The 57671-nt window shown below is 63.9% G+C and carries 49 protein-coding genes and 1 pseudogene (2 of these 50 only partly in view); 9 read left to right on the top strand and 41 right to left on the bottom strand.

Annotated features, from left to right (window positions below):
• The 8 genes from AC3WJR_RS08600 to AC3WJR_RS08565 all read right to left on the bottom strand — a co-directional run.
• Positions 1-113 carry the beginning of an inositol monophosphatase family protein gene (locus AC3WJR_RS08600; protein ID WP_492723978.1) on the bottom strand. 739 nt of this gene lie to the left of the window's left edge, so only the first 113 of its 852 coding nucleotides appear in the window; the start codon lies at positions 111-113; the stop codon falls past the left edge of the window.
• A 109-nt stretch (positions 114-222) separates the two neighbouring features.
• A complete protein-coding gene (locus AC3WJR_RS08595) occupies positions 223-606 on the bottom strand; it encodes a GtrA family protein (protein WP_492723976.1) in 384 nt (127 codons plus the stop codon).
• Between the two features lie 74 nt (positions 607-680).
• Positions 681-2498 carry a thiamine pyrophosphate-binding protein gene (locus AC3WJR_RS08590; RefSeq protein ID WP_492723974.1) on the bottom strand — a complete coding sequence of 606 codons (1818 nt, stop codon included), beginning with the start codon at positions 2496-2498 and terminating at the stop codon, positions 681-683.
• Complete coding sequence (locus AC3WJR_RS08585; protein ID WP_492723972.1) at positions 2495-3532, bottom strand: NAD-dependent epimerase/dehydratase family protein; 1038 nt, start codon at positions 3530-3532, stop codon at positions 2495-2497. Before AC3WJR_RS08585 ends, AC3WJR_RS08590 begins: the two co-directional genes overlap by 4 nt.
• A complete protein-coding gene (locus AC3WJR_RS08580; RefSeq protein WP_492723970.1) occupies positions 3529-4851 on the bottom strand; it encodes a hypothetical protein in 1323 nt (440 codons plus the stop codon). Before AC3WJR_RS08580 ends, AC3WJR_RS08585 begins: the two co-directional genes overlap by 4 nt.
• On the bottom strand, positions 4848-5849 hold the full coding sequence (locus AC3WJR_RS08575) for a glycosyltransferase family 2 protein (protein WP_492723968.1): 1002 nt from the start codon (positions 5847-5849) through the stop codon (positions 4848-4850). Before AC3WJR_RS08575 ends, AC3WJR_RS08580 begins: the two co-directional genes overlap by 4 nt.
• Positions 5833-6960 (bottom strand): capsule biosynthesis protein, encoded by a 1128-nt coding sequence (locus tag AC3WJR_RS08570; RefSeq protein ID WP_492723966.1) that lies wholly within the window; start codon positions 6958-6960, stop codon positions 5833-5835. Before AC3WJR_RS08570 ends, AC3WJR_RS08575 begins: the two co-directional genes overlap by 17 nt.
• Before the next feature lie 76 nt (positions 6961-7036).
• Entirely contained in the window at positions 7037-8953 is a 1917-nt protein-coding gene (locus AC3WJR_RS08565; protein ID WP_492723964.1) for a polysaccharide biosynthesis/export family protein, read from the bottom strand.
• Positions 8954-9480: 527 nt separating this feature from the next.
• Between AC3WJR_RS08565 and AC3WJR_RS08560 the strand changes: the two genes are divergently transcribed.
• Both AC3WJR_RS08560 and AC3WJR_RS08555 read left to right on the top strand, forming a co-directional pair.
• Positions 9481-9621 (top strand): hypothetical protein, encoded by a 141-nt coding sequence (locus tag AC3WJR_RS08560; RefSeq protein WP_492723962.1) that lies wholly within the window; start codon positions 9481-9483, stop codon positions 9619-9621.
• A gap of 28 nt (positions 9622-9649) precedes the next feature.
• A pseudogene (locus AC3WJR_RS08555) lies at positions 9650-10422 on the top strand (IS3 family transposase); the annotation flags it as partial.
• Between the two features lie 244 nt (positions 10423-10666).
• Here AC3WJR_RS08555 and AC3WJR_RS08550 read toward each other — a convergent pair.
• Together AC3WJR_RS08550 and AC3WJR_RS08545 are read right to left on the bottom strand one after the other, a co-directional pair.
• Positions 10667-11503 carry a hypothetical protein gene (locus AC3WJR_RS08550; RefSeq protein ID WP_492723960.1) on the bottom strand — a complete coding sequence of 279 codons (837 nt, stop codon included), beginning with the start codon at positions 11501-11503 and terminating at the stop codon, positions 10667-10669.
• Between the two features lie 14 nt (positions 11504-11517).
• Positions 11518-12456 (bottom strand): VOC family protein, encoded by a 939-nt coding sequence (locus AC3WJR_RS08545; protein WP_492723958.1) that lies wholly within the window; start codon positions 12454-12456, stop codon positions 11518-11520.
• 185 nt (positions 12457-12641) lie between these two features.
• Here AC3WJR_RS08545 and AC3WJR_RS08540 point away from each other — a divergent pair, with 185 nt between their 5' ends.
• Positions 12642-13697, top strand: coding sequence for an alpha/beta hydrolase (locus AC3WJR_RS08540; RefSeq protein WP_492723956.1), 1056 nt, complete (start codon positions 12642-12644; stop codon positions 13695-13697).
• Positions 13698-13767: 70 nt separating this feature from the next.
• On the opposite strand, the gene AC3WJR_RS08535 is transcribed toward AC3WJR_RS08540, so the two are convergent.
• Entirely contained in the window at positions 13768-14643 is an 876-nt protein-coding gene (locus AC3WJR_RS08535) for an SDR family oxidoreductase (RefSeq protein ID WP_492723954.1), read from the bottom strand.
• 353 nt (positions 14644-14996) lie between these two features.
• Positions 14997-15644 (bottom strand): response regulator transcription factor, encoded by a 648-nt coding sequence (locus AC3WJR_RS08530; protein WP_492723951.1) that lies wholly within the window; start codon positions 15642-15644, stop codon positions 14997-14999.
• 391 nt (positions 15645-16035) lie between these two features.
• Here AC3WJR_RS08530 and AC3WJR_RS08525 point away from each other — a divergent pair, with 391 nt between their 5' ends.
• Complete coding sequence (locus AC3WJR_RS08525; protein ID WP_492723949.1) at positions 16036-16623, top strand: helix-turn-helix transcriptional regulator; 588 nt, start codon at positions 16036-16038, stop codon at positions 16621-16623.
• A gap of 12 nt (positions 16624-16635) precedes the next feature.
• Here AC3WJR_RS08525 and AC3WJR_RS08520 read toward each other — a convergent pair whose 3' ends face one another.
• The 20 genes from AC3WJR_RS08520 to AC3WJR_RS08425 all read right to left on the bottom strand — a co-directional run bounded on the left by AC3WJR_RS08520 (position 16636) and on the right by AC3WJR_RS08425 (position 44502).
• On the bottom strand, positions 16636-17508 hold the full coding sequence (locus tag AC3WJR_RS08520) for a hypothetical protein (protein WP_492723946.1): 873 nt from the start codon (positions 17506-17508) through the stop codon (positions 16636-16638).
• A 10-nt stretch (positions 17509-17518) separates the two neighbouring features.
• A complete protein-coding gene (locus tag AC3WJR_RS08515; RefSeq protein WP_492723944.1) occupies positions 17519-20017 on the bottom strand; it encodes a fimbria/pilus outer membrane usher protein in 2499 nt (832 codons plus the stop codon).
• Positions 20018-20020: 3 nt separating this feature from the next.
• Positions 20021-20770, bottom strand: a complete 750-nt coding sequence (locus AC3WJR_RS08510) for a fimbrial biogenesis chaperone (RefSeq protein WP_492723942.1) — start codon at positions 20768-20770, stop codon at positions 20021-20023.
• 74 nt (positions 20771-20844) lie between these two features.
• A complete protein-coding gene (locus AC3WJR_RS08505) occupies positions 20845-21402 on the bottom strand; it encodes a hypothetical protein (RefSeq protein WP_354282694.1) in 558 nt (185 codons plus the stop codon).
• Positions 21403-21674: 272 nt separating this feature from the next.
• Entirely contained in the window at positions 21675-22736 is a 1062-nt protein-coding gene (locus tag AC3WJR_RS08500) for a PepSY-associated TM helix domain-containing protein (RefSeq protein ID WP_492723938.1), read from the bottom strand.
• A complete protein-coding gene (locus tag AC3WJR_RS08495; RefSeq protein ID WP_492723936.1) occupies positions 22736-24868 on the bottom strand; it encodes a TonB-dependent receptor in 2133 nt (710 codons plus the stop codon). The genes AC3WJR_RS08500 and AC3WJR_RS08495 overlap by 1 nt, the downstream gene beginning before the upstream one ends.
• A 355-nt stretch (positions 24869-25223) precedes the next feature.
• On the bottom strand, positions 25224-26957 hold the full coding sequence (locus AC3WJR_RS08490) for a hypothetical protein (RefSeq protein WP_492723934.1): 1734 nt from the start codon (positions 26955-26957) through the stop codon (positions 25224-25226).
• Between the two features lie 13 nt (positions 26958-26970).
• A complete protein-coding gene (locus tag AC3WJR_RS08485; protein ID WP_354282686.1) occupies positions 26971-28056 on the bottom strand; it encodes a protein-glutamate methylesterase/protein-glutamine glutaminase in 1086 nt (361 codons plus the stop codon).
• 3 nt (positions 28057-28059) lie between these two features.
• On the bottom strand, positions 28060-28881 hold the full coding sequence (locus tag AC3WJR_RS08480; RefSeq protein WP_492723931.1) for a CheR family methyltransferase: 822 nt from the start codon (positions 28879-28881) through the stop codon (positions 28060-28062).
• 118 nt (positions 28882-28999) lie between these two features.
• Positions 29000-29479, bottom strand: coding sequence for a chemotaxis protein CheW (locus tag AC3WJR_RS08475; protein WP_492723929.1), 480 nt, complete (start codon positions 29477-29479; stop codon positions 29000-29002).
• 71 nt (positions 29480-29550) lie between these two features.
• Entirely contained in the window at positions 29551-30066 is a 516-nt protein-coding gene (locus AC3WJR_RS08470; RefSeq protein WP_492724235.1) for a chemotaxis protein CheW, read from the bottom strand.
• Between the two features lie 2 nt (positions 30067-30068).
• Positions 30069-32099 (bottom strand): chemotaxis protein CheA, encoded by a 2031-nt coding sequence (locus AC3WJR_RS08465; protein ID WP_492723927.1) that lies wholly within the window; start codon positions 32097-32099, stop codon positions 30069-30071.
• Positions 32096-32464 (bottom strand): response regulator, encoded by a 369-nt coding sequence (locus tag AC3WJR_RS08460; protein WP_354282677.1) that lies wholly within the window; start codon positions 32462-32464, stop codon positions 32096-32098. Before AC3WJR_RS08460 ends, AC3WJR_RS08465 begins: the two co-directional genes overlap by 4 nt.
• Positions 32461-32772: an STAS domain-containing protein gene (locus AC3WJR_RS08455; RefSeq protein WP_354282675.1), complete on the bottom strand. Its 312-nt coding sequence runs from the start codon at positions 32770-32772 to the stop codon at positions 32461-32463. The genes AC3WJR_RS08460 and AC3WJR_RS08455 overlap by 4 nt, the downstream gene beginning before the upstream one ends.
• A 251-nt stretch (positions 32773-33023) precedes the next feature.
• Positions 33024-34907: a methyl-accepting chemotaxis protein gene (locus AC3WJR_RS08450; protein WP_492724233.1), complete on the bottom strand. Its 1884-nt coding sequence runs from the start codon at positions 34905-34907 to the stop codon at positions 33024-33026.
• 750 nt (positions 34908-35657) lie between these two features.
• Complete coding sequence (gene manD / locus AC3WJR_RS08445) at positions 35658-36869, bottom strand: D-mannonate dehydratase ManD (RefSeq protein ID WP_492723923.1); 1212 nt, start codon at positions 36867-36869, stop codon at positions 35658-35660.
• 54 nt (positions 36870-36923) lie between these two features.
• The gene (locus tag AC3WJR_RS08440) at positions 36924-39167 is read right to left on the bottom strand and encodes a glycosyl hydrolase 115 family protein (protein ID WP_492723921.1); all 2244 of its coding nucleotides are present in this window, start codon (positions 39165-39167) and stop codon (positions 36924-36926) included.
• 452 nt (positions 39168-39619) lie between these two features.
• Positions 39620-40369 (bottom strand): FadR/GntR family transcriptional regulator, encoded by a 750-nt coding sequence (locus AC3WJR_RS08435; RefSeq protein WP_492723919.1) that lies wholly within the window; start codon positions 40367-40369, stop codon positions 39620-39622.
• A 227-nt stretch (positions 40370-40596) separates the two neighbouring features.
• Positions 40597-43800, bottom strand: coding sequence for a TonB-dependent receptor (locus AC3WJR_RS08430; RefSeq protein WP_492724230.1), 3204 nt, complete (start codon positions 43798-43800; stop codon positions 40597-40599).
• 399 nt (positions 43801-44199) lie between these two features.
• Positions 44200-44502 (bottom strand): hypothetical protein, encoded by a 303-nt coding sequence (locus tag AC3WJR_RS08425; RefSeq protein WP_492723917.1) that lies wholly within the window; start codon positions 44500-44502, stop codon positions 44200-44202.
• Between the two features lie 196 nt (positions 44503-44698).
• Between AC3WJR_RS08425 and AC3WJR_RS08420 the strand changes: the two genes are divergently transcribed.
• Entirely contained in the window at positions 44699-44857 is a 159-nt protein-coding gene (locus AC3WJR_RS08420; RefSeq protein WP_492723915.1) for a hypothetical protein, read from the top strand.
• Here the strand turns inward: AC3WJR_RS08420 and AC3WJR_RS08415 are convergent.
• Positions 44817-45086, bottom strand: coding sequence for a hypothetical protein (locus AC3WJR_RS08415; RefSeq protein ID WP_354282662.1), 270 nt, complete (start codon positions 45084-45086; stop codon positions 44817-44819). The two genes, AC3WJR_RS08420 and AC3WJR_RS08415, sit on opposite strands and share 41 nt — an antisense overlap.
• A 106-nt stretch (positions 45087-45192) precedes the next feature.
• Positions 45193-45441 (bottom strand): hypothetical protein, encoded by a 249-nt coding sequence (locus tag AC3WJR_RS08410; RefSeq protein WP_492723912.1) that lies wholly within the window; start codon positions 45439-45441, stop codon positions 45193-45195.
• Between the two features lie 51 nt (positions 45442-45492).
• Between AC3WJR_RS08410 and AC3WJR_RS08405 the strand changes: the two genes are divergently transcribed.
• From AC3WJR_RS08405 to AC3WJR_RS08395, 3 genes are all read left to right on the top strand, one after another.
• On the top strand, positions 45493-45921 hold the full coding sequence (locus AC3WJR_RS08405; protein WP_492723910.1) for an HIRAN domain-containing protein: 429 nt from the start codon (positions 45493-45495) through the stop codon (positions 45919-45921).
• Positions 45922-46153: 232 nt separating this feature from the next.
• On the top strand, positions 46154-48556 hold the full coding sequence (locus tag AC3WJR_RS08400; protein ID WP_492723908.1) for a bifunctional diguanylate cyclase/phosphodiesterase: 2403 nt from the start codon (positions 46154-46156) through the stop codon (positions 48554-48556).
• A gap of 70 nt (positions 48557-48626) precedes the next feature.
• Entirely contained in the window at positions 48627-49268 is a 642-nt protein-coding gene (locus tag AC3WJR_RS08395) for an MOSC domain-containing protein (RefSeq protein WP_492723906.1), read from the top strand.
• A 170-nt stretch (positions 49269-49438) separates the two neighbouring features.
• Here the strand turns inward: AC3WJR_RS08395 and AC3WJR_RS08390 are convergent, their stop codons facing one another.
• From AC3WJR_RS08390 to AC3WJR_RS08360, 7 genes are all read right to left on the bottom strand, one after another.
• The gene (locus tag AC3WJR_RS08390) at positions 49439-50449 is read right to left on the bottom strand and encodes an SdiA-regulated domain-containing protein (RefSeq protein ID WP_492723904.1); all 1011 of its coding nucleotides are present in this window, start codon (positions 50447-50449) and stop codon (positions 49439-49441) included.
• 258 nt (positions 50450-50707) lie between these two features.
• Entirely contained in the window at positions 50708-51511 is an 804-nt protein-coding gene (locus tag AC3WJR_RS08385; RefSeq protein WP_492723902.1) for an SDR family NAD(P)-dependent oxidoreductase, read from the bottom strand.
• A gap of 10 nt (positions 51512-51521) precedes the next feature.
• A complete protein-coding gene (locus AC3WJR_RS08380) occupies positions 51522-53087 on the bottom strand; it encodes a GMC family oxidoreductase (protein ID WP_492723900.1) in 1566 nt (521 codons plus the stop codon).
• Entirely contained in the window at positions 53057-54412 is a 1356-nt protein-coding gene (locus tag AC3WJR_RS08375; RefSeq protein ID WP_492723898.1) for an alpha/beta fold hydrolase, read from the bottom strand. The genes AC3WJR_RS08380 and AC3WJR_RS08375 overlap by 31 nt, the downstream gene beginning before the upstream one ends.
• A gap of 119 nt (positions 54413-54531) precedes the next feature.
• The gene (locus AC3WJR_RS08370; protein ID WP_492723896.1) at positions 54532-55413 is read right to left on the bottom strand and encodes a polysaccharide deacetylase family protein; all 882 of its coding nucleotides are present in this window, start codon (positions 55411-55413) and stop codon (positions 54532-54534) included.
• Positions 55414-55483: 70 nt separating this feature from the next.
• Entirely contained in the window at positions 55484-56848 is a 1365-nt protein-coding gene (locus AC3WJR_RS08365) for a sensor histidine kinase (RefSeq protein ID WP_492723895.1), read from the bottom strand.
• Positions 56826-57503, bottom strand: coding sequence for a response regulator transcription factor (locus tag AC3WJR_RS08360; RefSeq protein WP_492723892.1), 678 nt, complete (start codon positions 57501-57503; stop codon positions 56826-56828). Before AC3WJR_RS08360 ends, AC3WJR_RS08365 begins: the two co-directional genes overlap by 23 nt.
• 124 nt (positions 57504-57627) lie before the next feature.
• Between AC3WJR_RS08360 and AC3WJR_RS08355 the strand changes: the two genes are divergently transcribed.
• A protein-coding gene (locus AC3WJR_RS08355; protein ID WP_492723890.1) for a TolC family protein crosses the window boundary here: on the top strand, positions 57628-57671 show its 5' portion. The gene runs 1222 nt beyond the window's last position; 44 of the gene's 1266 nt are visible here — the first part of the coding sequence; its start codon is at positions 57628-57630; its stop codon lies beyond the right edge, outside the window.

The following is a 57671-nucleotide window of genomic DNA, read 5'->3' as shown; positions in this document are numbered from 1 at the left end:
CCCGGTGACTTTTCCACGATTTCATCGGCGCGTAGATTGAGAAACCGTGGCAAGACGATTTCCGCGGCTACTTGCCGGAGCAAGGCACTTACTAAATTGTGGTGGTGATGCACAATAACTCCATGATGAGTTTGATCCAGACCAGGCCGCCGAACGTCCTTGCTCTTTCGCGATCAGGTCGCAATCACTTTCACGACTGGAACAGCCGAGCCTTCAACCTTGTCATGAGTCCGGAACGACCGAAGGCGGCTCTTGCGCGCCGAAGGTGACGCGGTTGTGCCAGAACCAGCTGAGTACCGCGAGCGTGACGGCGAAGCCGAGTTGCGCGATGATCGGTGGCAGATGCGCGACCTCGACCAGCAACGGCAGCGCCGCCCAGTTCACCGCATAGTTCGCCAGATAGAAAGCGAGGAAGCGGACCAGCTCGCGGCCGGTCCGCCCTTGCGTCTGGAAAACCAGCAGCTTGTAGGTCATAAAGGCGAACAGCGTCGCGACCACTTGCGCGATCAGCAGCGCGACCATGTAGTGGATCCGCAGCCACGGCACCGACCATAGCAACACTGGATAAAACGTCAGCCCGAGCGCGGTGTTAAGTCCCCCAACCATGAGAAACCGTAACGGCTTCCCACCGCGGGCGACGAGGGACGACGCGGCGTCCACGATGCGTTGCATGGCGGCCCTTACTCCTCGATCAGCGCGATGCGCATATTCTCGCGCAGCACCGCACGGTCGAGGAACGGCGACAGATCCTCGAGCGCCGGCGAGGTGATGCGGCCATCGGGATGCTGTTTCGCACCAAGCTTCGGCGCGAAGGCCACGTTCTCGTCGATCAGCACTTCGCAGATCGACGGACCGTCCGCCGCGAGCGTCTCGCGGATCGCGTCTTCCAGATCGTCGTGGCGGCTGGCGCGCGCATAGTTGAAGCCGAACGCAGTCGCGAGCTTGCTGAAGTCGGGGAAGGTGACGTTGCTCTTGGGCCCGCCGCCGACTTCGACGCCGTTGAAGAAGTTGCGGTGCGTCTGGAAGATCGAGACATAGCCGTTGTTGTTAAGCAGGAACACCTTCACCGGCAGGCCGTAGCCCGCGATCGTCTGCATCTCCTGCAGGTTCATCATGATGCTGCCGTCCCCTGCAATGCAGATCACGCGCTTGTGGCGTCCAGTTGCGGCAGCCACGCCGATCGCGGCCGGCAGCTCGTAGCCCATCGTCGCGCAGCCCGAATTGGTCCACAGCCGCTGGCCCTTCTTGAGGTCCGCGGTCTGGAAGCTGACCACGCACGCGCTGCCGTTGCCCGTGACGACGATATCGTCCTCCGCGAGCTGCGCGAACAGCTTCTGCATCGTCACATAGGGGTGGCACACCTTGCTATTCTCATATTCGGGCAGCACCACCGGGAAGCGGCGGCCGCGCTCCTTGCCCCATTCGAGCCACTCGCGCTGCTCGACCGTGGGGCCCGCATAGGGCTGGTCGAGCAGCGCGGGGATGAGGTCCTTCAAGTCCGCGACGACGGGCATGTCGGGCCTGACGTTGGGCTTCTGCAGCTCGATCGGGTCGATATCGACCCAGATCTTGTACGCCTCGCGCGCGAAGCTCGCCCAATTGTAGCTGACCTGGCGGATGTTGAGCCGGCTGCCGAGCACGATCAGCAAGTCGGCGCTCTGCGTCACCATGTTGCCCGGGCGATCGCCGATCGTGCCGGGACGACCGCAATACAGCGGATGGTCGTTCCAGATCACGTCGTGCGCGTTCCAGCCGGTCACGACCGGCACGCCGAGCTTCTCGACCAGCGTGATGAAGTCGGCATGCGCCCCCGACAGGCGGACGCCGCCGCCGGCGAACACCACCGGTCGCTTGGCGCTGGCCAGCCGATCAAGGATCGCGGCGGCCGCGGCGGTGAGGTCGGTCCTGGTCCAGGGTTCGTCCAGTTCGGCGGGGTCGAAGCCGGGGAGGAGGTCGTCGGGGTCGATCTGCGCCGCCTGGACGTCGAGCGGGATGTCGAGCCATACCGGGCCGGGGCGTCCGGTCGTTGCGAGATGGATCGCCTTTTCGAGATGATAGCGGATCGAGCGCGGGTCGGTGACCATCGTCACATATTTGGTGATCGGCGTGACGATCGGCTCGATGTCGAGCTCTTGGTCGCCATATTGGCGCAGCGGCAAACCGGTGTGGCGGACCGTCGTCTCGATCTTCACCTGGCCCGAGATGACGAGCATCCCGACCGAATCGACGAACGCGCCGTAGACGCCCGTGATCGTGTTCGTGCCGCCCGGGCCCGAGGTGACGTTGACCACCGCCAGCCGGTTGGTGAGCCGGTAATAAGCTTCGCCCGCCATCGCCAGCGCCTGTTCGTGATGGCAGAAGGTCGTGGTGAGATCGGGATGCGTGCCGATCGAATGGTTGAGGTGCATCGCCCCACCGCCGGTCAGCATGAACACGTCGCGCACCCCGTGCGCCACGAGTTGCTCGGCAAGCCAGTTCGACAGCTTCATCTTGGTCATCTCGTCCACCCGTTCCAGGCCGCCGTTCGGCGAATTGCTTCATCAAGTCCGATTGTTGCCGCGACACCAAGTTCGCGCTGGATCAGCGCGGTCGAGGGGACGTAGCGGCCGGGGTTCCACCCGGGATCCGGCTTGCCCAGCACTTCATGCCCCGCATCCCCCAGCAGCGCCGCCGTGCGCGCCGCCAGCTCGGCGATCGAAACCGCTTCTTCCGAGCCGACATTGTACGTCGCCCCGGGTTCGGCGCGCAGCAGCATTGCCCACAGCCAGGTCGTGAGATCGGCCGCGTAGAGATACGATCGCACCGCCGTTCCCGCGCCCTCGACGCGCACGGTTCGTCCCGCCATCGCGTCGCGGATGAAATTGCCCGCGGCGAAATGGATGTCGAGGCCCAGCAAAGGCCCGAGCAGCGCAAAGATCCGAGCAACGATCGTGTCGAGCCCGTGGCTCTTGCGGTAGATCGCGCAGAGTAGTTCGGCGGCGCGCTTGGCTTCGGCATAGGTGTTGCGCGCATCGCGCGGATCGGGGCCGCCCAGCCAGTCCTCGCCGACATGGGTCATCGCAGCGGGCTGCGCGCCGTAGACCGCACCCGAACTCAGGAAGAAGAACCGCTCCGCCCCCGCCGCGACCGCAAAATCGAGTGCGCGCCGCGTTCCGTCGACGACCGTGTCGAACATCTGCATCGGCCGGTTGATGTTGACGTCCGCGCTCGCCTCGGTCGCGGCGTGGAGGACATGCGTGTAGCGCTGACCGTCGGGTTCGAGCGTCAGGATATCGCCGGCGACGAAACGGAAGCCGGGATGGCTGGTAAGGTGCGGCGCCTTGGTGGCGAAGGCGGCTGGGTTGCGCGTCAGCACCGTGACATCGACGCCGACGCCGTAGCGCAGATCCGCCGCGCGCAACGCCTCGAGCATCCAGCGGCCGATGAAACCGGTGCCGCCGGTGATGTAGAGCTGCTTGCCGCGGAGTTGCGACCAATCGTCCGCCAGGGCGGAGCCGATCGCGGCGAGGTCGTCGTCGAGCGCCCAGGTCATGCGGGCACCGGCATCGGAGCGACGGCGAGGGTCGGGCGTTGTTCGCGATGCGCGCGGGCGATCAGCAACAGACTGTCGAGCGCAAGCCCCCAGAACAGGATGACGAGGAACCCCGGACGAAGGAACATGCCGGCCGCCATGCCGACAGGCGTCGTAACCGGCTGACTGCCAAGCCAGGACGTGTTGTACAGGATCGCAAAATTACCGAGGCCATAGTCGTAGGAGACACACAACAGATACCCCATGGTGATGGCAATCATGGGACCAGCGCGCTCCCAGCGTTCCAGGAACAGCAGGAACACCACGAAGGATTCTGTATACCCGCCGGGATTCTGGTTCATCAGGTAGATCGTGAGAACCAGCAGCGCGACGCGCGACGTGGGTAACGCGCGCGGTTGAAGCCAGGCGCCGGCAAACACCAGCAGCGCCAGCGCCTGACTCATATGCAGGACGACCGGTATCCAGAAAACCAGCTGTTCCAGGAATTTCGACCCTACGAAGTCGCGGGTCGGAAATTTGTAACTGTCGAGATCCAGGGCGGGCGCGTAGCTGGTGGAGTAGAAGAGGAACTCGTAGACATAACCGCTGACGTACTGCGCCCAGTTCACGGTATTGGCGTATAATTGCATCGGCGTGCCGTCGCCAAACGCGGCAAACGTGACGAGATAGACGAACAGGGTGAGTAAGCCGGCCAACTCCAGCACGCGCCACTGTCGCTTCAACGCCCAAGCCATGGTCGGGACAACGAGGTACGGCTTGAAGTTGATCGTCACCGCCGCTGCCAAGGCCCGGATCACCGGCGACCGTACGATGTTGCCGTGGGCGAGCGTAAAGAACACGAAGCACGGCAAGATCAGATTGCCGCGTTCCAGGGTGAACAACCAGGGAAGGCCGAAAATGAAACACACGCTACGGAACGGCGCGGTGCGCGCGTCCGCACGCCAGAAGGCAAGAGCCGCGAGCGCCGAGCCGAGCACGTACCAGCAGAGAATTGCCGTCACGCCGACCCAATCGCAATCGCGCCCCACAAAACTGCTGGCGTCATAGCAACCCGGCATGCCGAAAATTCGCAGGAATACGAAAGAAAGCGGCGGGTAGACCGTGCGCCAATTATCGAACGCGCCAGGATTGTGCGCCCAGAACGCGGTGTTGAACCAGTCCATAAAGGTGTCGTTAGTATCGAAGATGAAGGGCGGCGGCAGAAACCCGTCATAGGTGAAGCGAACGGCCAGGTGCACCAATCCGGCGACCACGAGCAGGGTGAGGCCCATTTCAGGAATGCGGCGGCGCGATTCGCCCGGAGTGCGCTCGATCCTCATAGCGTGTCTGTCGTGATTGGCTTGACGAAGGTACGCGACGACGGTCGCTCCCGCCCGGGCGGGAAGCCCAAACGCTCGTCCTCGATCACCATCGGCACGTTGCGCGTCCGCTCGGCAATCGCGCGGACCTGTTCGCCGATCAGGCCGAGGATCAGCAGCAGGACGCTGAACATGCCGGTCTGAACGCCGAGCAGCAGCAGCAGGCCGGTAACGCCGCCCCCCAGGAGCGCAGAGATTGGGGTCGCAAGCAGCAATAGCGCAGCGAGCGCTCCGACATAGACCGACAAAATCAACGGCGCGCGGAGCAGCGCCTTCGACGAACCCGCCAGCCCGGACACCGCAAAATCAAATAGCGTGCGCCAGTTGTTCTTGGTGACACCCGCGGCCCGTTCGGGTCGATCGAACGGGATCACCGCCAGACGGAAGCCGCTTTCCACCACCATGCCACGAAAGAAGGGCTCCGGCTCGTTCCAAGATGCCAGCGTATCGACGCAGGCGCGGCTGAAGAGACCGAACCCGGTCGCGCCCGGGATGACCGGATAGTCGGCGAAACGGCCGAGCAAGGTATAACCCAGGCTCCGGCTGAGCCGCGTTCCAAACGACGCGCGCTCGCTGCGGCGCTGGCCGAGCACGACCTCGGCACCGGCGCGCCACTGCGCGATCAAGGGGCCGATCAAGGCCGGCGGATCCTGGAAATCGGCGCACATCGCGATCACGGCGGATCCCTCCGCCTGATAGATGGCGTAGGTAGGCGACCGCATCTGCCCGTAATTGCGGTTGTTGAAGATGACGCGCGTGGTCGGGTCCGCAGCGACGATCTCGCGCATCATCGGGCGCGTGCGATCGGTCGACGCATTGTCGATGAAGAGGATTTCGTAACTGCGGGCGTGCGTCTCCAGCTCGGCTTTCACCGCGGCGTGGATCTGCCGAACATTTTCCTCTTCGTTATAACAGGGGATGACGACGGAGATTTCCGGCCGTTCACTTGCGCGTGTCATCATCGCTCCTGCCGAGCACATCGTTCCATCGCAGCCCGGTCGCGGGCACATACAGTTCGGTGAACAGCGCCAGCAGGACCAGCGTCACCAGCAGGCCGACCGCCGGGATGTTGTAATGCCGTTCCGCGTCGAGGTTGGCTGGCTCGATCACCTGGATATAGGTCGCGCTCTCGGCCACGATATTCTCGACCGCCGACTGCTCGGAAGCGCGCGCGTACACGTCGTACAGCCCCTGCGCGAAACGGTAGTCGCGGTACAGGTTGAGATACCGGCTCTGCAGTTGCGACAGACCCGACACGTTCGGGCCGCCCGCGTCCAGGCTTGGCTTGTTCGTCGCGGACAGTTGGCCCTGCAGGGCAGCAAGTTGCGTCCGCGCGGTCTGCAACTGGACATTTTCGGGCCCGGCGACTTGTGCTAGACTTTGCACCTCGACCTGCTTGGCCTGGATCTGCGCTTGCAGGTTCGCCGTCCGCATGATCTCGCTGCCAAGCTGCTGCTCGGGTGCGGCAAGGCGGTTTGCGCGGCGGAATGCGTCGAGCGTGCGCTCGGACTGGGCTACCCGTTCCGACGCATCCTTGAAACGATCGCGGACGATCTGCGCCTTGCGCTTCATGGTTTCGCGACCGAGTGCGGCAATGCGGCTGCTGATCGCGTTCTGATAGGCTGTCGTGAGCTGCAGCGCCTCTTCCGGGTCGCGCGTGCGGGCCTGGATCTCGACCACACCGCCCAGCAGCAAGTGCACGTCGACCTTGTTGCCGAGCGCGATGCGCGCGGCGGATTCACTCGCATAGCGGCGATCCGGTCCGACCAGGTTCAACGCCTTCACAACGTCGGTGGTCACGGGGGCGCTACGCCCGATGACGAGATACAGGTCATTCGGCGGACGTCCGCCGCTCAGGAGGCTGGCGAAGCTCGACAATTGTCCCCCCAACGAATTGAGGATCTGGCCAAGGCCTGCGCTGCTCGAATCCTGCGGGAGCAACTTCGCGCGGGCTACCCACGGGCGCGGGACGACGCACAGGATCGCCAGTACAAGCGCCAGCGCAAGATAGGCCAGGCGACGATTGCGCGCGCGCTGCACCCAAAGTGTGGCGTTATGCACGCGCGTCACTGCGACATCGCCATGATCGGAGCGATGAAGCGACAGCACCTGTCGCACTGAGCGCCACGAAGCGACAAAGGCGATCTCATTTCGCTAGCAACGCGAGCGGCGCCAGGCCGACGAGACCCGAGGTAAGGGCGCTCAATTTACGCCAGAATTCGCCACGCGCCGGGTTGATCGGGACGTAGATCAGGTCGCCGGGCAGGACGCGCTGGTTCAGAACCTTGCCGCCTCCTTTATGGTGCCCGGACCCGACCGAAGATCCGTTCGCGTGAATCACAAAGATATGACCGCGGTCACCGAACTTCTGCACGCCGCCCGCCTGCGCAACATAGTCGCCGACGGTGGAACCATTGCGGAACTGGAAGGATGCTGGGCTGGCGACGGACCCGAACACACCGACCGCCACCGGTCGCGCAGGAATGTACACTGCATCGTTGTTCTGCAGCACCAACCCAGCAGGCAGCGTCGTCGTTTCCGGATCGACATCGAGCACCAGCCGTCCGTCCGGCCGCTGCGTGCCGAGTTGATGGATGAGCGCCCTCAGCTGGCTGGTTCGGTCGAGCTCGCTGTTGGTGGCCAGGGCCGAGGTGAGCGGGGTTGCCGACAGCAGGAATTCGACATCCTGCATGACGCGATCGTAGCTCTGCCGCTGTTGTTGTCGCAGCGCCTCGCGCTTGAACTCGGCGGCGAAGGCGTAGGCATTCGGCGTCAAGCCACCCGCCTGCGCGATCGCTGCCGACAAGGGTGTGCCGGCGGGGACGAAGTAGCGGCCAGGCCGAGCGACCTCACCGCCCAGCGTCACCAAGACGTTCTGAGTGGCGACCGGGCGCGCGATCCCGAGATCGGACAGGACGCGGAGGATCAGCGCGCGGCTGGCGATCTGCGAATTTGCTTCGGTCGGCGTGAGTTGCCGCCACGCGGCCTTCAGATCAAGCGGATCGAGCGCGAGCAGTCGCCCGGTGTCTCCCACCGTATTGACCCCGCCTGCATACAACAGCACGGTGGTCAGCGTATCGCTTGGCCGCGCCTCGAAAATCGCTTCGTTATTGACGCTGCCGATCGCGGCGACCTGCGCGCCGACCGGCGCGATGTAGATGACGTCGCCATTCTGCAGCACCGCATCCGCCGATTTGTCGCCCTTCAGCAGAAAATCATACAGGTCGAAGTCCGAGATCAGTCGCCCGTTACGGCGCAGCTGGATCGAGCGAAAACTGCCGCCGGCCGATGGTCCCCCCGCAGCGAGCACGGCATTGACCAGCGTCGAGAGGCTGCTGATCGTGTACGACCCCGGCGTCGTTGAAAAGCCCGTCACGTATACCGTAATGCCGTGGAGCCGCTCGATCGACACCGACAGGCGGAAGTTGCGATAGACGCGCGACACTTGCGCCGAAATGGCCGATTGCAGATCCCCGTAGCGAAGACCGCCGACCCGCACAGCGCCGACGCGCGGAATGAAGATGCGGCCTTCGGAATCGACCGTGACCGGCAGATTATCCGCCTCGGCCGAGCCGGTCAGGCCGATCACCAAGCGATCACCCGCGTTGATCTTGTAATCCTCGGGAACGGTGGTGTTGGGCGGTGCTGTGAAATCGCGCGCGCTCGGGACCAGCAGATTTGCGCCGAAGCGGCGGATCGGCTTGTCGGCGACTTCCGAGGCGAAGGTCTCGAACTCGTTTGGCACAGCAAGGCGCGCGTTCGTCCGATTGCGCGTCTCGCTAGCGCTCTGCTCGGCATCGCCCTCATCGGAGGTGCGTTGGCCGCTCACGCGGATTTCGTCGGAACGATATCTGGAGTCTTCCGGTCGATACGGACGCTGGCTTTGCAGCGTTTGCGTCTGGATTGTCGCCGCGCTCGCGGCGCTGTCCGACGCTGTGCCCGTCTGGTTGGTCGCAGATACGCCGAGACTCTGCGCGCCGACCGGTGCGAGCGGTATCGCTGCCGCGGCAAGCAATGCCTGCCAACGCCACGCGGTCGCTACCCGCTCCTTACTTATTGCCACTGAATTTCTCTTGTTATTGGTACGAATGATCGAGAACCCGGTCACATGGGAACCGCCCATGTGTCAACATTGAAAGCATAAACGAATTGTTGTCTTTCGAATGATGGGAAGAGACCGATTGTTGTCATGACCGTGACCGAAGATTACAATGATTTAATCGTTATGTACGGGATAACTCCTGGCGTAGGTCTTTCCTCCTTAATACAAAACCACCTCATCGTGTTGATTGTCTTCGATAAAATCGAAGATGAGAATCTACGGCCTTCAGAACTGACCAAAGTCGCATTGACCGTGTCTTCTCCACACTGTCGGTCGTTTTGGTCGCTTCGTCGGTGTTCACTCAATCGCGCTCTTCCTCGACGATTATGCTCCGCCTGGGCGTGACACGCTGGCAAGAACAGCCTTTGTCGCCAGAAACCGCAGTTCAAGCGAGGACCGCTTTGCGCCGCTCGCCGCCGGGCCGGTGACGCGCGGCCCTGCGTTCGAAAATGTCGATCGCACCGCTGCGCTCCGATATGTTCGAGACAATGCGTTACGGTCAGCTGTTCCTCTCGGGTGACTCCGCGTACATCGTGCCGCAGAGCGGTGCCAAGGCGCTCGGCCTCGCTGCGTCCGATGTTGCCTATCTGAGCCAAGTGATCTTCCCGCGATTTGACGGACGCCGATGATAGGCTCTGCGGAGCTTGGAGGTGTATGATGGCAAATACGACGAAGCGGCGGTTCCCGGACGAGTTCAAGAACGAGGCGGTGGTGCTGTGGGAGACGAGCGGTAGCCTGCAGAGCAAAGTAACAGCTGAGTTGTGGATCATGCCGACGATGCTGCGTCGCTGGCAGCGCAAGCTTGAGGAGAGCAGCGTGCCGGTCGCGAGCCCGGCGGCGAAGCCGCCAGTCTCGACGATGGCGTTGCCCGCGGATCTGGCGTCGGAGATTGCGCGGTTGCGCCGCGAGTTTGAGCGGGCGCAGATGGAGCGCGATATATTAAAAAAAAGCGTCGGCATCTTTGCGGAGATGCCACGATGGAGTTCGCCTTTATCGAGCAGCATGCGTCCGCCTGGCCGGTGAGTGTCATGTTCCGCATGCTCGGCATGTTCCGCAGCGTCTATGACGATTGGCGCGACCAGGCACCGAGCGCGCGTACAACAGCGAACCGGGCATTACTCCGCGACATGCGTCGGCTCCAAGAGCGGCATCAGGGTCGATACGGATCGCCGAGGTTGCATGCCGCCCTGCGGGCGGAAGGCCATCGATGTAGCCGTGGTCGGGTCGAGCGGCCAATGCGCCGACATCGTATCCGCGCGCTGGCTGGGTGCCGGTTCCGACCCTGCACAATCGACAGTCGTCATTATCTGCCGGTCGCGCCGAACCTGCTGGCGCAGAGCTTTCTGGCGAGCGCGCCGAACCGGATCTGGCTCTGGCTTGCCGACATTAAGTATATCGCGACCGGCGAAGGGTGGCTCTACTTGGCCGCAGGGCGTGGGGAAAGACTGGCGGTCTTTGGTCGCGCCTTCCGCCTGATCTGCTGTGCCGCTCATCACCCGACGGAGCCTGTTCAGCCGACAAAGCTCGCTATGATGCAACCGCGCTGGCAAGGGGGCCGCTGCGCCCGTAGCGAGACGTCAGGCAGCCGACGAGCACGAGATATGCCGGCAGCGGCAATGCTAACATCCTGACCAAGCTCGCACGCGCCGAACACAAGACGCAGAGCCCGATACGTCAGCGCACCCGGCCAGCACGGTTCTCGAGCACGAGCTTGGAAACGGTGGCGGTCTCGGCCACGCCGGGCAGATGCGAGGTGAAGCCGATCCCGACATAAAACGGAGCGGTCAGCTTAAGCGTAATGGGTGCGCCGAACTGGTGCATCGGCTCGCCTTGCTCGCTCACCCACAGCGTGAACTGGTCACCTTTCTTCTCGATGCCGATGCGCTTCGCTTTGAGCGTGACCAGACTGTCGGGCGACTTGCCGCCAGGCAGGCCGCCGCGACTGCCGACGCGATATTCCATGTCGCTGATCCGCCGCCCCGGGGCGGGACGCTGCGCGAGGTGGATCATGCCGTCGCCATGCAGCGCTACCAACGCTTCCTTGGCATCGTCGTCGAGCGATTGGCGGATAATCAGCAGCGCCTTGTGGTCACCGAAGCCGCCGTCAGGATAGGCCAGGTCTGCCGCGAGCGAAACATCGCCACGCATCCGTTTGAACAGGAAACGGAACTCGTCGCGGGTGTACCAGACGTTATAGCCCGCCGCGTGGATCGTATAGGTCCCGCCGGCCAACGACGCGCTGCCGGGCACGAGCGCACCCCCGACGTCGGCCTGTCCTTCGAACACGCCAATCGGGGTGTTCTCCACGCGGGTATCGCGGTGGAAGCCGGGTGGCGGTCCAACCTGGTTATGCTGAGTCGACTGCGGATAGGCCCAGTCCGGAGCGAGCGGTGCGCCAGGCGGGCTATTGGCGGCGGAGGTCCCGGGAACCTCCTGCGACACCTGCGCCAGCGAAGCCGGGGACAGGATCGTTATCGTTGCTGCGGCGATCCACGGGATCGGTTTCTGCATGAGCTTTCCTCCGCTTATCGTTGCGGATCGGGGGCGCGGAAGGGGGAGCAGCAGGGTTTGCCGATCGCGTGGAACTCCATCAGCTCGGCACGCGTCCCGTCGGGGTCGAGCAGGTTGAGCTGCCATTTGGCATCGCGTCCGATCTTGGGCGTCTGATCCTGCCCCTGCAGGCGGTCGCCGTTCCACAGCAACGTATAGGCCGCGCGCGTGTCGGGTATACCAAGCGCGAAATGATTGAGCACGCCGAGGTTGGCGGCCGATATTCCAGGCGGGATGCCTTTAGTGTCGGGCGTCCCCACGACCATATATTCGATCCAGTCGCGCCCGTCGGGCAATTGCAGCGAGATCCAGGTGGGATGATCGTCCTGCATCCCGCCCTCCCAATAGGGCCGCAGCCCGAGGACTGCCTTGTAGAACCGATCCTCCTTGACGCGATCGTGCACGATGAAGCCGAAATGCATCACGTGGCTGGAAAGCGGGTTGGGCGGTATGGCGGGTAGCCGGGCGGGCGGTTGCATGAATTGCACCACCGTTCCTTCGGGGTCGGTCACCGAAAACCACCGGCTGCCGTCGGCGGCCGACTTCAGCGTCTCGGGCACGGCGACGCCTTGCGCCGCGAGATATGTCCGCATTGCCTCGGCGTTGGCGGTGTTGAACGCGACGTGCGCCAGGCGGTTGATCGAAGGCGCGCCGGGGGGCAGCGGCAGCACCTCGACGAACTGGAGCGGTGCAAAATAATAGCGCACGCCCGAGGGCTGTTCGGGGTCGGGGAGTTTTACCGCACCCAGATCACGGACGTAGAAACGTTCGCTTTTCGCGCGATCCTGCGCGTAGACCGCGATGTGCGACACGCTGGCCAGCGGCGGACGGGCAGGGCCTTGCGCTACGACCGGCGCCGTCAGTACGAGCGCCGCCAGCGCGGCGCTCCTGCGAGCTATGGTTCGCCTTGTCATGCACTTCACCCCTCTCCGTGCGCTGTTTGCGCTATCATCGATGGGTGTAGATCGGTCCCGCGCGTTTGGCGAGCATCGAACGGCGGCACCGCGCGCGCGGCGCGCTGCCGGTCAAGGTGCTTGGCGTCTCAATGTTGATGCGGCAAGTCAATGGCCCGGCACCTGCCGAATGAAGGGGAACCCCAATGCGGATCACGGCCCTGCCTCTGTCAGTCTTGCTCGTCGCAGCCGTGAGCGCGCCGGATACCGTTCGCATCGCGCCACCCTATCTGGATGCGCCCGAAATGGCGGCGCAGCGCGCCATGCCGCACGGCACGTTGCACAGCTTCATCATGCACTCGCGCGAGAGCCGCATCTATCCCGGCATCCGGCAGCGCGACAACGCCGTCACCCAGCGGCGCGACGCTTATGGCAACCGCATCGCGGCACCGGCGGACGAGGCGTCCGAAGCTGCATCCTATCGCCGAGAAGTCTTTGTCTACATACCGGCGGGTTATCGTCACGGCACCGAGGCGCCACTGCTGGTGGTGCAGGACGGGCGCGATTATGCCGCGCGCGTCACGGCTGCGCTCGACAGCCTGATCGCGGCGCGTCGCGTTCCACCGATCGTTGCCGTGATGATCCAATCGGGCGGCGGGGATGCGCAGGGGTCCGAGCGCGGGCTCGAATATGACACGGTCTCGGGCCGCTATGCCGAGTTCGTCGAGAGCGAGGTGCTGCCACGGGTCACCGCCTTGTATGACGTGCGGTTTACCCGCAATCCGGCGCTGCGTGCGGCGATGGGTGGCAGTTCCGGCGCGTCCGCGGCATTCGCCATGGCCTGGTTCCACCCCGAATGGTACGGCAAGGTGCTGTCCTATTCGGGCACGTTCGTGAACCAGGCATCACCGGTCGATCCAGCGTCGCCGCGCGGGGCCTGGGACTTTCACGCCCGGCTCATCCCAGACAGCCCGCGCAAGCCAATCCGAATGTGGATGGAGGTAGGCAGCAAGGATCTGCACTGGCAGGATCCTGAATCGACCTATCACAACTGGCCTCTGGCAAACGATCGCATGGCGGCGGCGTTGCGGGCCAAGGGCTACGACTATCGCTATGTCGTTGCGGAGAATGCCGCGCATGTTGATGGTAACGTCATCGCCCTGACATTGCCGGGCGCGCTCGAATGGCTATGGCGCGATGACGTGCACGTGACACGATCACGCGCGTTTTTCGCGCAAGCCCCTCGCGCCTTCATCGAATAAGCACAGTTTCGCCAAAGCCAACCTCAGCTGATTGCGGGTATGCGATCGGCTGAGGTCGGGTTTATCGGGCTCAGGAAATCGGAACGCCGCCGGTAACGGCCACGACGTTGCCAGACATGTAGCTTCCCTCCGCTGCCGCAAGCATCACATAGGCGGGCGCGAGCTCGCCCGGCTGTCCGGCGCGTCCGATCGGCGTGTTCTGCCCGAGGGTCTCCAGTTCCTCCGGCGATTTGGCGATCGGCTGGATCGGCGTCCAGATCGGGCCGGGCGCCACCGCGTTCACGCGAATGCCGTCGCTCACCAGAAGGTTGGACAGGCCCACCGTCAGGCTCGATATCGCGCCTTTGGTCGCGGCATAGACGATCATGTTCTTGCCAGCGACCTTGGCCTGCTCGCTGGTCGTGTTGATGATCGCCGAGCCCGGCTTCATGTGCGGAACAGCCGCCTTGGCCAAACGGATCATGGCAAAGACGTTGGCAGCGAAAGCGCCCTGCATCTCGTCGTCGTCGACGCTATCCAGCCCCTCGTTCATCGTCTGAGCGGCAGCATTGTTGACGAGGACATCGATGCCGCCGAGTTCCGCGACCGTTCGTTCGACGAGGGTCGCGCAGTGATCCCGGTCGCGCAGATCGCCCGGCAGCAAGACGCATCGCTGTCCTGCCTTCTCTACCCAATGCCGTGTCTCTTCGGCGTCGACCTGCTCTTCCGCGAGGTAGGAGATGGCGACGTTTGCACCTTCGCGGGCGTAGGCGATCGCAACTGCCCTGCCGATACCCGAATCTCCCCCGGTTATGAGCGCCACCTTGCCCTTGAGCAGGCCCTTGCCGACGTAGCTCTTCTCGCCATGGTCAGGCTTGGTTCGCATCTTGGTCGTTAAGCCGGGCCGTGGCTGCTGCGGCTCATCAGGGAAACGTGTTGGTTGGTTCGTGCGCGGATCGTCGGTCATATCGGTTCCTGCTGGTAGGGTCAGCAGCAAACGGCTCACAGGAGATAACGTGCCCGCGCAACCAGCACGCGCGCGCATTAAGCCGTCAAAGTGCGATCAGGAATGGGCCTCCGATGTCGGGGAGCGGGGAAGGGAGCTTGGATGACTAGTTTTATGCCACGTCAGTGCCATACGGCCGGAGGAAAAGAGTTTTACAGCGGTAAACGCTGTTCCCACGACCGGACGATGAATAACAACCTCGCGCTTTGCTGCTGATCGTCTTTGTGAAAGCACGGATTTCGATCATCTCGCGATGTGGCTGCCGACGGCGATCCGGCATAGCGCAGGCGCTCCGTCTTGTGGTGGGCGGCTGGCTATCCGGTGGGCAGCCGGACATGCTGGGCGTTTTCGCCTGCGGCAAGTGCGATCCGCACCGCCTCGGTGGCGTTTCGGGCAGAGAGTTTCGATAACACGCGGCTGCGATGAACCTGCACGGTGCGCGGGCTGATTTGCAGGATGCGCGCGATTTCCTTGCTGGTTTCACCGGCGATCATCTGTTCGAGGACCTCGCGTTCGCGCACCGTCAGCAAATAGGTTTCGGCGGCGGACGTCGCTGCTTCGCTACGTCCTGGCGCTTGCACCATCGCCGAACGGATCGCTGTGATCAGCGCGTCGCGGGCGGCAAATTCAGCAGAGGATTCGAACAGGTCGGGGCCGGCGGCATGCTTTGACGCCGACCAGATCTCTTCCGCGGTCAACAGGATGACCGCCAGCGTCGGCTCGAGAATCAAGCATTCCGACTGCCGCCCGGGAAAATCCGGGTCAGTTGCCCGGCGTCCCGGGCTGCCCCCCCGGGAGGCTATCGCCCCGCCGTCGGTTGCCGCCCGCGTGCCGCGTCGTCGGTTGGTACTCGTGGTACTGGTTTCCGCCAGTGTCATCAGCGCCTTTACCGCGTTTGCGACGGTACGCTGTCGCCGCAGGACACAGACGACGAACTCATCGCTGACGGCGGGCTTGATCATCCCCGCACGACCGCAAGCGCGGCTGAGCGAACCTCTGTTGCGAAACGGGTGCGCCGATACAGCACTCTCGAGCGGCGCGTTCCAGGCCGGATACCAACAGCGAGAACGGTCCCGCCAACGACGCAGAGCGGCTGTGTCATCGCAATCTTTCCTCCCCATCTCAAACGGATAACCGGTTGTCGCCCAACGGCTGTATTCAAATCGTCGGCCGGTTCCATCAGACTCGATGGCTTACGCAAAAGTGCGTAGTCATTAGCGCGCATTTCATCCTAGTCCGAAGCGGATTATGCCCGAACCAAGCCGTAACGGTCCTAATGTCCCGGAGATAGACGACCATTAGTCGCACTCCGCGTCATTTCAGGCAGGGGGCCAGCCAGGGGGGAATGCAACCATGCTCGCTTGCGATGCGCTGGGTCCGTCATCGACACAACCGATCCTGAACTGGCTGGAGCGAGACAGTTGCGCACGGATGATCGTCGATGACGACCTTCTGGTGAATTGGATCAATGCCGCGGCGGACGAGATCCTGCGGCATACCAGTGCGATCCGGATCACGAACGCCAAGTTGCGGATATCCAAGCGCGAACTGTGTGATCCGTTCCTGCAATTCGTCCGGGGGTCGGGGGACGGGATCGCGCCATTCTGTCTGCATGTCAGTTTTGGCGAACATCTGCTGCTCACCGGGCAGCGCGTGCGCGGCACATCCGCGCAGCATCTTACCGGCCTGACCCTGCGGCGAACGACGCGTCGCTATCTGTTGTACGGCGATGCGCTGGAAACCGCGTTCCGCTTGACCGCGACCGAGCGCAAGGTGCTGGAGTCGCTGTTCCTGGGCGAAACCGCGGACGAGGTGGGGGATCGTCTGCACATGTCGGTCGGCACCGTGCGGACCCATATCCGCCACATCTACAACAAGGTCGACGTCAACTCGCGCGAGGCGATGTTCTCGAAGCTTCTTCCCTACATCTCCTATCCCTGAAGCCGATGTCCATCAGAGCGCGCTGAGGACGATCGTCAGCGTGTCGCTGTACGTGCCAGCGAGATGCGGTCCGAGCGCGCCCAGCGTGATGTCGAGCGGGAGCGACGTGCCGGCCAACGTCCGTGGCGGATCGACGATGTCTTCCCAATGCTGCGTCAAGTCGACCGGAACGCCGCTCAGCGCTGCGGAATAGGCGATGCTGTCCATTTCGCGCAGATCGCCTTCCGGCAGCAATCGCCCGGCGTTGGCCGAATCGATCGTGAGTCGCGCGGTCGTATCGGCGCGGATCTGCAGGAAGACGCGGCGGGTGGCATTGCTGGCGAGTACGCCGAAATCGACCTGCGCGACGCTTTGCCCCTGCCCGAACGTCGCGATCGCCCCGACGATATTCATTTGCGCGCGCGGGACCACGGCCAGCACGACGGAGACCGGCATCGGCGCGACCATGGTGGCCAGCGCGCCGACGTCGCGCAGTTCCAGCGACAGCGGCGTGGCGTGCTCGCCGGCGGATGCGACCGCATCCTGCGTGACGATCGCCTGGATCGCGAGGCGAGTCCGCGTGCCGGGCTGCAGGCTTGCGCGCCACGTACCGGGCACGGCGGTCGGGACCAGCGCGGCATCGCCTGTGCTGGCAATGAAGCCGACCTGCACTCCGGAACTGCCGATCGTTGTGCTCGACACGGCGGTGCGGGTTTGATCCAGCAGGACGAATTCGACCTCGCAGCCGGCGTTTGCACGGTTTTCCACCTCGAACGTGATCCGCTCGACCGGACGGGTGAACGCAAAGGGATCGTAGTCGAGCCGGGCCATCGACGCGGTCGGGATCAGCGTCGCGTCGCACGTCGCCGCGAACCCTGCATTCGGCACCGCAAGCGCGAGCGCCACGGCGATGCGTTTAGCGTACGATGCTAAGTTTGCCGACATCGACCATCCCCTGTGTACCCTTGCGAATTTCGAACGCGGCGACCGCATTTCCACCCAGCAGCAGCTGATAGCGGCCCGGCGCGAGCCGGTCGGCGACGAAACGGCCACCGCGATTGGTGAAGAAGCTGCGCTCCTTCCAGGTCTTGCGCCGCGCCGGGTCGACCGGCTCGATCGTGCCCGCGGCAAGCGCGACCGGTCCGTCTGGCCCGATCAGGAAGCCGACCGCGATCAGCGATTCGTCGCTGCCGATCGGGAAGCGATACCCCGAGCCATATCCCGGAAAGACGTTGATCGTCGCCTGACCGAGGTCATAACCGATCGGGAGCGGATCGACGCGCAGGTCGTAGCGCCCGACACCGTACGCCCGCCCGATCGGGATCACGGCCGGCCCGAACAGCCCCGACCGTGCGACCACCCGGTCGCCCGAGAAGATCGCCGCGCGCGATCCGCGCAACGTCCGGTGGACCGGCGCGATGATGAAGCCTTCGCTCGCCGCCCGCCCGACCCCGAAACTGCCGTCCGCAAAGCCGACGAAGCTGCGGATGTTCCAGTCGGACGCGTTGACGGTGCCGCCGCCCGGACCGTTCCGTTCGAGCCGGTTGTGGTTGAGGACGAGATCGAAGCGATTGTTGACGTAGGCGAGCCGGCCCGACACCGCGGTCGCGTCCCGGTCCTGCGTATAGCGGATGGCGCCGCTGAGCTCGTCGAGCCGTCCCTCGGGGGTGCGGCTGAGCTCGACTTCCTTTCGACCGGTGCCACTGTCGTAGCGGACGGTGGCATAATCGCGTCGGCCCAGCCGCAGCGAGACGCCGAGCGCGACCCGGTTGTCGGTGCGGCGTCCGTCGCGGAACACCACGCGCCCCCCCGTCACGTTGACGCCCAGCCGTCCGAAGCTGCGCCCCAGCGACAGATCGACGCGGTAGCTGTCGGCACCGCCGTAGCGCGCCATGCTATAGCCCAGGCCCACCCCGGTGCTGATCGCGAACGGTGCGATCCATTGCACTTGCAGGCCCGCCTCCAGCGCCTGGAAATTCTGCACGTCGCGTGCGAACGCATCGCGGAAGGCGGCGCTGCGGTACACCGCCGATCCGGCGATCCGCAGGTCGCTCTTGCTGCGGAGCGAGAATTCCCCGCGGTAATCGAGCGATGCGGCAAAACCCGTTCCGCCCCCTTGCCGCGCCTTGCTTGCGGATGTTTCCACCTGCACGAACCCGATCCGCGTGCCGAGCACCGCGACCCCGCCGACCTGAACGCACAGCCTGGTCGCCTGCGCATTGGCCCCGAGCGTCAGCGTGTCGGATACGCCGTGGAACGCATAGGCCGTCAGCGCGGGCGAAAGGCCGTAGCGAAGCTGACCGCGGTCCCGCACGCCGAGGGCAAAGCCATATTCGGTCAGGCCGGGGTTGATCAGGGTGTTCGTGTTGAACACGTCGAAGTTGAGGATCTCGCGCTTTCCACCGATATCCTCGACCACGAGCTGGACCTGGTTCGGCCCGTTGGCGAACGGAAAGTCGCCGATGTCATAGCGTCCGGGCGCAAGCCGGATGGTCTGTACGCGGACCTGGTTGACCAGCACGTCGACGCTCGATTCGCGATCGAGCGTGAATTGCTGCCGGCCGATCGGGCGGGTGTTCTGGAACGGGCGGATCGTGGAGTAGGCGCGTTCCACGCCGATACCGAGGATCCGTCCCGAACCCTGGAACGACGTCGAACTCGGGGTGAACTCGCCGACGGTCGCACGGACGGCATGGTCGAACAGGTCGTGCGTCGCGCGAAACTCGCGGCGGCGCCAGCGATCGCCGTCGAACGTCGCGCCACCGGTGAACGTCACGCCGTCGAACCCGCCGGCGTTGACGATCCCGTCGATGTCCGCGCGCACCGGTTGCAGCCCGCCGCCCCGTCCGTAGACATACCGTTGCCCCATGCCGACGTTGACCCCCGCGGCAAAACCGGCGGGGCGATCGAAGTCGGTGGGCACGGGCACCGCCTGTTGCGCGCCCAGACGCAAGGTCGTCTGCAGGGTCGCATCCGCGGCGAGCGTCCCGACGACTTCGAGTGCCAGACTGTCGAACGCGATCGCGAAGCCGTCGACGCGCAGATCGGCGAAATCAACCTTCGTACGTCCCGCGATCCTCGCCGTAAGCGCAGCAGTCAGTTCAGCGCCGACGACCGGCTTGAGCAACGCCAGCAGCCGCGCCGCGTCGATCTCGCCGTCGCCTTTGGGATCGACCGCGATACTGATCGTGCCGAGGAACTTGTCGTTGACCTTGAGTGACACTTCCAGCGGAATGCGGACCGGTCCGATCCGGCCGAGTGCCGAGGCCGCATTGGGCGCGCCGTTCGCCTGGGGTTCCGCTGATGTCGTATCGCGCGTGAGGGCACTGGCGGGGAAGGCGGCGATGAGGACGGCGCAAATGGCCGGCGCCGCCGCAAGCTGGACCGGGTGTCGACACCCCCCCGCGCATGTCATGGCTCACTGGACGGTGATGGTCGGTTTGATCGTACCGACGAGACCGGTCAGATTCTTGGCAAGAACGCGGGCATCGCGCGACTGTCGCGGCATGAACGCGGAAAAGCCGCCGACCTGAAGATCGTCCGACGCGACCGTCACGGTCTTGCCGGCGGTATCGGTCAGCTTGACGTCGGTGGCGTTGAGGATCGCGATGCCGGTGCCTTCGTTGTCGATCTTGAGCAACAGGTCGCCGTTGGTTGCGCGTCCGGTATCCACGACGGTAATCACCGGCTTGGCGGCGTCGGGCGAAACGATGATGTGGCTGAGGAAGTTGAAGCTGACCTTGACGTCGGAGGCGGCACCGGACGCACCCTTCGCCAGCATGGCCCCCGGCGCGGCGACCGGCAATTGCGACACCCGGACACCGTACATCCGCGCTTCGGTCAACGCCGCATCCCCGATGTAGCGGACCTGCACGGTCTGTTCCTTGCCCGGCGCGATCGAGGTTTGCGCCGGATACACCAGCATGTCCTTGTCCTCGTCCACGCGAGTCGGCGTTCCCGCGCGGTCTGCCGTGGCCCGGAACGCGGTCAGTTCGAGCGTGATCGGCACCGACCCGGAATTCTTGATCGCCATCGTCAGATGCGCCTTGGCACCCGCCGGTGCGATCGTCGCGAGCATCGGCTGGACCTGATATCCTTGTGCGACGCTGGCGACCGGCATTGCCACGCCCAGCAGCGATGCGATTCCGCGTACGAAAGCTGTGGTCACGATCGTTCCCCCTGTACACGACGAGACAAAGGCAGGAGCGGGACCCCCCCGCTCCCGCCAGGTTGATCAGCCGATCAGACCGAAGTTGCCGTGAAGGTGAACGTCTCGGTGTAGGTGCCCGCGGGCGCAGCGTTCGCCGAGAAGTTCTGCGACGTCGGCGTGTTGTTGGTGTCCGCCGCGACGTTCATGTTGAGCGACAGGACCAGCGGAATCCCGTTGGCGATCCCCTGGGTATAGCCGGTGCGCGAACGGGTGAACTGGTTGACGTTTTCCTGTCCAGTCCCCGGAAAGGTGTCATGCGCGGCGATCGCGAAAGCGCTGTCGCTGGGGGAATCGAGGATGAGATCATAGTTGATCCGCTGCGTGACGCCGCCGACTACCTGCGTGAGATCCCCGTTGGTCGATCCGACGATCAGCTTGGTGCCGGATGCGGAATTGCAGGACAACCGCAAGTTGGCGACGGTTTGCTGGTTCGCCATGGCGATCGAGGCGGTGCCGCTGGACACGTTGCTCAGTGCGACGTTGCAATAGGGCGCGACGACGCCCTGAACGGTCAGGCTTTCGGCAAAGGCTGGCGCACTGGCGAGACATGCTGCAGCCGCAGCGGATGCGAGGATGATGGCTTTCTTCATGACGACTCTCCCTTGGTGACGAACGCTGCCCACGCACATTGCGGGCAAGGATGTCGCGACGGTGGAACCACGGCGACATTCGTACGTTAGGGCGGCGAAATCGGGGTCGCGCCTACAGGGTTGCCTATATCAAATTGAGTAAGTGACTCCGCCATGGCCGAACTTGGGCCATGACTTCTGATGGTCTGGCGCAGGTACGCTACGGGCGTCGCGGCCCAGCCCCGTAGCCAGCCGGTCATTCGAGCCTTACTCGTTCTGTCGAACGCCAAGTTTTACAGGAGTTTTCGCTTCCGCCGCTTGCTCTGACTAATGTTCCACTTCGTCCGCCAGAAGCCATACACCGCCAGGCTACCAAGCAGCGTCAGTACGATGCCCGACACGGTCATGGCGAGTTTCCATGCAATGCCGCCGGTCTTGGCAGCGTGCACGGGGTAAAGTTTCTCGCGGATCGATGCCGCCGTTCCTCGGGTCGCTGGATCGTCATGGGCCACGATCGTCAGCGTAGCCGGATCGGCGTAAACGAACGTCCGTCCGTTCGGTGTCCATTCGAACGTTTGGCGGAGACGCAGCACGACGGGCGTGCCGGGCTTGCGCGGCATCTGCAGGCGGCGAAGTTGGGCACCAGGAAACATCGCGGCCGCCGCGGTGAAAAACGGCTTCAGGTCATGCGTGGATGGCGTGACTTGGGCATCGTTGACTTTGAATGGGTGCGGTCGTGTTTCGGAAAGAAAGGGCCCGCCTAGCGCGGGAAAAACCATCAGAACGCCCGTCACCAGTGACACGAGCAGCAACGGCGCCGTCAGCGCGCCCATATCCCGGTGGTGATGGACGATGGCGCCGGGCTTCATCGACGCGGGCCATAACCGCAGGCGAAAGCGGCTGCGCATCCGCCACCACAGGATCGTCCCGGTAATGAGGAAGAACAGGCCCGTCAGCCCGGCAACCCCTGTCATCGTCTCGCCGGCATCGCCGATCAGAAGGTGATGATGGAGATCGAACACCCACAATTCCGGTCGCTGCCATGCCGAGGACCAGCGTTCGACTGTCTCGCCGGCCTGACTCACATAGGTACCGCTGCCGTCCGCAAAGAGGACCTGATGCACGCCCAGACCGTCGCCTGCGAAGGTGATGCGGTCGATCGGGGGCGACGCTTGCGAGACTGCGCCGACCGCCCGGGCCAGCGATACCGGATCGGGCCGGACTGTATCGCCGGCGTGCGCCACGAAGGTCAGCTGGTTCCGCCAGACGAGCAGCGTACCCGTGAGACCCAGCACCGCCAGCAGCAGGCCGCCGATCGCGCCGATCCAGCGATGCAACAGGGACAGGATGCGCATCAAAAGCCGGCCTGCCAGCTCAACGTGACGTTGCGACCCCGCCCTGTATAGAAGCGCGCATTGTCGGTCGGACCCTGCGTATCGCTATAGTAAGTGACGTAATCGGTATTGCCGAGGTTCTGCACGCTCAACATCGCGCGACCGACCGGGAGTTCATAGGCGACATACGCATCGAACAGCCGATAGCCGACGAAGTCGTTGACGATCGGCTGTCCCTGGAAGCGGCGGGACAGGTAATAGCGTCCCTGTACCCGTGCACTCAGGCGGCCGCGGGTATAATCCAGGTTGAGGTTCAGACGATCCGGCGAGATGTTGGCGCCGTCCAGATCGGCATCAAAAATGCCATCGGCATTGGTGTCGGTGCGCCCGCCCAGATGACTGAAACCAGTGCCAACCTTGAGACCGGGCAGTGGAGTGCGAACGGCGAGGTTCAATTCCAGACCCTCGATGTCGATCGGCTGGCGTGCAACGTTAAAGAACCCGTCGCTGCTGCGGACGAGCACCTGACCCAGATCGCTCGACGACCAATAATAGGTCACGCTGGCGTCCAGTGGCCCTTGTTTCACTTCGACGCCGATTTCGCGGTTGTTCGAGATCACCGGGGTCAGATCGAGAAAGTCGGTGATCCGGATGTTCGGCTGGGTGATACCGCGCAGGACACGCCCAATGTCGGCGATCGTGTAACCCTCGGCATAGCTGCCATAGGCGCGGATACCCTTGACCGGCTCCAGCACGACACCGCCGTTCCACAATGCGCGGTCGAAGGACGGCTTGCCGCCGATGACGGCCCGCGCGCTCGCACTCGCAAGCGTCGTATAGTCGGGGATATCGAGCTGCACGGTCTCGTAGCGAACCCCGCCTGCGACCCTGACGACACCATCGAACAGTTTGAGATTGGCCTGGCCGAACGGCGCGAGACTGCGAAAATCGGTTTGCGGCACCCATGTGCGGCCGGTCTGCACCAGATCCTGCTTGGTACGGTCGATCAACGCATCGAACCCGGCAGTCAGCGTCAGTGCCTTGAGCCCCGGCACCGTGCGTTCATAGCTGATCTTGCCGCCGAGCTTGCGCGAGACGTTGCGCGACTGGTCGAACACCGTGCCAACCGGAGCGATCCTCGCATCCTGGAAGGTCGCGAGGACACCGCCAGCGAACGTGTCGCTGGTCCGGTTGTAAAAGCCCTGAAGCGTGAACGCCCCGCCGAGCACATTGCCGTCCGTCAGCGATGCCGACACCATCTCGGCCAGGCCAGTGGAGGGTTGGCCCGGCGTTTCGCCGCGCCGGCTGGTGGCGGGAATGCCCAGCGTACGGTCGCCATCGACCGCGACATAGTGATTGTTGCCCTCCAGCTTGAAGCGGTTGGCGATCACCTCGAACCGGGCGGTGTCGGACAGATCGACGCCGACCCGGCCAAAGAAGGCCAGGCTGTCCGTATCCTGAATTTCGCTCTGGTTCCCGTCGAGGCCGATGCGCCGCCCGCGGCCATCGACGAAGACGCCGCGCCGCTCGAACGCAATGCCGCCGGTCGCATCGAACCGGCCGCTGCGCATATTGACGAGGCCGGCGACCTTCCCGCCGAGCGACGACCCTGCGAAATCGTCGCCGCTGTTACCCTGAAGCAGCGTGCGTCCGCTCCAGCCGTTTTGCTTCGGCGCGCTCGCGGTGACCTGATTGACGACGCCGCCGGTCGCACCAATGCCCTGCAGGGCGTTGGAGCCGTAGATCACTTCGACGCGGTCGATGAAAAAAGGATCGATGGTATAGCCGTCGCGTGCGCCGTCCCGGATCGGCGTGCTCTGCGGAATGCCGTTGATCGCATAGAGCGGCGAGCGACCGCGCAGCGTTTCGCCAAAGCCGGTAATCTTCTCGCGTGTGGGCGAGAAGGCCGGCAGCAGCGCCGAGATCGCATCGACGACCGAGCCGGACACCGCGACCTGACGCGACAGCGTCTCGCGGTCGATCACGTCTACGGTCAGGGGCAGCGCGCTGGCCGGCAGGTTCGTGCGTGCAGCCGTTACCACGATATCTTCCGGTCGGGTGTCGTCCGCACCACTGGCCGCCTGTATCTCCTGCGCGCTCGCGATGCTCGTCGACATGACGCCGGCGACGATCATGCCCAATGCGATCTTCATTCTATTCCCCTTTGCGGAGGCGGTAGAAGCAGATCAACCTAATTGCAATCGTTTCGCATTAGCAGATTGCTGGGAGGTGGTGGGGTCGCCGCTCTCGCACGATAGGCGTAAGCGACGCGTATCTCCACGTTGAGTACGGACACTGCTCTACCCAAGCGAGCATCGTGTTGCGGGCAGGCTTGACGAGCTCGAACTGCACGGGACGTTTGGTTTTCGGCTGAACCACGATTGCGCGGTGCCGCATTCGGTCGTCAGCAATGGTGTCACGCTGGCCCCCAAAGCGCGAGAAACGAGCGAAAGCTGCACTCTGAACGCGCGTGACAGGTCTCAATATCTTAGGGGAAGGCGGCAGCGATCAGAACAGACCATCGCAGTCTACGACATCGGTCGTACCCTCGGTTGGGCCGTCCTGCCCGCTCGGACATAGAACAATTCTGCCATGGACCTGTCGCTCGCTGGACATCGTGTAGGTGCGGCTGATCTCGTCAAAAACCCGGGACGCCTGCTCGGTCAATACTGCGTCCGTCTGTGCGTAGCGAGTTGCCCATCCTTCGAAACGGCCAATAATATCGAGCAGCGGGTCGGAAAAGACCGCTTCGCATTCGACCGCCCCGATCATCTCCGTGACGAGGTCACGGATCATTACGGCGTTCTGATCCAGTTCTGACATACCCTCCCGCGTCAACTGCGCACCGGCGCGGATGACGTCCAACGCCGCTTCGAGCGTGCTGCCCTGAGATGTTTCGCCGTCTGGCTCTGAACTGATCGCGTCTGCGGCGGCGTTCAACCTCCCGAAGGCAGTGGCGACCGATCCCGAGACGGATTCCAGCGTCTTGACTAGGCCGCGGATCTCCGCGGCAATCCTAGCCAGTCCATCCCCCGCGCGCCCCATTCGGAACGAGCGCAGGTCGGTATTCCATGCCATGATCTGGACGTCATTCGTGACGCGGTAAATCGTGGTCAACCGCTGCCCCAGGCGCTCGACCGTCACGGATGCCTCGGCACCCAGCCGGGTCGAACGGATATCGGCGTCGCGCAAGCGCGCCGTCACGGAGTCCACCTCGGCGACACTCTGTTCGAGGACTTCGAGAAACGCTGCGTCACTCCCGCGTTCGGCAGCACCCTCGCCACTGAGCGACAGCATCGCGGCAAGCTGCGTACCGATGCTCTGGAAGCTCGTGGCCAGCAGCCGCGACTGGTGCTGGAAGTCCTGCGTCGCGTCGGCGACCTGCGCTGCCAAAAGCGACATTGCCTGACCCTGAAGGGCGGCTGCCGCGACCGGATCAGGCGCAATATTGGGATCGGCAAGCGCTGCGTCGAGGATACGACAGGTCTGCGCGGCATGCTCGAGCCGCTGCCGCGTGATGTCGCCGATCTGCATTGCGCCATGCGACGCCGACAGTTTCGCGCGGATGTCGCGCGCGACGGTGGCGATCCGGTCGGCGCGATCCGCCGTATCGACTTGGTTGTTTTGCAACCCGATAGCGTCCGCGGCGAGCTTGTCGGGGACATGCGGGCACAGATGCGCGCATTCCGACGCAAGGACTCGATTGACCTCGACCACGCACGGGACGGTTTCCGCCAATTGCGCAACCTCCTTGCTGATCTGGTGCATTTCCCGCTCGCTGACGTCGAGCTTCGCAATCATCGCATCGGCGAAATCGGAATAGCCCTGTGCCCCCGCGGCGGCGACCTTGATGTTGCGGCCACAGATCTGCAAAAAATCGAGCGTCCGGTCGACGCGGAGCACTTCCTCCTGCACCGTGCTGGTTGCCTGCTGGATGATATCCAGCGAGCGCTGCCGGTCGGCCTGCACCACCGGCAGCCGCGCGAGGCGATCGGCATTGCCCCGCATCGTTGCGATCGCACGATCGGCGGCTTCCCGGTCGAGCGCGTTGGTCACGTGGTCAAGACTGGCGATCAGCTTTTCGACGATGTCATAGGCGTGCGCGAGCGAGTGCCCGGCATCGACGAAGCGCTTGTCGAGACCGCTTGCGACCAGGTCGAGTTCGGCTCCCAGCGCGTGCAAGGCTGGCCCGAACGCCGCTACGACATCGGGCACCAACGCCCCCTGTTCGACCCATTCCATCGTCCCAACCCCCTTATTGTGTCGCGGCGTACAGGACGTCGCGGGCGATATGACCGAGCGGCAGCACCCGTTCCGCCGCGCCCAGCGCGATGGCTTCCTTGGGCATGCCGAAGACGATCGACGTCGCTTCATCCTGCGCAAAGGTGCGGGCGCCTGCCTGCTTCATCTCAAGAAGACCGCGCGCACCGTCATCGCCCATCCCGGTCATGATGACCCCGAGAGCGTTGGACCCTGCCGCCGTCGCCGCCGACCGGAACAGCACGTCGACCGACGGACGGTGACGCGAAACCAGCGGTCCGTCGCGGACCGTCACGAAGTAGCGCGTACCGCGTCGCTCGATCAGCATATGCTTGCCGCCTGGCGCGATGAGGACATGGCCCGGAAGCACGGGATCACCGTTCTCCGCCTCCTTTACGGTGACTTCGCACAGCGAATTCAGGCGATTGGCAAAGGCACGCGTAAAGTTTTCGGGCATGTGCTGGACCACCACGACCCCGGGCGCGGTGGCGGGGAGCGCCTCCAGCACCGTGCGCAGCGCCTCGGTCCCGCCGGTCGACGCGCCGAGGCACACGACCCGTTCGGTTGCGCGGGTCATGCCCCGGCCGCTGGGCGGCGGGAGGACTGCGTCGGCCGTTAGCTTCTGCTCGGGCGGGCTGGCCCGCCCGGCTCTCGCCGAACGCATGTTGACCCGCACTCTCGCCGCAGCCTTGATGACATCGCGGATCTGGAGGTTGTGATCGCTCAGATGCTCGGCCAGCCCGACGCGCGGTTTCAGGATCACGTCGACGGCCCCCGCTTCAAGGGCCTGCACCATCGTGTCCGAACCCTGTTCGGTCAGCGACGAGCACATCACCACCGGCAGCGGACATTGCGCCATCAGCTTGCGCAGGAAGGTGATGCCGTCCATCCGCGGCATTTCCACGTCGAGCGTGATGACGTCGGGCACTTCCTCCTGGATGCGCTTGGCGGCACTGAAGGCGTCGGGGGCGGTCCCGATGACGACGATGTTGGGATCCTCCTCAAGGATCGTCTTCATCGCATGGCGTGCGACCGCCGAATCGTCGATGATGAGGACACGGATCTTTCCTTGACCAGCCATCGATCAGCTCCGCTTGAAAACAGTGTTGGCGACCGGGACGAGCGGAACGTCGAGACCCGCGATCGATTCCGAATGCCCGAGGAACAGATAGCCGCTGGGCGCCAGGTTCCGGACGAGCTTCGACACGACATCGTGCTGGGTCTGCTTGTCGAAGTAGATGAGGACGTTGCGGCAGAAGATCAGGTGCATCGGCTCACCCACCGGATATTTCTCGTCCATCAGGTTGAGGCGCGCGAAGGCAATCGCACGGCGCAGTTCGGGCACCACGCGGACTTCGCGTCGCGCCGGGTCGCGCGATTCCATCAGATACTTCCGGCGCAACGCCGCCGGGATCGGATCCGCCAGATCGGACGGATAGATGCCGAGCCGAGCCGTCTCGAGCACTTCGGTGTCGAGGTCGGTCGCAAGGATACTGTAGGTGAAGCCGCGTCGCGCGCTGGTGAACCCGTCGAGCAGCATCGCCATGGTATAGGGTTCGGGCCCGGTCGAGCAGGCGACACTCCACGCGCGGATCGTGCGCAGATAGTCCGCCTCGAACGTGGGGAGGGCGATGTCGCGCAGGAAATCGAAATGGACGGGTTCGCGGAAGAAGTCGGTCTTGTTGGTCGTCACCGCGTTGATCAGGTGACGCCCTTCCTCGTCGAGCGTGTTGCCCGTCAGGACGTGGCGGCAATAGGCGTCGAGCGTATCGAACCCCAGTGCGCGCTGACGACGGCGCAGGCGGCCTTCCAGCATCGTCTTCTTGCTGACCGGCATCCGGATGCCGGCATAATCGAAGATGTAGTCGGCCAGGCTCGCGAAGTCGCGCAAGCTGATCTGGTCCATGCTGCTGGCGGACGGCTTCAGGGGCGGGGGGGCAAGGGACAAGGGAGCCATCTCCAGGGAGCGGATGGCCCCTCGCAAGACGGGACCATCGGGGTTTAGGTTCGGCGACCGGATCGCGTCACGCGGCGGCAGCGGCGACCAGTGCGGCGGTGTCGGCGCTGGAGAAGATCTGGGCGACATCGACCAGCACGACGAAACCCTCGGCGCGCTTGACCACGCCGGCGATGTAACGCGAGGGCCAGCGGATCCCGATGTCGGGCGCATCGCCGATGTGACGGCAATCGAACGTGCTGACCTCCAGCACGCGATCGACGACGAGCCCAAGCACGAGAATGCGCCCGTCGACCGGAACATCGACCACCAGGATGCGCGTGCTCGGGGTCGGTGCGACATGCGGCAGGCCGAGGCGCAGCCGCAGGTCGATCGTCGTTATGCCTTCGCCCCGCAGATCGGTCAGCCCCATCAGATAGTCGGGGCCGTTCGGAATGCGGAACGTCTCGCTCCAGTCGAGGATCTCGCGCACCAGCGCGACCGGCACCGCGAAGGTTTCCGCGCCCAGGCCGAAGGTCACGGCCTGGAGTTCGCCTGCGCCGGTCATGCCGGGAGCCTTGCAGAAGGCGTGTCGGCCAAGCGTCGTTCGACAAGAGCGTTCATAGCGGCCCTTCCAGCCTAGAGGAGTGCGGGGGCGAGGACGGCGGGTGCGCCCCGACCGCCCAGCAGCGGGTCAAAGATCTTTGCGATATTGGCGAGGACGATGACGCCCTGCGGTGTGCGCACCAGCTCGCGAATATAATCGCGACGCCAGCGCAGGCCGACCGTGGGCGGGGTTTCGCTTGCGTCGCGGTGCAGCGTCGCCACTTCGTGGACCTTGTCGGTGCGGATGCCGATTTGGGTCTGGATGCCGTCGACGTCGAGTTCGACAACCACGATGCGGCTGTCCATCGTCGATTCTGCCGAGGGCAGGCCGAATGCGAGCCGAAGGTCGGCGATCGGGATGATCTTGCCCCGGAAGTTGGCGACGCTGGCGACCAGTCGGTCCGCACCGGGAACGACCGTTTCGGGCAGCAGGTCGAGGATCTCGCGAACGAGCACTGCCTCGACCGCGAACTTCTCGGTTTGCAGATCAAACGTCAGCACTTCGAGCCGGCCATCCTCGTCCCATTGGGTTTGCGATGTTTCTTCCATGGTCATCCGACGGCGCGAAGCCGCTCCTCCTCATGCTGGCCAAGCGCGACGAGCTGGACGACGTCGAGGATCAGTGCGACCCCGCCGTCGCCGAGGATCGTCGCGCCGGCGAAGGTCGGGACGTTGCAATGCACCGGCGACATCGGCTTGATCACCGTCTGGTGGCTGCCGATGATCTGATCGACCACCAGCCCGACCCGCTCGGTGCCGGTCGCGATGATGACGATCTTCTGGTGCAAGCTCGGCTTCGTGCCCGTGGCGAACATCTCGCGCAGCCGGACGAACGGCACGAGCCGGTCGCGCAGCGTGATGAAGCTGCGACCGCGCGACCGCAGGTCTTCCTCTAAACTGAGCTCGATACATTCCTCGACCACGCCGAGCGGGATCACATATCGCCCGTCGCCGACACGGATCAGCAAGCCGTCGATGATCGCAAGAGTGAGCGGGATGCGGAGCGAGACAGTCGACCCCTGGCCAAGCACGCTCGCCACCTCGATCGTGCCGCGCAGGCTCTCGATCGTGCGTTTGACGACGTCCATGCCGACACCGCGACCGGACAGGCTGGTGATCTGCTGCGCGGTCGAGAAACCCGGATGGAAGATCATCTGGAGCAGTTCCTGGTCGGTCACGACCTGCCCGGGCTGGATCAACCCGTGCGACTCCGCCTTCGCCCGAACGCGCTCCCGGTCGATCCCGTGGCCGTCGTCGCGAATGGTGATGACAACCTCGCCCCCTTCCTGATGCGCCGACAGGCGCACCTGCCCGGCGGCGGGCTTTCCGGCGGCGACGCGCTGCTCGGGATGTTCAACCCCGTGATCGCAGGCGTTGCGGATCAGGTGGATCAGCGGATCGGCCAGCCGCTCGATGACGGTCTTGTCGACTTCGGTGGTTTCACCATCGGTCGACAGCTCGATCGTCTTGCCGGTATCGAGCGCGATGTCATGGACGAGGCGGCGGAAGCGCCCGAACAGCGTGGCGACCGGGACCATCCGCAGGACCATCACCGTATCGCGCAATTCGCTCGCCAGCCGCTCGATTTCCTCCGAGATCGAGTGCAGCGCGACGTCCGCCGCGCTGCCGCCGCTGCTGTGCGCCAGTTGCGACAGGCGGCTCTGCACGATGACGAGTTCGCCGACACGGTCCATCAACAGGTCCAGCCGCTCGGCCGGCACCCGGACGCTTTCGCCATTCTTGGGTGCGCCACGACCGGTCGGGGCCGCCGCCGGCTCGCGGTCCTGCCCCGCGGTCGTATCGACCGGCGCGGTTGCGGGCGTGGGCGTGGGCGTGGGCGCGGGAGCGGGCGCAAGAGAAAGCGGGGCCGGGGCAGGCGGGTCCTGCGCGTCGTCACCGGACTCACCGTCGAGCTGCTCGATCTGCAGATCCATGTCGTCGAGCACGAAGATGAAGACGTCCTCGATATCGCTTCGCGACATCGCGCCGCGCAGTTCGACATCCCAGCCGATGGTGCACTCGGTCGGTACCAAGTCGGCCAGCAACGGGATCTGATCGGTCCGGGCGACGATCCGGCACTCGCCCAGCGTGCGCAGCTCGTCGAGTAGCGCGAGCGGGTTGATGCCGTTCTGCATCGCCTCCGGCGGCAGCCGAAGCGACAGGCGCCATTGCTGGATCGCGGGTGCAGGTGCCTCGGTCGGGGCCGGGGCCCCATCGAGCGCCGCTTGCAGTTTCGTGAGGATCGCCTGGCCTTCTGCGTCGCAGGCGGCGCCGTCGCCTTCGATCAATGCGCGCATATGATCCTGCGCCGACAGGATCACCGCGATCAGTTGCGGCGTCGCCGGCGTGAGGCCCTTGCGCACGCGATCGAACGCGGTCTCGCAGTGATGCGTGAAACTGGCCAGCGCATCGAACCCGAACATCGCGCCCGAGCCCTTGAGCGTGTGCAGGCCGCGGAACACCGCGTCGATCAACTCGTGATCGTCCAGCCGATGCCCGAGGTCGAGCAAGCCTTGCTCGACTTGCTCGAGCAACTCGCCCGCCTCGACGCGGAACGCGGCGACGGGATCGTTGTGGCTCACCGCCCGAGGACCTTGCGGACAACCTTGATCAGCTGATCGGGGACGAACGGCTTTACCAGCCAGCCGGTCGCGCCCGCCGCCTTGGCCTGCTGCTTCATCGCGTCCTCGGACTCGGTCGTCAGGAACAGGATCGGCGTGCCGCATTGTGCCGGGCTCTTGCGCAACGCGCGGATCATCGAGAGCCCGTCCATGTTGGGCATGTTGAGATCGGTGATGATCATATCGAACTTGCTGCCACTGGCCTTGCTCAGGCCCTGTGCGCCGTCGGCAGCTTCGGTGACGGCATAGCCGGCCCCGGTCAGTGCCATGCGGATGGCCATCCGCACGCTGTTGGAATCATCGACGATGAGAATGGATGCGGTCATTGCGGCAGGTCTCCATGAAACCAGAACATTTGATCTGCTGGGGCGATATCGGTGAGGAAGCCGGCGCGCTCGAGCAGCGCGGCCACTGCGTCGCTTGCCGGACGGGCGAGGCGCAGGCCCTTTCCGTCCCGCTCGGCCTGATGGCGGGCGGCGCAGACGAGCTGCAGGAAACTGACGTCGGCGTCCGCAACCTCAGTCACATCGAGTTCGACGGTGTCGTTTTGCTCGAGATGCGCGGCGAGTTCTGCGGCGAACGGGGACACCGTCGCCGTCGTGACGATTGCCGGTACTAGGACCATCTGCGTCATGCTTTCCCTCTTCTTGGCCATGCGGCGGCTTGTCTCTTCCGAACCTTGGAAGTCTTGGTTTACCTTATAGAGAAGGAGGACACGTCCGATCTCGGACTGGCGTTTATTTTTGAAAACCGGAACGCGGATGCGGGTCAGGCGACGGCGTTGGTCGGCGCGACCCGCGGTCGTCCGAAACGATCGGTGCTGGTGCCGAACGCCAAAGGCGAGACAGGCCACCACGCGGTGGCCTGTCTCGCCGGTGTCGCCTGTCAGGCCGCCTGCGTACCGAAATTGTCGTCCTCGGCGTCCGTCCCGCCCTTGATCAGGTCGAGCGCGAAGCCGCTGACCCGGGCCTTCTGGTCGGCGATCGAATTGGGTTTGACGCGCTTTGTCTTGGCACCGGGTCGCGCCACGCTGGCGCTGCGCGTCGCCGGCTTGCGTGCAACGGCGGGCGTGTGCCGCCGATGGACCGTGTCCTGGCCGTTGCCTGTCCTGAAATACGCGATGCTCGCCTGCAACTCTTCGGCTTGCGACGCCAGTTCTTCCGACGTCGACGTGATCTGTTCGGAGGCGCCCGCATTCTGCTGGCTGATCAGGTCGAGCTGCTGGATCGCCTCGTTGATCTGCGCGGCACCGATGTCCTGCTCGCGGCATGCGGCGCTGATCTCGGCGACGAGTTCGGCGGTGCGGCTGATATCGGGCACGAGCTTGGTCAGCATCTCGCCCGCCTCGGTCGCGGCGGTCACCGTCTGCGAGGAGACCGAACCGATCTCGGCGGCGGCGACCTGGCTGCGTTCGGCCAGTTTGCGCACTTCCGAGGCGACGACCGCGAAGCCGCGCCCATGTTCGCCTGCGCGCGCGGCCTCGACCGCTGCGTTGAGCGCGAGCAGATCGGTCTGCCGTGCGATTTCCTGCACGATCCCGATTTTCTCCGCGATCGTCCGCATCGCGTTGACCGCGCGCTGCACCGCAATGCCGCTCAGTTCCGCGTCCTTGGCGGACTGGCGTGCGATCTTCTCGGTCTGAGCGGCGTTATCCGCGCTTTGCTTGATGTTGGCGGCAATCTCTTCCATCGCCGAGGATGCCTCTTCGGCTGCTGCCGCCTGTTCGGTTGCGCCCTGCGAGACCTGCTCGGAGCTTGCCGACAATTCCTGGCTGCCGGCCGAGACATTGTCCGCGGCACCGTTGGCGTTGCCGACGACGCTGCGCAACTGTTCCACCATCCGGACCAACGCCTGTCCCAGGATATCACGATCGGACAAAGGCTGATGCGATACCGACAGATCCCCGTCGGCGATCCTGTCGGCCAGATCGGCGCTAACGCGCAGATTGTCGACCATCCGCACGATCGCCTGACCGAGCGTATCCCGGTCGGACAAGGGCTGGTGCGCGACGCCGAGGTCGCCATCGGCGATCTTGTCCGCCAGGCTGGCGCTGAGGCGCAAATTGTCGATCAGTGCGTTGATCGAATCCTTCATGCGCCGGTGGTCGCCTTCGCACGCAATGTCGACCGTCTGTCGCAGGTCGCCCACGCTGACCAGATTGAGGACCCTGTTGCCTTCCTCGATCGGCAGCAGCGTTGCGTCCAGCATGTTGTTGACCCCGGCGATCATCGCCGCGAAATCCCCGACGAAGCGCTTGTCGTCGCCGCGCTGGCTAAGGTGCCCCGCAGTCGCTGCGGTAATGAGGCGCTGAACCTCGCCGATAATGTCGCGCAGGTTGCGCCGAAGACTCTCGATCGTATCGTTGATGAACGCCTTCTTGCCCGGGAATTGTTCGAGCGGTGCGTCGAAATTGCCCTCGCCCAGTTCCTTGATGCACGCCATTGCCTTTTTCTTCACGGCAATGTGGTTGGCGACCATGGTGTTCACGCCGCGCGCCATCACGCCGAAGTCGCCGCGGAACCTGTCCGCCGCGACCCAGACGTCGATGTCCCCCTTGTCATGCTCTTCGGACATGTGATTCATCTCGGCGATCAGGCCCTGCAGATTTGCGCGCAGTGTCTCGATCGTCTCGTTGATGAAGGCCTTCTTGCCCGGGAAGGGCTCGAGCGGCGCGTCGAAATTGCCCTCGCCGAACGCCTTGATGCAGGCCATCGCCTTTTTCTTCACGGTGATGTGACTGTCGACCAACCGGTTCAGCCGCTGCGCCATGATGGCAAAATCGCCGTTGAACGCCTCGACCGGCAAGATGGTGTCGATGTCGCCGCGGTCGTGTTGCGCGCTCCACTGCTCGATCCGGTCGCCCAGCTGCGCGACCGGTTGCAACGCGCGGTCGAGCAATTGATTGATAGCGAAGAGGACGTTCTGCGTCTGTCCCCTGGCAAGCGCCAGGTTCGTACGCTCCGAGACATTACCCTCAGCAAACGCCCTCTCCAGACGCGCGAGTTCAGAACATACGACGGTCGACGATACGCCGAAGATATTCGTCAGCACTGGTGCCATTCCTTTCGACTTTTGTTCAGTCCACATTCGGCGTGTCATTGAATTCTGTGTGAGACGTTCGAGTGTCGATCAGACGATCAAGTATAATCCGGGCGACGGAGATCGGACTGGTTGACGTTTGATAGGTATAGGAGCGTCTGACGCGGGATGGTCGACGGCGGCAATAAATTGCTGGATCACGCGCAACGGCTCGCTATCCTACAGCGCGTTTCACGGCCGCCTTGCTGTTCGGCCTATCCACCGCAGGCGGTCGCGCTCGGCAACCCCATCGGCCACCCGGGCAGCCATACCGATCCCTGGTGGCCGCGAACTTGCGCGGGCCTATAACTGATCTAGCGCGTCGGCATTTTCCCGACGCGATCGCGAGCAAGGGTGCTCGAGAATTGGCGACCCTCCAAGCCCCGACGGCTTGGGATCGCGTAGGGGTTTGAGCTCAATCTTGAGACCAATGATAGCGAGTTACCAGTTGTACATCGTCCCGTCTTCCAGCCGGTTCACCGGCAGGAACGCGCGCTGGTATTCGTAGCCCTTGGCCAGTTCCTCATCGATGTCGACGCCGAGGCCCGGGGCATTCCCCGGGTGCATCATCCCCCGATCGAAGCTGTATTCGTGCGGGAAGACCGCGTCGGTCTCGGGCGTGTGACGCATATATTCCTGCACGCCGAAATTCGGCACCGAAAGATCGAAATGCAGCGCGGCAGCCATGCACACCGGCGAGAGATCGGTCGCGCCATGGCAGCCGGTGCGGATTTGATAGAGGTCCGCGAGCGCCGCAATCCGGCGCAGGTGCGTGATCCCGCCGGCATGGACGACGGTTGCGCGGATGTAGTCGATCAACTGGTTCTCGATCAGATGCTTGGCGTCCCAGATCGAGTTGAAGATCTCACCGACGGCGAGGGGTGTCGTCGTATGCTGTCGGATCAGGCGGAACGCATCCTGGTTTTCCGCAGGGGTGGCATCCTCGAGCCAGAAGGGACGATAGGGTTCGAGATCCTTGCCGAGCCGTCCCGCCTCGATCGGCGTCAGGCGGTGGTGAATGTCGTGCAGCAAATGCACGTCCCAGCCAAGTGCCGCGCGGGCAGCCTTGAACAGTTCGGGCACTACGCGAAGATACTTTTCGGTCGACCACAGGTTTTCGGTCGGCAGGTCGGAGTCGGCGGGCTCATAGAAATTCCGGTCCTTTGACACGCCGTAGGTCGATGCCATGCCCGGGACGCCGCACTGGAGCCGGATCGCCTTATAGCCTTCGGCCTGATAGGTCTTGGCGGTCTCGATCGTGTCCTCGATCGTGCTGCCATTGGCATGGCCGTAAACCATCACGGCGTCCCTGCTCGCGCCACCCAATAGCTGATAGACCGGCAACCCGGCGAGCTTGCCCTTGATGTCCCACAGCGCGGTGTCGACTGCAGCGATTGCCGACATGGTCACCGGTCCGCGCCGCCAATAGGCACCCTTGTAAAGATACTGCCAGAGATCCTCGATCCGGTGCGCGTCGCGGCCAATCAAGCATGGAATGACATGCTCGGTCAGATAGCTGGCAACGCTCAGTTCGCGCCCGTTTAGCGTCGCATCGCCAACCCCGGTGGTGCCGTCGTCGCATTCGATCTTGAGCGTGACGAAATTGCGTCCCGGGCAGGTCACGATCACGCGCGCGTTGACGATCTTGGGCATTCTGTAGGATCCTCGGGTATATTGCTCTAAGCTGTGGTACTGGTGCGTGCAGGACTAAGCGCCTGACGCGGGCTTTGCTGTCACTTTCTGCAGCACGACGTTATCGTCGATCCGCCACACCTCGATGTTGTGCCGCCCGGCGGTGACCGCGGGGAAGACGGCATGGACAGTGCGGCTGTTGTTCTCGACCGCATTGTTCCAGTCGCGTTGCGCCTGAGTTGTCGCGGCGTTGGGGGCAGGGGTAAGCCGATCGCTGATCGTCTGCATCGGGCCGTCGTCAATCGAAACGCCAATGCGGAGCGTCCCCGCTCCGCTCACGTCGAGGGTAGGTGCGAGCGTCAACTGCACGTCGAGGTCACCCGCCGACGCCGTCGTCATGGCATATTCGAGGCGAATCCCGTCGGCCCGGCCCGTCGCCTTGCGCCCCTGCGGCAGAGCGACGACTGCGCCGGTTGTGGTGCCGAGATACGGGATCGTTTGCCACGTCAGTCCGCCGCCGCCGATCGCGCGGGTATGTCGTGCCGCATCGATGCTGAAACCGGGCGCGCTGCGGGGACGCAACGGACGGAACCGCACCGGTCTGGCGGCACCGGCTACCCGGATCACCGACGGCATCACCTGCCGGTCGGGCTGTTGCCAGCCGGTGTAACCGATATGCGTCTGCGCCATCATACCGTCCCACTTGCGGCCGTTCAGCGCATGATAGGTCTCCGTGATCACCTGGTCGCGCTTGAACGCCGCCTCGGCCTGGTCTGCGAAGACATTGGCGCGGGGGTCACTCGCCGCTGCGAGCTTCCGGTTCCACGCGACCGCGTAATACAGTCGATACAGGTTGCCGAGCGCGAGGATCGGATGTTCGACGAGTTGGAAATAGGCGTCCTGCTGCGCCGGCAGCAGCGTGCGTTTGACCGTGCGCATTTCGGCGTCGAGTGTATCCCATTCCGCGACGCGCGCGCCGAAGTCGCCGCCATCCAGAGCGTTGGGCGTGGCCTCGCCGAGCGCGAAGCTGGCAGGATCTACGAGTTCGGGTTTCCGCCGGGCGGCGATCTCGCTGTAGCGGGAGACGAGCGTTGCGATCTTCTGAGCCTGACCCGCGCCGAACGTGTGCTCAGCCCAGTCCGCGGGGAAACGCGCGAGGGCGGCAGGCGTCATCGCCTCCGGGTTCCACGCCTGCTTCATAAAGAAGCTGAGCGGATATTCCATCGGCTTGATGTCGCCGACGTTGACGATCCACAGATTGCGCGCACCTTTCTGGTAAGCGAGATCCATCTGTTGCCAGGTCTTCTCGATCTGGTTGGTGCTGAGCCATTTGTAATTGCGCGGCCCGCCGACGTAGTCGAAGTGATAATAGACGCCATAGCCACCACGCCGCGTGTCCGGCGCCGCGGGCAGGCGGCGGATCTGGCCCCAATTGTCGTCGGAAAACAGCAGCGTGACATCATCGGGGACCTTCATCCCCTGGTCGTAATAGTCCTGTACCTCCTTGTAGAGCGCCCAGACCTGGGGCGTCTGGTCTGCCGGCTTTCCGGTAACATCCTTGATGATGTCGCGTTGTGCCGAAACCACCGTTTCGAGCAGGCTGATCGCGGTGCCGCCCGACATCGCTTCGTCACCGTCGCCGCGCATGCCTACCGTGACCAGGCTCTCGTAAGGGGTGCCGTCACCTTTCGCCATCATCCGCTGGATGCCGCCGCGCCAGAACGTCCGCAGGTTTTTGGCATTGGTCGCATAATCCCACTTGCCGCCCGTCACGCCCGCACCGGTATTGCGATGCCATTCGTCCTGCGCACGAGTCATTGGTTCGTGGTGCGAGGTTCCCATCACTACCCCCAACGAGTCCGCGAGGACCTTGTTCTGGGGATCGTCATCGTTGAACGCGCGCGGTGCCCACATTGCCGGCCACAGGTAATTGCCCTTCAACCGCAGCAGCAAATCGAGCACATGCGTATAGGCCTTGGCGTTCGCGCCGCCGAAATGCGTCTGCGCCCATGTGCTGAAGCTCGGTGCCTCATCATTGATGAAGAAGCCGCGGTAGCGCACCTTGGGTTGGTCCCGATGCGATCCGGCTGTCACATAGAGCGCGGCACGTTTCTGCACCGGAACGTCGGCCCACCAGGACCAGGGGGACACCCCGATCTTCTCGGACAGGTCGTACAGCCCGAAGACCGCGCCGCGCCGGTCTGATCCGACGATCACGAGCGCACGCGCAACGTTCGGGAAAGGATGATCGACGACGATCTGGCGATAGGCTTCCCACTGACCGGCCAGGTCTGACGCGGCGATCTTTCCCGTGCGCACGAGGTGATCAATCGTTGGGCTGTGCCCGAGCACTCCGGCGACCACCAAATTGCCGGAAACAGTGGCGATCTGCCGAACCCGATCGGGAGATTTTCCCGAGACCCGACCAACATCCTCGGCAAAGGCGTTTGCTGCATGTGCTACAGCCGGATCGGCTTTGGGCTCGAGAAAGATTGTCGTGGGTTGCGATTGGCTTGCGAGGGCAATGGCACCCGAGACGTTGTGTGAACAGACGGACACGGGGCTCATGCAGGCGAGGGCAGGGGCGCTGACCAGAAACGCACCACCACTGGTAACTACTTGGATTGTGCGGATCATTAGGCGGAACCCCTCGCTCGTGGCACTTTGGACGATGCCTCGCCTTTCTTTGGGCAAACCTTGCACGAATTGTCAAACCAATAGGGGGTACTTTCGTCAGGCCAGTTCCGGCGTCGTAAGGCTCCAGTGGGGGGTCAGGCGGTTCCTAGAAACAGTTTTCGGCGCGCGTTGAGTTTGGCGTCGAAGGCGGCGCTTTCCTGCACCTCCGTTGCCACGATCAAATCGCGCAGGACGTTGTCGAGATGCGCGCGCATGGCCGCGCGGGCTTGCTCGGGATCGTGCGCCAGCAGCGCTTCGAGGATCGGGAGATGTTCTTCGATCTTCGGGCCTACGCCGGCCAGATGCGCCTTGCGCGACAGCGATTTTTCCTGCGGCGACGCCATGCGCGCTTCCCATAATCCCTCGACCGCGCCGCTCAGCGCGCTGTTGCGGGTCATCTGCGCGATATGGACATGGAACTGATGGTCGTAGGACTCCGCCAGCGCGACATTCGCGCCTGCCGCGGCCATCTTATCGAACAATTGCTTGAGTTTACTCAAGTCCTCGGGCTCGGCGCGGGTCGCCGCGATGGCACAGGTTTCGCCTTCGATGGCGCGACGCGCTTCCAGCAATTCAAACGGGCCGACCCCGATGGGGGAGAACTTACCGCCCAGCGGCGTCCGCGCGGTGACGTAAACGCCCGAACCCATGCGGATTTCGACCAGACCGTCGACTTCGAGTGCGATCAGCGCCTCGCGAACCGTCGGCCGCGATACTTCGAAACGCTCGGACAACTCGCGTTCCGACGGCAATCGCGCTCCAACCGCGACCCGGCCCGCGGTGATGTCTTCGGAGATCTGTCGTGCGACCTGCGCGTAAAGGCGGCCCGTTTTCAAAACTGTCATCTCACCCACTATCAACCGTCGCGGAGGGGTTCAGAAGGCCTTCCGACAGGCATTCCCGAATATCTCTCGCGGACCGCCTGCTTACCCCCATTGAATTGCATCGTACATATCATCGCATTATCCCTGCAAGGCAGGCAAAGCGTGCGGTTCTGGCGTGCCAAAAGAAGACGCCGCCCACCTTTCGGGGAGCGGCGCAAGGAGGAGTGCGTCAGGCTAGCAACCCGGGATCAGAAACGACCCCGGATACCGACCAATATGGTGCGTCCCGGATTATATTCGTTGAACGTCGCATTCGGGTACTGGAAGTACGAGCTTTGCGCCTGTTTGGTGATGTTGATCACGTTCAGCACCACGGTCGGCAAATAGTCGTTCTTCAGGATCTTGCCGAGATCGACGTTGCCCGAGAAGTCCAGCTGTCCGTAGTCGCGGCCGATGATGGCCGCGGCGGGAAGGCCGTTCTGGTTCAGGCCGGACTGCACCGATCCCTCGTTATAGGTGTAGGTCAATCGCGCGGACAGACCGTTGCCCTCGTAATAGCCTGTGGCCGTATAGGTCACGGGCGCGACGCCCAGCGCGACCGCCGGAACCTGGCCTTGGCCCTGCTGATCGATCAGCGTCAGGTTGCCCTGCACGCCGAACCCGGTCACGCCGACCAACCGGGTGACGAAGTCGAGCGGCTGGGTGATCTGGAACTCCAGCCCGTTGACCTTGAGCTTGCCGTCGGCATTGACCTGCTGCTGGATCTGGACCGGAATTTGCTCGGGCGCCTGACCTGGGGTCGCGCGCGATTGCAATGCCAGCTGCTGTTGTTGAGTCAGCGTCGCGAAGGTGATGCCAAACGGTTCCAGCGTCGAGAAGGGCACGGTATTGATGCCGTTGATGGTGAACCCGGTGATCGATTTGCGGAATGCCGCAAAGGCGATCACGCCTTCTCCGCCGGTATAATATTCGAACCCGAGATCGATGTTGTCCGAGATATACGGATCAAGCGCGTTGTTTCCGAGCGTGCCGACATCCGCCGATGGCGACGTGAAGGACGCGCCGGGCAACAGCTGGTTGGGATCCGGGCGCGTCATCGTCCGCGAGATCGAGCCACGCGCGACGGCCTTGCGACCGAAACTGTAGGCGATGCTCGCCGAGGGCAGGAAGTTCGAATAGGTGCGCCGCGTTTCCGCGAAGTTGACCAGGACCGGATAGCAGGAGCCGTCCAGCGCGAACCCGGGGCTCGATCCCGGGCAGGTCACACCGCCACGGACGTTGAGCGGGTTCGGCACGCTCGTGCGGCCACCCACGATCTGTGTCGTCTGGACATAGCGCACACCGCCGTTCAGCCGTAGCGTGTCATCCGCGCCTATATCGAAAATGCCGTTCATTTCCGCGAAGGTACCGGTGACCTTCTCACGGATCAGACCACCATTCGCGCCGCTGCTGCCCGATCCGGTTTCGGTCGCGCCGGCGAGCAATGTGTCATAGCCCGTCGCCTGGCGAAACTTGTTCCAGTCGACCGTGATGTAGCCATTGCTGCCGGGCGTGAGATAGTTGGGCAGGGCGGACGTCGGGACGATCGAGCCGCCGTAAACGAGGGGCGGGGCCCCGGTCGAGAAACCGGTGCCGTATCCGGCATAGGTCGGGTAGCCTGCGGGCGCTGCCGTGCCCGGCTGATTGGTGCCATCGCAGGTCGGCTGCCGGTTCGGGCCCGGCAGAACGACGTTGGGATTGTTTCCGCAGACCGCGGCCTGCCACGGGTTCGTATTGTCGAACGGGGTGATCCGCCGCTTGGTGTCGTCATATGCCCCGCCGACCCGAACGCTGAAACGCTTTTCGTCACCAAACAACAGGCTGCCACGGATCCCGCGGGTTTCGGTCTCGCGCTCTTCACCGTTAAGGTTGACACGGCCACCGCCAGCCCAGCCGAAGCTGGCCGGATTGTTGAGGTCGACGTTGCTGGTAATGCTCGGGATGCCGCCATCGTTGGCGTAGGTCGCGGTCAAGCCGCTGCTCGGCGGCGTGATGACCAGGACAGTCGGGCTCTCACGCCGGAAAGTGCTCTTGGTGTAGTTGGCCTGGAAGTCACCCTTGATGAAATCGTTGATGATGAACTCGGTGCCGGGGTTGATGCCCCAATAGTCCTGCCGGTCCTTGTAGGGACGATATTCGAGGAAGAACTGCGAATTGGCATAGGTGCCGCCGGTAACCGTGCAGCCGCTCGTGCAGTCGCTCTTGTCGTAGGTGGTGTTGATCGGAATGGAGGCACCGTTGCGGACTGCCCACGCCATCGACGTACGCGTAAAGTCCGTATCACGCGTGGCGTACATGCCGTCGAGGTAGAAGTGGAACGCGTTGCTTGGCCGCCACTCCAGCGAAACCAACCCGTTATAGCGCGTGCGTTCGCCGATTTCGGTACGCGGACGGCCCAGACGTGGCAGGAGGCCATTGTCGATCTGCGTAATGCTCGCACCGGGGTTGTTGGCAAGCAGGAACGCCTGATCGATGACCGTGCCGCGCGTCAGGCCATTGCCGGCATTCGCAGGCACGGTACCCGGGATCGAGAAGTTGCCGCCGCCGGTGGCATTGCGCGTGCTGCCGGTGTTTTGCGCGGCGGTAAGGTTCGGGTTGGTCCAACCGATCGTCTCGAAGCCGTCGACCCGGAACCGGTTCTTGACGGCCGCGCCGCCGACGAGGACGCCGAAGTCGCCAAAGGTCGCGCTGGCCAATGCATAGCCACGATAGCCCCAGCGGTCGGCGCTGCTGACCTTCGATCCCTGCAAGCCGTAGCTGATGTAAGGCTTCGGGTTGTCGAACGGCCGTGCAGAGCGGAGGTTGACCGTACCGGCTGCGCCGCCCTCGATCTGGCTCGCCGTCGGAGACTTGCTGACGGTCAGCTGGGTGAACAGTTCGGTCGGGATCAGGTCCAGGTCGACTTCGCGGTTGGTGCTCTGCGCGTCGAAGCGGACGGACGCGATCGCAACGGGCGCACCGTTGAGCAGGACACGCGTAAAGTTGGTGCCGAGCCCGCGAATGGCGACGTTCGATCCTTCCCCGGTGACTTCGCGGCTGATCGTCACGCCGGGAATACGGTTGACCGATTCCGCGATGTTGGTGTCGGGGAACTTGCCGATGTCCTCGGCGAAAATGGTGTCGGTGAAGCCGATCGAATTGCGCTTCGCGTTGGTCTGGCTTTGCAGCGATGCGCGATAGCCGGTCACGACGATGTCGTTGTTACCCGTTGCCGACGGATCCGCCGGTGGTTGTCCCGTCTCGTCCATCGCCGTCGGTGCGGTTTGACCAGCGCCGTCCTGCGCCGTGGTCGTTGTGGTGTTCGCAGCGGTCGATGCTGCCGATGTCGGGGTGGTGGCCGCCTGAGGGGAGGTATTGGGCGCGACCGGAACAGCCTGGGCACTCGCCATCGCGGGCCATGCCGCGGAGGCCATCAGCAACGAAGACCACGTACCAACCCGATGAAACCTCGATAGCGCTATCATTTCTTACCCCTCCAAGAAACGATGCTCTCCGGCACCGTTATCTGACAGACGGGTGCTATCGCGAGGTGGGATATTGGTCAACCATCTTTTGTCTGGCCAATAATGCAAACGATTGTGCGGGGCGTTCTTGAGAAACCATTTAGCGCTTGTAGGAGAATCCGGCAATTGGCCTGACAGGATTCGATAAGGGCGGCCGAATTCGTACCGAACCACAGCGAATTCCAGTCGAGTCAATGGCGTTTGCGCGCAGAAAGCAGCAGCGATCAGCCGTTTTATTGACGATCGGAGCATCATTGTGGAGCGTTTTAGTAAGCTCTCTAAGCCTTGCGCAGCGCGTTCGGACGTCGATCAACGACGGGTGGAAGTTCCATCGCGGTTATCCCCCCCGGTACTGCCGATCTCCGCTACGAAGTCCTCCCCGAACTCAAGCTGCGACCCGATGGCGCGGATTTCGATGCCGGCGTCATGGATGATTCGGACACGGTGGTCCGCAAGGGCGTCCCGCGCCCCTACATCCTGCCAAGCGGAAATGCCTTCATTCATGATCCCGCGCGCCGGCATCACCGTCCGCAAGGCAATCCCGGTGGCGACGTTCCCTATGTCGGCAGCCGTTTCGACGATGCGGGCTGGACGTCCGTCAGCCTTCCGCACGACTGTGCGGGCGTGGCGACAGGGACATCTTCACCGTTGCGGAAGCGCTCGGGGTGGCTATTTGAGCGCGCGTGGGGGCGGCCTTTCGGAGGTCGTTACCGCTGCGGTGGTCGGTGCGGCAGCGCGCATTGCCGCAGTGGCCGACCGATCGACCTTGCATAACGACGGCAAGGATCTCGTGTAGGTCAGCGTTGCGTTGAACGACGCGAACGGGGGCTTCGTGCCGACGGATCACCGCGCGGTGCGGTTTGCGGTAGAGGGGCCGGGCGAGATCGTCGCCACCGACAATGGCGACCCCACGGTCGGACCCTTCCTTAGCGGGCATCCGGTTCAAGCTGGGACCCGCGCAGATTGATCGCATCATACTGGTCCAGTAGTGCCGTCACTTCGGTAACGACGGCTTGCTGCTCTGCCCGGACCCGGGCGGTCGCCTCTTCCGTCGGCACGCCGTTGCGGCCATCGTGGATCGTGAAACCGTTATCCAGCAGCCAGATCGTGTCTGCTGCCCGCGATCGTTGACGCCTCAGATGAACAGCCCACTGTTCAATCAATCCCGCCGGAACTTGCCGTTCGATGTCACCCATGGAGCGACCCTAACACGGCGTGACGGCGATCGAGCTTGCAACTCATAGTATGAACCATTTTTCCAAACGCATACGCGGTGACACTGCGGGCGCACGACCCACGCGGTCACCCTTTGACGGTAATCGGGACCGACGCACGACCAATCGGCGGTGATCGATGCTCGACGGGATTTTGATCGTCCTGCCTCACCATCCGGGTCGCATGGAGACGCCGCAGGATCAGCGCAAGGTCGCGCTCGGTAAGGCGGGACGTCGGATCGATAACGGTGCCTTCCGCCAAGGGTTCGACCCACGCTGCGAGACGGTTGCACGCCGCACCCAATTCCGGATCGAAAGTGTCGTCGAATGCGGCCATGGCCTGAACCTATGGCTTTCGTGGCTAGCTGCAAGACCCTAAATCAGCGCGATGCAGGAACTGACGCTCGCCGTTGTCGGCATAGACTTTCCGAACGGCGACGGCAGCAATCGGCGTTCCGAGGCAATGATGACGCTGCCGGGCGAACCGGTGGCGCTCATCCCCGAGCCGAAGAACAAACACGATAGCAACGCTATCGCGGTGATCAGCCCGCGCGGCGTGCAGATCGGTTGCCTCAGCGCCGAGCGGGCCCCCTATATCGGTGGGCGAATGAGCCGGGGCGGGGATCTCGAAGCGATCTTTCAAGGTGTGGATGGCGGATTGGCGTTCATTCGCGTGCGGTTCGGCGGTGGAGCGCCGACATTGCCGACGACAGCCCGGGAGGCCTCCCCCGCGTCCGTGCGTCATCGCCGCCCAACAAGCGCTTCGGAACCGGATGCATTCTATCCGGACGATGAGGGGAGCGAGTGGGGTGCCTAATAAGGTCGTGAATCGCGGCGCCGTCAAATAAGTCCCACGGATCAACCGTTTCCATATCCCGCGTCTTTTACCCATTTGCTCCTGCGAAAAATATCCTGTGACCGATCCTTTGCTGAACATTTGTTAGGCAGTCCGCCGGGTTTTACGCGTACGTCACGATGAATGCCATCAATGGCTCATTTAAGTATTTGTTTAAATGTACTAATTAACCCCGCGTCGATTGGGGTTGAATATGGTCGGTGTGCTGGTCAACTTGTCTCTTGAGCACTCGCTCCTGCTGATCCTGGCGGCATTGACAGTCTGTGCCGTTTCATCCTGGCTGATGTTGGCATTGCTTGATCTGGCGCGCTTGGCGACGCCGCAACGGCGTGTGCGCAAGATGATCGGGGCAGGGTGCGTCGCAGGGCTTGCCGTTTGGGCTACCCATTTCACGGCAACGCTCGGCCTGCGTCTGGACTTCGCCCTTTCGTTTGATCCGCTGCTGACGATAACGTCTGCGCTTGCGGCTATGGTGGCTTTCGGGGTTCCCATCTCCCTGACGGCGCTAACTGGAAGGCCAGTGTACAGAGCGATATGCGGTGCGCTGGGTGGCTTTGGGGTGGGCGCGATGCACGTCATCGGAATGTCGGCAATTACCAATTGCACGATAGCTTCATCGCTCGGTGAAACATTGATGGTGACTGCGCTCGGGAGCGTCGTCATGGGCCTGGCGTTCTCCGTGCGCCCCGACCACTTGCGCGCGCTCAGGATCGCCCTGGTTACGATCGCCGTATGCATCATTCACTTCGGGACGGTTGCAGTCAGCGACATTCACGTGCGCTATCAGTCGGTCAACGACCTGAGCAATTCCTGGCTGGCAGTTTCGATTGGTGCCGTCGTGCTGATCCTGTGCATCATGACCGGATATGCCGTAAATTACCAAGCAAGACTGGCTGATCAGACGCGCCATCGGGTCCTCCTCTCGACTGCCCTCAACAACATGTCCAACGGACTGGTTTTTATCGGAGCGGACGATCGTATTCAGCTCTTCAACGATCGAGCGCTTGCGATATTTGGCCTGGAAAGCGACGCGATCCACGTCGGCATGTCGTGGCGTCTCTACCTGACAAATGTTGCACCGGTTCTTGGATGGAATGAAGCACGTCTGGCGCGTGTCAAAGCCAATCACGAGCGGTGGTTTTCCGCGCCCGATGTCACGTATCTGGAACATGATCTTGATGATGGACGTACGGTGAGCGTGGCTTGCCGTCCTATTCTAGGCGGTGGAGCCGTTCTGACGTACGATGATATAACCGCGGAACGCCGTGCGCAAAAAGAGATCGAACGTCTGGCTTTCGAGGACGATTTGACGGCGCTGCCAAACCGCCGACAGTTTCAAAAGTCGCTCGAAGACATATTCATGCAGAACATCGGAGCGTTCCTGATTCTGATCGATCTCGATCACTTCAAAAACGTCAACGATACGCTTGGGCATAGCGCCGGAGACGATCTGCTGGTGACGATCGGCCACCGCCTGCGCTCCTTGTGTGAACGCGAGGATTTCGTTGCGCGAATGGCTGGGGACGAGTTTTCGGTCATCGTGCTATCCGATGACAGAGCGTATGTGACGGCGTTGTGCCGCCGGATCATCTCCCACCTCTCCGCGCCCATCAAAGTGACAGGGGGGAGTGTGATCGTCGGCTGTAGCGTCGGATATGCCTCGACGTTCGATACCGCGTGCCCGTCGCTCCTCGTCCAATATGCTGATCTGGCGCTGTACCGGGCAAAGGCGTTGGGACGAGGCCACTATCGCGGGTATGAGGCCGGTATGCGCGAAGCGGCGCTGCAGCGGGTACAGATCGAGTCCGATTTGCGTACCGCGCTGGAAGACGAACAATTCCGTCTGGCATTCCAACCGATCTATCGCGTCAACCCGAGCGGCCAGCGGCATGGCAGCGCATTGATCGGGTTCGAGGCATTGGTTCGCTGGCACCACCCGGTAAGGGGCGTTGTTTCTCCAGCGGATTTCATACCCGTCGCCGAGGAGACCGGCCTGATCCGGGAAATCGGGCGATGGGTCAGTCGAGAGGCGTGCAGGCAGGCTGCGCGCTGGCCCGAAGCCATTCGCATCTGCATCAACGCTTCGCCGGTTCAACTGCGCGACAATCTGTTCCCGGAGCACCTGTCTGCAATCCTTGCCGAAACGGGGGTTACCCCTTTGCGCGTCGAAATCGAACTGACGGAGACTGCGTTGGTGGATGACAGCGATCAGATCGCTGCTGTATTGCGGGCTTTGCGGAACACCGGCATCCGCGTTTCGATGGACGATTTTGGAACGGGGTACTCCTCGTTCGCGCATTTGCGAGAATTTCACCTGGACTGCGTCAAGATCGACCAGGGATTTGTCCGGGCCGCACCCTCCGATGCAGGGGCGCGTTCGGTTCTCGAAGCGATCGTTCACATGGCGAAGGCGCTGGGTGTCAGCACCACTGGCGAAGGGGTCGAGACACAGGCACAATTGGAGACCTTGGCTGCATGTGGATGCGATGCCGTGCAGGGGTACTTCTTCAACGTGCCAATGGATGCCGATAGTGCCGCCGACCTATGTGCGGAAAGTGCGACGTCAAACCAGGTCAGGACGTGCATCCTGCATTGACCTCCGATCGCCGACCCATAGTTAGGTCTACCCAATTACACGCGACGGGTGAGGGGCAAGGGGTATAACCATGGCGATGAGGCTTGAAGCAGTTCGCGTTGGCCGGGTAACCCCCTTGGGGCCGCAGCATGTTCCAAGCGGGTACGTCAAACAGACCCGCGTCGAACCGGTAACGGTGTCAGCGCTCGGCTTGATGGGTGACGAACAGGCTGACCTCTCGGTGCACGGCGGCCCCGACAAGGCCGTGTACGGATATGCGGCGAGCCACTACGCCACGTGGCGCAGCGAAATCCCACAGCATGCCAACCTGCTCGTTCCCGGCGGAATGGGAGAGAATCTGACGATCGCCGGCGTGGCCGAGGCAGATCTGTGCATCGGGGATGTGCACCGGATTGGCACTGTCACGGTGCAGGTGTGCCAGCCGCGCCAGCCGTGCTTCAAGCTGGCCGCCTACTTCGGCGATGCGAAGATGCCGCGCGCGTTTTTGCGAAGCGGTCGTTCCGGCTGGTACTACCGCGTCCTCGAGACGGGTACGCTCTGCGGGGGCGACGACGTACAGCTGCTCGATCGTCCGCAGGCGTTTCCCTTCGCCCGCCTCGTTGCGATCGTGAACGGTGCTGCGGCGACCGCAGCGGAAGTAGCGGAACTGGCGCGGATGCCTGAGTTGGCATCGTCGCTGCGGAAGGGCTTCGTTACCTCGAACCGCTATTGATGATGCAGTTGGACTCCAAGAGGCCATTGCTGCTCATCTCCGCCACGATTGGCACGACCGTCCTCCGCTAACGCTGCTAACTGCCGGCGACCCCGGACGTCGCCGTTCGACGATGACCGGGGCGCTCGCGTTCAACGTTTGCCAAATCAGGTCGAGCTACCCTTCGAGGTTTAAACCGACCGTCGGGGGGATGGCTGCAGGGCCTTCTGACGACGACGCATGCTCGAACCGACCAGACCAAATCCGAGGATCATCATCGTCCAGGTCGTCGGTTCTGGTACCGCTCCGATATAGGCAAGCTTGACGAGATACGACTGGTTGGGACCGTCCCCATCGTCGCTGACCAGATAGATGTTCCCCGATTCATCAAGGGTCATGCCCTCGAACTTGCCGCCCTCATTCGCGGGGTCGACCAGCGACCGGAAGCTGGACAGATCGTAGCTGCTGACAATGGACCCGGTCTGGGTCACCTCGAGCAACTTGAACGACCGGCCGCTGAGGATCAGCAGGTTGTCCCCGAAGGCGGTCGCTCCAAACACCCCGTTCGACAGAACCGCGATGTCGGACAGACGGTCCAGTCCAAGCGATGCCGGATTGAACAGCGTGGTGACGTTGGCGGTTTCACTGTCGAAGTCGACGCCGGTGATCTTGTAGATCGTTTGCGCCGACGTTTCCTTGACGCCGAAATAGTCGCCCGTAACGCGATTATAGGCAATTCCTTCCAGGCCGCTGTTGCCTGCATTGGGCCCGATGCTGACCGTGGGGGCGTCCGGATAGGCAGTGTAATTGCGCGTGCCGCCCACCGAACCGATCTCGCTGATCCGCGCGATATCCTGATACCGCTCCTCGGCGACAACATATTGGCCGTTACCGACGTAGGTCAGACCTTCCGGATCGCATTGCGCGTTGCCCAGCGAAAGGCAGCCGGACAGCGAAATGGTCGCGGTCTTGTTGCCGTTCAGATCATATTCGCCCCAGATGCTGCGACCGTTGCTGTCTTCCTCATCGTTGGTGACCATCAGCGTCCGCGTATCCCAATTATAGGCAACAGCGCTGGCTTCCTTGGTGTCGATCGCCTTGGCGTAGCTGACGGCGTAATTGCCGAGCAGGTTAGCGGCGTGCGCCGGAGCAACAGTTGCGACGAACATTGCGACGCTCGCGCTGAGAAACTTGGTCTTCATAGCCACCCCGGTATCAACTTACGGCCCAACACCCTCTCGGCTGAGGGGATTGCACTGCCATCGTCGCTGAGCGTGACACGCGAATTACAACATGGTTAACGGTCGTAAATTACGGGGTATTTTGCGCAGTCCATTATATTCGTTGGAATGGGTCGACGATATGGCGGGAAGACCCCTGGCGATCCTGCCCATCAAAGTCGCTGCACCAGTGCTTGAAGTGGCTCCGCTACAACGGAGCCACCCCGCGACATGTCCCGCCTATCCGGCGATGGTGAAGACCGACCCGGAATCGACCCGCAACCCCGCCCCGTTGATGAAACTCGCGCGTTCCGAGCACAGAAATACGACGGCTGACGCCACTTCCTCGGCACGTCCGCGCCGTTTCAGCACCATTCCCGGGCGTTCTTCCTCCAGAAAACTTTCGACTGCCGCATCGAAGCTTTCGCCGCGTTCCTCGGCGCGCTTGCGCATCATCGTGTCGGTCATCGGGGTGGCGATGAAGGCAGGGGAAACGGTGTTCACGAGCACGTTGTCGCCGCCGTAAGCCTTGGACAGACCTTTCGCGAGGCTGAGGATCCCCGCCTTCGACGCGCAATAGGCGAGCTCGTCGATATAGGGCTGTACTGCATCTTCCGAAGCGAACAGCACGATGCGGCCCCAGCCGCTCTCGCGCATCGCCGGGATCGCCTCGCGACACATCCGCACCGCGCCCATCAGGTTGATGTCGAGCGTCTGCTGCCAGCCGGCGTCGTCGACCTCGAGGAAGTCGCCGGTCGCGCCGGTCACGCCCGCGGCATTGACGTAAATGTCCGGGTTGCCGAGCCGCTCGCGCACCTCCGCCCAGATCGAACGGACGTCGTCGGGCTTTGTCACGTCACCGGTAACGGCGATCACCTCGCCGAGCGACGATAATTCAGCGAGCGCTGCGTCCAACGTGCCCCCGGGCTGATCGGTGATTGCGACACGAACCCCGGCCTCCAGCAGCAAGCGCGCAGTTTCCTTGCCCATTCCGGAATCCGCGCCACTGATCAGCGCGATACGGTCCTTGATACCCAGATCCATGACATACTCCTCAATGATGCGATGCGAGAAAACGGTCGGCGGTGCGCAGCGACAGCGCCATGGTGGTGAGCGCAGGGTTGGCCGCCAGCGCGCTGGGGAAGATGGAATTGTCGCAGACGAGCAGGTTGGGGACATCGAAGCTGCGCCCGTCCGGATCGACCACTGCCGTATCGCCGTCATGCCCCATCCGGCACGTCCCGATCGTGTGCGCGGAGCGATCGACCGCGACGATGTCGTGCGCGCCCGCTGCTTGCCAGATCCCGGTCAGCGTGCGCCGCCCGTGGCGATCGATCGCCAGTTCGTTGGCGTGATAGCTGAAGTCGATCCGCGCCTTGCGATGACCGAAGGCGTCGGTCTCGTCCGCCAATGTGAGCAAGTTGTCGGCATGGGGCAGGCATTCGCCGTTGATCCCGATCCCCGCCATCCGGTTATACTGGCGCAAGGTGGATTGGAGCCGCTCCCCCCACATTCCGGCACCGCGCGCGAGTCCGGTGGCGAGATTGACCGGCAGGACGCCAAGGCTCTGGATGAGATACCCGCCTGCACAGCCTGCATCCCCCGGGCGCATCATGTCCTCGCTGATCAGCGACGAGGGATAGCCGCGGTTCATCCGCATGTCGGCGTCGAACCGACCCCAGATTTGCGTCGCGACATGCGCCATGAAATTACGCCCGACCTGTCCGCTCGCATTGGCGATCCCGAGGTTGAGCAGCAGGCGCGGCGTCTCAATCCCGCCTGCACACAGGAACACCGCGCCGCAGCGCTGGCGATGCTCTTGCCCGTCGGTCTGGTAGACGACGGCGGTGATCCGCCCCGCGCTGTCGAACTCGAACGACAGCACGCGGCAGCCGGGGCGGATCTCGGCGCCATGTGCTGCGGCGAGCGGCAGGTAGGTGGTGTCCATGCTCGTCTTGGCGGCGTTGCGGCACCCCTGGTGACACGCGCCGCAATTGACGCAGGCTTGCCGTTGCCCCCAGTGAGGCTGATCGTGGTCGCGCGAGACCAGCGCGGCGGGCGCATCGGTTGCGGTGATGCCGACCGCCGCACAGCCGCGCGCCATCGCATCGGCCGACGCATTGCGCGCCACCGGCGGATAGGCGTAGCGGCGGCCTGCATTCCACGGATAGCGGGTCGGACCCGATACGCCGGTGAACTGCTCGACTTCCTCGATGTAGCGGACCAGTTCGGCATGGTCGATCGGCCAATCGGCCCCTTCGCCGGTCAGCGTCTTGAGTTGCAGGTCGCGCGGGTCGGGGCGGGGGCAGAACGCGCCCCAGTGGAGTGTCGACCCACCCACGCCCATCCCCGAATTGTTCGCACCGAACGCAGTCGGCGTCTCCCCGCCGCTCAGCCGTTCCTCCATCCAGTAGATGTCGGCGGCGGTCTCGTCGGGGACGTGGTCGTCGGGGCGAAACGCGCGGCCTGCCTCGAGCGCGACGACAGACAGGCCAGCCTTCGCAAGTCGTGCTGCGAGCGGTGCGCCGCCTGCACCCGTCCCGATGACGACGGCGTCGACGCTGTCCGTGCCGGCGTAGCGCGCCGCCGTCACGACCGGTCTCCCGGGCGATCCTGCCATGCTTCGGGATCGTCGGCGCGGGTGTTGGTATAGCCCTGCTTGCGGCGCCCATCGCCCCCGACGGCGAACCCGTCATAGCCGATCGCCGCCATCGTCGCGGGGAGCGCCATCCATGTCCGCGCGATCTCCGCGCGAACGTCCTCGAACCACAGCGTCATTTGCTTGGGCGAGAGGTGCGCAGGGTCGTCCGCGACGCCGGCCGTGCCACTGGCGATGCGGTCCAGCCAGTCGCCTTGCCCGTCGCGGTCGAGCGCGGTGAAACCGCCACTCAGTGTGTCGAGCGTCGCTATTCCGCGGCGCCATGCCTCGGTGTCGGACGGCAAGGCGGCAAAGCGCCAGCCGTCGCCACCGCCCTGCGCGATGCCGTCCAGGATGCGGCGCGCGAGGTCGGGGTCGGCCCCGCAATCGGGCAGGACATGCGCGATCAGCGTTGCGACGGCGGCGTGCTGGTCCGGTGTCCACGCGTCGGTTGCGGGGGAAGGGGGGCGCATTCTGGCCAGCATCGCCGCGCGCGTCCGCGCGCTGACGCGGTCGGAGCCGAGGATCCGGGCGAAGTCTGCGGGCAGCATCGCGCTGGCCACGGCGGTCGCATGCTCCGCGATCAGTGTGGCGAGCGCCTGCGGCTGCTCATAGGGGATGAGGTGCGCCGCGTCGTCGACGACCCGCATCGCGGCGGTGCTGTAATGCGGGAGATTGTGCCGACGTTGCGCGTCCTCGTTCAGGTCGCCGTCCTCGGCACCTGCGATGATCATGGCGGGGATGGGGATCTGTCCCGCATCGGCGCTCCAGTCCTCGCGACTGCCGCGCTCGAGCCAGCCGCGCCAGGCTTCCCCGCTCGATCGCAGCACATCACCGATGGCGCGTTCGCGGAGGACGTCGGGGAGCGGCGCGGCGGTATTGGCGTCGACGAAGGTGGCGGCATTGTCGCGAGAGGGCGGGCCGTCGGCACACCAGCCGATCATCTCGGCGCGGCGATCCTCGTCCATTGGCTCGGGGGCGGGGGGCGACGCCGTGACGAGCACGACGCCGAGAACCCCCGACAGACCCATTTCCCCCGCGCTGGCGCGGGCCGCCACCAGCGTGACGATCTTGCCGCCCATGCTGTGGCCGACCAGCACGCAGGCGGTCAGCGCCCGCGCGCGGATCTCCTCCGCCAGCCAGTCCGCCATCGCGGCGACATCGGCATAACCGGCACCCGCCGCATCGCCGAACCCGGGCAGATCGAGCGCGATGCAGTCATGCTCGGGCAGGTGGTCGGTCACGAGCGCCCATTCGCCCGCGCTGGCGCCAAGCGCGTGGAGGAAGACCAACGTCGGTAGTGTCATGCAGCCTCACACATTCGGGTTTCTGCCCGACGTTGCAAAGCCCGGTCCGTTCCGCGCGAATGGAGCAAGGACGCAATAAACCGGGTTCGCGGAACGGATGGTCCCTGGAGCACCCCGGATCAGACCGCGAGGTCGTGCGCTTCGACATGCGCGGCGATGTCTCCCGCGATGGTCCACCAGATGCGCGGATCGTCCGCTTCGCGCAGTTCGGTCAGCACGCGCGCCAGTGCGGGAACACGGTGCGCCTGTCCCATGATGTAGGGGTGCAGCGCGATGCCGAGGACCAGCGGGCGCCGATCGCATTCGGACAACAGCTGTTCGACCCCTGCGCGGATCATCGACGCAAAAGTCTCTGCCTCCTGATTGCGCGCAATGATCGCGGGTAAATCGTTGATTTCCTGCGAATACGGGACGGACAGCAGCCCGCCATGCGCGGTTGCGAGGCGGGTCGGCTGGTCGTCATGCGCCCAGTCGAGGACATAGCGATAGCCGTTGGCGGCGAGCAGGTCCGGCGTGGCGTGGCTTTCCGAGATCCAGGGGCCAAGCCAGCCTGTCGGGCGCACGCCAAGCGCCGCCAGCCGCTCGGTCACGTCGGTGATCAGATGCTTCTCGCGCGGACGGAACAGCGCGCCCTGCGCCTTGGCGTTGCTGCCGCCGTGCGCCGCGATTTCATCGCCACGGTCGCGGCACGCCTCGGCCAGCCCGGGACAGCGGTCCAGGACATCGGCGTTGAGCAGCGCGGTGGTGCGCAGTTCCAGCCGATCGAACAGGTCGAATAGCCGCCACACCCCGACGCGATTGCCATAGTCACGCCAGGCGTAGTTCATCACGTCGGGCTCGGTCTGTGCGGGCGCCAGTTCCGGCCCGAGCCCGCCCGCGAAATCGAACACCTCGTGGTTGACGCCGAGGTAGATGGCGAGGCGGCGGCCATCGGGCCAGTCATAGTCGGGACGTCCGATGATGGGGCGACAGGCGTAGCGGTCATGGGAAGATGTGCTCATTCCGCCGCAACGCACGAACTGGCCGAACGCCTCCACATGCTTCGACAGCACAGCTTGTCATAATGCGCGTTCAGACCGCGCGGGCTGGACCGATCAGCGACACCACGCTGCCGGTGTCGGCAAAGCGCAGCGTGAATCCATGCAACTCGGCGATCGCCTTGACCAGGCTGAGGCCAAGACCCGCACCCTCACAATCATGCCGTCCGCGGTAGAAGCGTTGCGTGACCAGCGCGCGTTCGCCCACCGGGACCCCGCGCCCGTCGTCGGCCACCGCGATCACCATACAGCCCCGCTCCCGGTCCAGCGTCACCGTCACGCGACCGCCCGGGGGGCCGAACTTCATCGCATTGTCGATCAGGTTGGACAGCGCCTCGATCAACAGGCTTGCATCGCCCTCGACCACGCCGTCCGAGCCGACATCACAGGTGAGGTGGATGCCACGGTCCTCCGCGGTCGGGCGGTGGAGGTCGCACGCATCCCGCACCAGTCTGGCGAGGTCGACCGTGGCGAAGCGGCTGCGGCGCGCATGGTCCTCGAGTTCGCGGATGCGCAACAGTGCGGCGACGATCCCGAGCAACTGGTCGATCTCGGCGAGGGCTGCGTCGGCGGTGGCCTCGACCGAAGCGCGGTCGCCGGGATCGCGCAACCCGCGCTCGATCCGCGCGCGCAGGCGTGTGAGCGGGGTGCGCAGCTGGTGCGCAATATCGTCGCCGACCCCGCGCACGTCGAGCACCAGCGTTTCGAGCCGGTCGAGCATCGCGTTGATATGGGCGCATAGCAGCCCGAAACTGTCGGGGTTCTCCCCGACCGGAAGCCGACGCTCGAGATCGCCCGCGACGATCCGCTCGGTCAGCGAACGAACCGCGTCGACCTGCTGTGCGGCGCGGCGTCCCGCGAACAGCCCGATCCCGACCGCGAACAGCAGACCAGGCAGCAATCCGAACAGCAACGACTGTTCGACGACGCGCAGCGCTTCCTCCGAATCGTCGAGGTCGACGCCGGTCAGCAGGCGAGTCCCGTCGGGCATCGCGCAGACCGCGAGCCGCGCGACATCGCTGTTCTTCCCCGGCAACTCGGTCGGGCGCAGTGGCGCAACGAACGACACCGCGCCGACCGCGGTTGCCGCCGGCAACGCCGCGACATTGCCCGCGATCAGCGACCCGTCGCGTGCGAACAGCGCGAGGAAACGATTGCGGTGGACGTCGCGGGTCAGCGCCTCGCGCAGTTCCGACCGCCGCAGCGTACCGGCAAGCTGCGCGAACGCGCGGCAATCCTCCTGGAAACTGCGCTCCGATTCACGGCGGTGGGCGCCAGAGGCGAGCAACCAGAACAGGCCTGCCACCACGATCGACTGGGCGACGAGCAGGAGCGCGATCGCGCCGCCCCAGCGCCATATCGCGCGCCGCCGCGGGTCAGCCGAGCATGTCGAAGACATAGCCTTGCCCCCGGACGTTGCGGATCAGTTGCAGTTCACCCTCGGCATCCACCTTGCGGCGCAGGCGCCCCATATGGACGTCGACGACATTGCTGTTGGGCTCGAAACTATACCCCCAGACATCCTGCAACAGCATCGACCGGGTAATGATCCGCCCCGGCCGACGGACGAGATAGTCGAGCAGCTTGAGTTCGCGCGGGAGCAAATCCAGTGCGCGGCCAGCGCGTGTGGCGGTACCCCCCAGCAGATCGAGATCAAGCGGACCGACGATCAGCCGCGTGTCGCGCGATTCATTGGGGCGGCGCAACAGCGCCTGCACCCGCGCGACGAGTTCGATCAACGCGAACGGCTTGGGCAGATAATCGTCGCCGCCCGCGCGCAAGCCCCGCACGCGATCGTCGAGGCTGCCGAGCGCGCTCAGCACGAGCGCAGGCGTGCGCCGGCCTTCGCCGCGCAACTGCTGGATCAGGTCGAGACCCTCGCCATCGGGGAGCTGTCGATCGACGATGAGGAGATCAATGCCGTCGCCCCGCGCGGCCCGAAGCCCCTCGGCCACGACCGCACAATGCGTGACGTCATAGCCGCTTGCGCCAAGCTCGAGCGCAATCTCGTTCGCGGTGCCCGCGTCGTCCTCGATGAGCAGAATGTGCGTCACACGTCCGCTTCGCCGGTTATGGACGGCACCGTCAACTGAATAGGAGTTCAGACTCTGAACCAGGATTTAGTCGACGGATGACGAGGCGGCTGCGTAACGCCGACCCGAAGTCATGGGATCACCAATGCGAAATTTGCTTATCGGACTGGCGATCGTCGCGCTGCCTAC

This window comes from Sphingomonas sp. FW306-05-A, from assembly GCF_058782275.1.
The sequence above is the reverse complement of the archived record's forward strand: the minus strand, read 5'-3'. Positions and strand labels throughout refer to the sequence as shown.

What these genes read in the sequence shown, in the direction of transcription:
- AC3WJR_RS08390 (WP_492723904.1), bottom strand. Translation starts at nt 50,449, where the DNA reads ATGAAGACCAAGTTTCTCAGCGCGAGCGTCGCAATGTTCGTCGCAACT.
- AC3WJR_RS08405 (WP_492723910.1), top strand. Translation starts at nt 45,493, where the DNA reads ATGCAGGAACTGACGCTCGCCGTTGTCGGCATAGACTTTCCGAACGGC.
- AC3WJR_RS08475 (WP_492723929.1), bottom strand. Translation starts at nt 29,479, where the DNA reads ATGACCGGCGCAGGCGAACTCCAGGCCGTGACCTTCGGCCTGGGCGCG.
- AC3WJR_RS08550 (WP_492723960.1), bottom strand. Translation starts at nt 11,503, where the DNA reads ATGCAGAAACCGATCCCGTGGATCGCCGCAGCAACGATAACGATCCTG.
- AC3WJR_RS08485 (WP_354282686.1), bottom strand. Translation starts at nt 28,056, where the DNA reads ATGGCTGGTCAAGGAAAGATCCGTGTCCTCATCATCGACGATTCGGCG.
- AC3WJR_RS08375 (WP_492723898.1), bottom strand. Translation starts at nt 54,412, where the DNA reads ATGACACTACCGACGTTGGTCTTCCTCCACGCGCTTGGCGCCAGCGCG.
- AC3WJR_RS08480 (WP_492723931.1), bottom strand. Translation starts at nt 28,881, where the DNA reads ATGGACCAGATCAGCTTGCGCGACTTCGCGAGCCTGGCCGACTACATC.
- AC3WJR_RS08410 (WP_492723912.1), bottom strand. Translation starts at nt 45,441, where the DNA reads ATGGCCGCATTCGACGACACTTTCGATCCGGAATTGGGTGCGGCGTGC.
- AC3WJR_RS08505 (WP_354282694.1), bottom strand. Translation starts at nt 21,402, where the DNA reads ATGAAGAAAGCCATCATCCTCGCATCCGCTGCGGCTGCAGCATGTCTC.
- AC3WJR_RS08575 (WP_492723968.1), bottom strand. Translation starts at nt 5,849, where the DNA reads ATGACACGCGCAAGTGAACGGCCGGAAATCTCCGTCGTCATCCCCTGT.
- AC3WJR_RS08400 (WP_492723908.1), top strand. Translation starts at nt 46,154, where the DNA reads ATGGTCGGTGTGCTGGTCAACTTGTCTCTTGAGCACTCGCTCCTGCTG.
- AC3WJR_RS08385 (WP_492723902.1), bottom strand. Translation starts at nt 51,511, where the DNA reads ATGGATCTGGGTATCAAGGACCGTATCGCGCTGATCAGTGGCGCGGAT.
- AC3WJR_RS08545 (WP_492723958.1), bottom strand. Translation starts at nt 12,456, where the DNA reads ATGACAAGGCGAACCATAGCTCGCAGGAGCGCCGCGCTGGCGGCGCTC.
- AC3WJR_RS08430 (WP_492724230.1), bottom strand. Translation starts at nt 43,800, where the DNA reads ATGGCCTCCGCGGCATGGCCCGCGATGGCGAGTGCCCAGGCTGTTCCG.
- AC3WJR_RS08495 (WP_492723936.1), bottom strand. Translation starts at nt 24,868, where the DNA reads ATGAAGATCGCATTGGGCATGATCGTCGCCGGCGTCATGTCGACGAGC.
- AC3WJR_RS08380 (WP_492723900.1), bottom strand. Translation starts at nt 53,087, where the DNA reads ATGGCAGGATCGCCCGGGAGACCGGTCGTGACGGCGGCGCGCTACGCC.
- AC3WJR_RS08580 (WP_492723970.1), bottom strand. Translation starts at nt 4,851, where the DNA reads ATGAGGATCGAGCGCACTCCGGGCGAATCGCGCCGCCGCATTCCTGAA.
- AC3WJR_RS08455 (WP_354282675.1), bottom strand. Translation starts at nt 32,772, where the DNA reads ATGACGCAGATGGTCCTAGTACCGGCAATCGTCACGACGGCGACGGTG.
- AC3WJR_RS08500 (WP_492723938.1), bottom strand. Translation starts at nt 22,736, where the DNA reads ATGCGCATCCTGTCCCTGTTGCATCGCTGGATCGGCGCGATCGGCGGC.
- AC3WJR_RS08585 (WP_492723972.1), bottom strand. Translation starts at nt 3,532, where the DNA reads ATGACCTGGGCGCTCGACGACGACCTCGCCGCGATCGGCTCCGCCCTG.
- AC3WJR_RS08470 (WP_492724235.1), bottom strand. Translation starts at nt 30,066, where the DNA reads ATGGAAGAAACATCGCAAACCCAATGGGACGAGGATGGCCGGCTCGAA.
- AC3WJR_RS08450 (WP_492724233.1), bottom strand. Translation starts at nt 34,907, where the DNA reads ATGGCGCAGCGGCTGAACCGGTTGGTCGACAGTCACATCACCGTGAAG.
- AC3WJR_RS08435 (WP_492723919.1), bottom strand. Translation starts at nt 40,369, where the DNA reads ATGACAGTTTTGAAAACGGGCCGCCTTTACGCGCAGGTCGCACGACAG.
- AC3WJR_RS08415 (WP_354282662.1), bottom strand. Translation starts at nt 45,086, where the DNA reads ATGGGTGACATCGAACGGCAAGTTCCGGCGGGATTGATTGAACAGTGG.
- manD (WP_492723923.1), bottom strand. Translation starts at nt 36,869, where the DNA reads ATGCCCAAGATCGTCAACGCGCGCGTGATCGTGACCTGCCCGGGACGC.
- AC3WJR_RS08525 (WP_492723949.1), top strand. Translation starts at nt 16,036, where the DNA reads ATGCTCGCTTGCGATGCGCTGGGTCCGTCATCGACACAACCGATCCTG.
- AC3WJR_RS08590 (WP_492723974.1), bottom strand. Translation starts at nt 2,498, where the DNA reads ATGACCAAGATGAAGCTGTCGAACTGGCTTGCCGAGCAACTCGTGGCG.
- AC3WJR_RS08530 (WP_492723951.1), bottom strand. Translation starts at nt 15,644, where the DNA reads ATGATCAAGCCCGCCGTCAGCGATGAGTTCGTCGTCTGTGTCCTGCGG.
- AC3WJR_RS08595 (WP_492723976.1), bottom strand. Translation starts at nt 606, where the DNA reads ATGGTTGGGGGACTTAACACCGCGCTCGGGCTGACGTTTTATCCAGTG.
- AC3WJR_RS08365 (WP_492723895.1), bottom strand. Translation starts at nt 56,848, where the DNA reads ATGTCTTCGACATGCTCGGCTGACCCGCGGCGGCGCGCGATATGGCGC.
- AC3WJR_RS08395 (WP_492723906.1), top strand. Translation starts at nt 48,627, where the DNA reads ATGGCGATGAGGCTTGAAGCAGTTCGCGTTGGCCGGGTAACCCCCTTG.
- AC3WJR_RS08515 (WP_492723944.1), bottom strand. Translation starts at nt 20,017, where the DNA reads ATGACATGCGCGGGGGGGTGTCGACACCCGGTCCAGCTTGCGGCGGCG.
- AC3WJR_RS08540 (WP_492723956.1), top strand. Translation starts at nt 12,642, where the DNA reads ATGCGGATCACGGCCCTGCCTCTGTCAGTCTTGCTCGTCGCAGCCGTG.
- AC3WJR_RS08460 (WP_354282677.1), bottom strand. Translation starts at nt 32,464, where the DNA reads ATGACCGCATCCATTCTCATCGTCGATGATTCCAACAGCGTGCGGATG.
- AC3WJR_RS08560 (WP_492723962.1), top strand. Translation starts at nt 9,481, where the DNA reads ATGCGTTACGGTCAGCTGTTCCTCTCGGGTGACTCCGCGTACATCGTG.
- AC3WJR_RS08490 (WP_492723934.1), bottom strand. Translation starts at nt 26,957, where the DNA reads ATGGAATGGGTCGAACAGGGGGCGTTGGTGCCCGATGTCGTAGCGGCG.
- AC3WJR_RS08535 (WP_492723954.1), bottom strand. Translation starts at nt 14,643, where the DNA reads ATGACCGACGATCCGCGCACGAACCAACCAACACGTTTCCCTGATGAG.
- AC3WJR_RS08370 (WP_492723896.1), bottom strand. Translation starts at nt 55,413, where the DNA reads ATGAGCACATCTTCCCATGACCGCTACGCCTGTCGCCCCATCATCGGA.